The sequence below is a fragment of the Ruminococcus callidus ATCC 27760 genome (assembly GCF_000468015.1).
In the GTDB taxonomy this organism is placed as follows: domain Bacteria; phylum Bacillota; class Clostridia; order Oscillospirales; family Ruminococcaceae; genus Ruminococcus_C; species Ruminococcus_C callidus.
Genome location: NZ_KI260415.1, coordinates 39,112 through 96,782, shown reverse-complemented (window position 1 = coordinate 96,782; position 57,671 = coordinate 39,112). Strand labels below are relative to the sequence as shown.

Sequence of the window (57,671 nt, the reverse complement as noted above, 5' to 3'; positions counted from 1 at the left end):
GCCGACTTCCAACGGCAAGGGGGGTCTGCTGTCCGCATTTAACCCCGTCTTTTTGCGGTCGGAGCCGATGAACAATGTCAGCCGATGCTGATCGGGACTGTGCTTGGCTTCTTCTTCTGTATAGATCGCAGCTTCTACTTTTTGGTTGGCAACGGTATGGTCGCGGGTGAGCAGCGTCAACTGATCCGTCTGATAGCGATAGATCCGGCTGTCCCCCAGATAATATAACTTTACCGCATCTCCCAGAAAATAAAGCATGGAAAAAGTAGTTCCGCCGGTTTGGCAGTGCTTTTCTGTGAGCATGTCGCAAATGGCGTTGTTTGCCTCCGTGGTATAAGAAGAAACCAGCTGATCCAGCATACGTGTCCCGTCTGCGTGTTTCAGCTTTTTCTCGTATTTTCGGAGTGTCTGCACCGCAATTTCCGATGCCACTTCGCCATACGCTGCTCCGCCCATACCATCGAACACCGCAAAACTCATGCCGTCTGCGTAATGAATGGTATAGGAAGCAGAAAAATCGTTCCGGAATATGTCGTTCATATACAACCCTTCCAGATAGAAGTTGTCCTCATGATTGCCCCGCACTTTTCCGATGTGTGTTGCAACAGAAACACGCAGGTTGTAGTTCTTGATTCCGGAATGATAAAAGGGTTCTGATGTTTCTCCGGGATAATTTCCGCCATAGTAGAAAAATGGATTAGAACTTCGCGATTGCTCCGGCTCTGTATTTTTATGATTGAAAAACATCATAGAATCTCCTCATTCTTCAAAGCGGCTGTGGGGGAGCCGCTTCTGAAATTGGTATGACCTCAATTGTCATCATACCATATTCCGCGGGAAAAGTAAACACTTTTCCGTGAAAATTCCGAGAGAAGCCATGATTTTTCTCACATGGTACAGTTTTTTGAAAAAATATTGTGCAATACTTCCAAAATATAAGACCATTTTCTTTGTGTCAGGTACAATTGCAGCAGCAATCCAGAATCAGGTTCAGCAAAATATTTGCCGCACAGCAGCGAACACAGCCGCTGTCATCGAAGCCGCCGCCCATATAAGGCTGCTGCATTTGCTGGTAGGAGAAACCAGGGGATTCCAGCTGCTGTACCAGTTTCTGATATTCATAATTGTTGGGTTCCATTTGTGCAGCGGTTCTGGCATACTGGAGAGCCATAGCGTTGTTGCCGGCACCAGAATGTGCTACAGCAGAAACATAGTACCACTGGGCATTTCGGTTGCTGATGCCTTCCAGTACGCGGACAGCTTCGGTAAATCTGCCGTTGCGAATGAAGTTTACGGCAGCCTGCAAGTGAACGCTGTTCTCGTCGCCGGCTCCCGCAGAGGTGTTCCGGTTGTAGAAGTCGCCATATCCGCCGGAGTTCTTGTGCTGGCGTTCGTCCATGATCGTCTGGTATGCCTGCTGGATCTGCTTGAACTTTTCTTCATACATTTTTGCATTGGGTTTGTCCACGTTGGCATCGGGGTGATATTTCCGGCTAAGGGCACGATAAGCCTTTTTCACTTCCTGATCGGTTGCGGTGCGGGGAATCCCCAGTACTTCATATGGATCCATGTTTTATTTCTCCTGTTCTTTCTTTTTCTGATAAAACTTTGTCCAGACACCGGCATATAAAATATTTCGCAGGATCTCTTCATAGTGCAGAATGGGCAGCCGTTCAAATGCCGCCGCACAGGAAGACATCATCATTTGCAGCAGAGCCTCGCAGTTCTGCGAAAACTGCGGCTCGGTGGTGTCTGTCTGGTGAAAAGGGTTGTAGCACTGTTTTTTTCGGTCGTGTTCAAGATCGTCATAAGCGTCCAGCAGATAGATGAACTTTCCCAGATAAAATCCCACCTGCCGGAGCGTGTCTGCCCAGATGTCATCTTTCCAGACAAATAATTCGCCCAGCATGGTGCCAAAGCAACCTGCCGGAATTTCCGGATTGGATTCGTGATTCTGCTCCATTTCGTGCAGTTTTTCCAGTTGTGTGCGGACAACGCTGCACTTTTCCGGATACTGCTGTTGGATTTTCCGGTAGCTTCTGGAGGACATGCCGGCGGCGGCACGACGGGAGATCTTTCGCTCGTCGTTCCAGTCGTCCATGCACTTGTCACGAAACAGCAGAATGCTCATATCTGCGGCATAGTCTGTCACGGCACTTTGTATGTGCAGATTCTTGTGAAACGGGTGTGCAATACAGCGTTGTTCCGTCTTGGTTTCTTCCGGTTCATACAGACCGGTCAGCAGCAGGATCAGAAAAGTCATGTCATAGCTTAGCGTCCAGCGTGCCGCTGTACCGTGCCGCCGATGCAGTGCCTCACAAAGTCCGCAGTAACAGCCATGGTAAATGTCATATTCCCGAAACCGCAGTTCCGGCTTGTATGCCCGAATGTACCCGTACATCGCTTAACTCCGTTTGATAAAGTGATTGCGGCAGTTCGGACAGGTGATCTCGATCTTTCCCTTGCCCTTGGGAACACGGACTTTCTGTCCGCACTGGGGGCACTGGAAGATCCGGTGTGTTTTGTCGCCGCTTTTCTTGCCGAAGAAGCCGCGGATCGGGGCAGTCAGTTCCAGAAACTTTGCGTTTTCTGCCTGCCGGCGTGCAATATTCTTGGAAAAGATGCGGAAATAGGAATACACCAGCACTGCAATGGCAAGCAGATTAAAGATGCTGTTTGCCGCACTGCTTTTGCTGGAAAAAATGGCGACCAGCAGGAAAAACAGAAATACCCCGAAAAGGAATTTGTTCAGGGTATCGTTCCCGCCGTATCTGCCACGCATGAATTGCATCAGCCTTTCTCTGAAATTGGACATAGGGAAAACCTCCTTTTGTAAGGAAACAGGGTTGTCAAAAGTGTATTTCATATTATTATACCACACTCTTGCAGGAATGAAAAGCGGATTTTCCAAATTTTCATGCAATTTTCAGAAAAGGCAGTGCAATGCTTGTACGGAAGCTGATGTAAAAAAGGCAGATGAAGCGTTTTATCGCAGTAAAGCGGCTTTTTTCAAAGAATATTCAGAAATGCTTCTTGAAGCCGGAAAAGATTTCATGTTACAATAGAATTGCAATCAAATGTAAAGCAGCATGATGAAAGGAATGTGGTAAAGCATGGAATGGCTGGATATTTATGATGAGCACGGCAACCGAACCGGAAAAACAGCAGAACGCGGCACCTTTTTGTCTAAAGGGGAATATTTCCTGTGTGCCCATGTGATTCTGGAAAACACGGACGGTCTGTTCCTGATTCAGCAGCGTTCAGACACAAAGGCAACACGTCCCGGACAGTGGGATATTACTGCCGGTGCAGTGGACTGCGGTGAAGTCAGTCTGGACGGTGCTTTGCGGGAGGCGAAAGAGGAGGTCGGACTGACACTTCCCAGAGAAAAGATGCAGTTCCTGTTTCGGGACAAACGCCGCAGCTGTTACCATGATGTGTACTATATACAGATTCCTTTTTCCCTGCAAGACTGCACCATGCAGGAATCAGAAGTGCAGGATCTGCGGCTGGTGACAAGGAAGGAACTGCTGGACTTGCTGGAACAAATGTCCCACCGCTCCCCGAATTATAAGCGGCGGCTGACAGAATTCCTGTCCCACCGGAGCTGAAATTGATCTTCTGAAACACCGTGAAAATGGAAAATCCTGATTTGTTCTCATATTTTTTTGAAAATCGAAAAAAATATCCGGATTAGGGTATTGTAAAATGTCAGAAAAGGTGGTATAATAAATAAAGGCGTGCCAAAGGAGAAAAGATTTTAGGAAAATACTGCCATAGCCTGTGCGGTGTTGTCCTGGGGGAACGCCGAATATAACAGCCGATATTTATATGGACGGCTGTGGAACGGAAAGGATCGCTATGAAAAAAATTTCAATTGTGGTACCATGTTATAATGAACAGGAAGTGTTGCCACTTTTTTACATAGAAATTCAGAAAGTGATGCAGCAGATTCAGGAAGAACATGCAGATACCGAATTTGAACTGTTGTTTATCAATGACGGCTCCCGTGACGGAACACTGGCAAAGCTGCGGGAACTGGCGAAGCAGGACGAACGCGTTCGTTACATTTCGTTTTCCCGTAATTTTGGAAAAGAATCCGGTATGTATGCCGGCTTGGAAAATGCCACCGGAGATTATGTGGTCATCATGGACGCGGACTTGCAGCACCCGCCGGCATTCCTGCCGAAAATGTATAACATTGTTTTAAGTGGCGAATACGACTGTGCCACGACCCGCCGCGTCAGCCGAAAAGGGGAGCCGAAATTGCTTTCGTGGTTCTCCCGCAAGTTCTACAAGATCATGAAGCGGATTTCGCAGACGGAAATTGTGGACGGTGCACAGGATTTTCGCTTTATGACACGGCAGATGGTAGACTCCATTCTGGCTATGAAAGAGTATAACCGGTTTTCCAAAGGCATTTTCAGCTGGGTGGGATTCCGCACCAAATATATTGAATACGAGAATGTGGAACGTGCAGCAGGTACCAGCACATGGTCTTTCTGGAAACTGTTCCGCTATGCACTGGACGGCTTCTTTGCGTTTTCCACGGCACCGCTGACAATTTCTTCGATCCTCGGCGTGGCAAGCTGTCTGATTGCATTTATCATGATTATTGTCATCATCATCAAAAAGCTGGCATTCGGTGATCCGGTACAGGGCTTTGCCACTTTGATCTGTGCAATTTTCTTCATGGGCGGCTTGCAGCTGTTCTGTGTGGGCATTGCTGGTCAGTATCTGGCAAAAACCTATCTGGAAACCAAAAAACGCCCGATCTATCTGGTACAGGAAACTGAAAAAGATGCCCGCAAGGATATGGATACCGCGGCAGGAGAACAGTAAATGAACAAACATACCCGTCTGGCGGTAGGCATTCTCGTATTGGTTCTGGTGCTTCTGATCGTGGCAACTGTCAGCTTTTCGATAAACATCTCCAAAAAGTCTGCCGGCTCTCAGAACAGTACTTTTGACACGGGAACGAATTCCAACGGCAATGTCATTGTAGAGGGGGACGATCATCTCTACGGTGTATCCGATGCGGCAGGCAACCTGATTCTGGAACCGGAATGGAAAGAATTGCATTTTATCGGTTCGGATTACCTTTCTGCCGTACAGGAAAATGCTGACAGCAATTGTGTTGGTGTGCTGGATCTGGACGGCAACGTGGTCGCTCCTTTCGTCTATGACCATGTGGAGGCGTTGACAGATTCCTATTATCTGGCGGTGCTGGCGGAAAACCAGCAGGTGGTGTTGTATGACCACGATTTCCGTGCAGCAGATGCTATGGTCTGGGACAGCAGCACATGGGAAAAACCATTGCTGACAGTCACCAGCGGGGAAGATTCGTTTCAGTTCTCTCTGGAAAAAGATATCCTCCAGCTGGTGCAGTGTGACCTTGCACGGAAAACGGAAAAGATTTCGTTTTCTGTCCATGCTGAAAAAGTACATGCCGGGCTGCTGCTGCCGGAAGAATGGAGCAGCAGTGCCGATCAGACAGCGGCGTTTCTGGATATGGTGAAAATGCAGGATTTTTCCAAACTGCAGGACCTTACCGGACAGGATCATGAAAATGCTGTTCTGGGGAATATCGCTCCGGCGGATGCCAGGGTGACCCGTATGGATTCTGACGTGTATTTGCAGGCAGAACAAAACGAGGCGGGAAAACTGATTCTGACATGGCAGATCGGGCTGACGCTCCGCAATGCGGAAAATGCGTCGGAAAATAAGACACTGACGTTCAAAATGGAAAAGAACGGAAAAGAAACATGGGTGATAACAGAGGCGAAGCTTTCTTGATTCGCATTCTGCTTTCATAAACCGGCGAGGCATACTGCCTTGCCGCAACAGCACACCGGCTTGCAACAAGCGGTGTGTAACTCTGATTCAGGAGGAATACATATGTCAAAAAAAGTAGCAGTGATCATGGGCAGTGACAGCGATCTGCCGGTAGTAAAGGGTGCACTGGACGAACTGGACAAGTTCGGGATCCCGTATGAAGTGCATGTCATGTCCGCACACCGGACACCGGCACTGGCTGCGGAATTTGCCGGAAACGCGAAGAAAAACGGCTTCGGCGTGATTTTGTCCGCCGCAGGAAAGGCTGCACATCTGGGCGGCGTTCTGGCGGCACATACCACGCTGCCGGTGATCGGCATTCCGGTCAAGTCTTCTACACTGGACGGGCTGGACGCATTGCTGGCAACCGTACAGATGCCGAAGGGCATTCCGGTGGCAACTGTCGCAATCGACGGGGCAGCCAATGCCGCAATTCTGGCAGCACAGATGCTGGCACTGTCTGATCCGGAAATCGACGCAAAGCTGGAACAGATGAAAGCAGACATGGAACAGGGCGTAAAGGCAAAAGACGCAAAAATTTCAGCAGAATACAGTAACTGCTGATTTCATAATGATATAAATTTAATTTTTTTGGAGGAACAGAAAATGGCTGATTGGAAAAAAACAGAGCAGCTCTATGAGGGCAAGGCAAAGAAAGTATTCGCAACCGAGAATCCGGAAGTTGTGATCGTAGACTATAAGGACGATGCAACTGCATTCAACGGCGAAAAGAAGGGCACGATCGTTGGCAAGGGTGTTATCAACAACCGTATGTCCAACTACATCATGAAGCAGCTGGAAAAGGAAGGCGTTCCGACTCATCTGGTAGAGGAACTGAGCGACCGCGAAACTGCTGTAAAGAAGGTTTCTATCGTACCGCTGGAAGTTATTGTCCGCAACGTTGCAGCCGGCAGCTTCTCCAAGCGTATGGGCGTAGAAGAAGGCAAAGATCTGCTGTGCCCGATTCTGGAATTCAGCTACAAGTGCGACGAACTGAACGACCCGTTTATCAATGATGACTATGCACTGGCATTGGGTCTGGCAACACAGGAAGAAATCGACACGATCAAGAATTACACCCGCAAGGTCAACGAAGTTCTGAAGAAGTTCTTCCTGTCTATCGGCATTCGTCTGATCGACTTCAAGATCGAATTCGGCCGTCTGTCTGACGGTACAATCATTCTGGCAGATGAGATCTCTCCGGATACCTGCCGTCTGTGGGACGTAAAGACCAACGAGAAGCTGGATAAGGACCGTTTCCGCAGAGATATGGGCGGTACAGAAGAAGCTTATCAGGAAGTTATGAAGCGGATCTTTGGAGAATAATCCATGGGTGGCTTTTTTGGTGCAGTTTCAGCAAACGACTGCGTTCTCGACGTATTTTATGGGACGGACTATCATTCACATCTGGGGACACGACGCGGCGGTATGACATCCTATTCTGCGGAACTGGGATTCCAGCGGAATATTCACAGCATTGAAAACTCGCCTTTCCGGACAAAGTTCGAAAAGGACGTGGAAAAAATGCGGGGCAATATCTGCATCGGCTGTATCAGTGATACAGATCCCCAGCCGATCATGGTACGTTCCAAACTGGGGCTTTATGCAGTTTGCTCGATCGGCATTATTCAGAATGCAAAGGCACTTTCCGAAGAACTTCTGGAAAGCGGCTGTGCGAACTTTGAAACCATGAGCAGCGGTAACATCAACTCCGGCGGTCTGATCGGTGCGTTGATCGCACAGAAGCCGACCTTCGTGGAGGGGATCCGCTATGCTCAAAGTAAAATTGAAGGTACCATGTCTTTGGTCATCATGACAGAGGACTCCATTATCTGTGCAAGAGATCGGGCAGGAAAGCTGCCGATTCTGATCGGAAAGCGTTCAGACGGCTACTGCTTCTCGTTCGAATCCTTTGCATACCAGAAACTGGGGTATGAAACCTGCCACGAACTGAAGGCAGGGGAGATCACCTGTCTGACCAAGGACGGCTACGAAGTTCTCTATGAGGGAACGGAGGAGATGAAGATCTGTACCTTCCTCTGGACGTATTACGGGTATCCCACCGCCTGCTACGAGGGCGTGAATGTAGAAGTGATGCGTACCAAAAACGGTGAGATCATGGCGGAGAACGATATGAAAAACGGAAAGCTTCCGGACGTGGATTATGTCTGCGGCATTCCGGATTCCGGTGTTCCCCACGCCATTGGTTACGCCAACCGAAGCGGCATTCCATTTGCAAGACCGTTTATCAAGTATACACCCACATGGCCGAGAAGCTTCATGCCAGCCAATCAGTCCATGCGGAATCGGGTTGCAAAAATGAAGCTGATTCCTGTTCCGGAACTCATTCGGGGCAAGAAACTTCTTTTCGTAGATGACAGCATTGTTAGGGGCACACAGATGCGGGAAACGGTTGAGTTTCTCTATGAAAACGGTGCGAAGGAAGTCCACATGCGGTCTGCCTGTCCGCCGATTATGTACGGCTGTAAATATCTGAACTTCTCCAGAAGCACTTCGGAGATGGAACTGATCGCACGCCAGATCATTGATGAAAATGAGGGCGTTGCCGGTTTGCAGCATATTGACGAGTACAGCAACTCTAACACAGAGCGTGGAAAGCTGCTTCGGGACGAAATCTGTCGGCGTCTGCAACTGACGTCATTGGAATTTCAATCGCTGGAAGGCACGATTCGTGCCGTAGGAAAACCCGACTGTCAGCTCTGTTCGTATTGCTGGAACGGAAGGGAATGATTGTATTGAAGACAGGACTGCATGAGGAATGCGGTGTGTTTGGTGTCTATTCACCGCACACCACAGACGTTGCGGCGATGACATATGTTGCACTGTATGCACTTCAGCACAGAGGGCAGGAAAGCTGCGGGATCGTGGTAAACGATCGTGGCGTTTTCTCGCATCATAAGGATCTGGGATTGGTGCCGGAGGTATTTAACCGCAGTCAGATCGAAAAACTCGGACAAGGGAACATTTCGATCGGACATGTGCGGTATTCCACAACCGGAAAGCCGAGCCGTTCCAATGCACAGCCCATTGTGGTCCGCCATGTAAAAGGTCCCATGTCGATTGCCCATAACGGTAATCTGGTCAATGCACATGAGCTGCGGAGAAAGTATGAACTGCGTGGTGCGATTTTTCACACCACCAACGATACTGAAGTGATCTCTTATGCGGTGACGGAACAAAGACTGGAGCGTTCTTCTATTGAAGAAGCTGTGGAATACGCCATGTATGACCTGAAAGGTGCTTATTCCCTGGTCGTTATGTCCCCGCAGAAGCTGATCGCTGCCAGAGATCCCAACGGCTTCCGTCCTCTCTGTATGGGACGGCGGAAAGACGGCAGTATCGTATTTGCTTCGGAAACCTGTGCACTGGACAGCGTAGAGGCTGAGTTCGAACGGGAACTGGATCCCGGCGAAATTGTTATTGCAGACAGCGACGGCGTTCGCTCTGTCCGGACACACTGCGGACAGAAGCCCTCTTTGTGCGTGTTTGAGTATGTGTACTTTGCACGTCCGGATTCTGTCATCAATGGCTGTACCGTACACGATGCCCGCATTCGTGCCGGAAAGCTGCTCTGGAAAGAGCATCCGGTAGAAGCGGATGTAGTTATCGGTGTACCGGACAGCGGACTGGATGCCGCACTGGGACTGTCACAGGCTTCTGGAATCCCATATGAAGTCGGCTTTATCAAGAACCGCTATGTCGGCAGAACCTTTATCCAGCCCAATCAGAAGATGCGGACGGATTCCGTGCGGATCAAGCTGAATGTGGTAAAAAGCGTTGTGGCAGGCAAGCGTGTCATTCTGGTAGATGACAGTATTGTCCGCGGCACGACCTGCCAGCGGATCGTCAGTCTGCTGCGGGAAGCTGGTGCAACAGAAGTACATATGCGGATCTCCTGTCCGCCGTTTACAAATCCGTGCCATTTCGGCGTGGACATTGACAGTAAGGAAAACCTGATCGCATGCCAGATGACCATTCCGGAGATCTGTGAACATATCGGAGCAGATACACTGGGGTATCTGAGCATAGAAGGTGTGCAGTCGCTGGCAACGCCGGACATGACACCGCAGACTGGTTTTTGTACAGCATGTTTCACCGGCAATTATCCTATCGAAGTGCCGAAGGAAATGCCGAAAGATAAATTTGAAAAGAAGATAGGCGAATGATCGGGAAATTGCGAAAGGCGGTTTCCTGCGGCGATTCCGTATCGGATTCGCCCGACAAACTTTGGAGGTAACACATAAATGGAAAGCTATTCGGAAAGCTATAAAAAGGCAGGCGTAGATGTCACTGCCGGTTACAAGGCAGTGGAGTTGATGAAGTCCCATATTGCCAGAACCATGACAGCAAATGTGCTGACAGACATTGGCGGCTTCGGCGGTCTGTATGCACTGGATGTGGCAGGAATGCAGCAGCCGGTACTGGTTTCCGGTACAGACGGCGTAGGAACAAAGCTGAAAATCGCCTTTCTCATGGATAAGCATACTACCATTGGTATCGACTGTGTGGCAATGTGCGTCAATGATATTATCTGCTGCGGTGCAAAGCCCCAGTTCTTCCTGGACTATATTGCACTGGGCAAGAACGTTCCGGAAAAGGTCGCATCGATCGTTTCCGGTGTGGCAGAGGGCTGCGTACAGTCCGGCTGTGCACTGGTCGGCGGCGAAACTGCCGAGATGCCGGGCTTCTATCCGGAAGATGAATACGATGTTGCCGGTTTTGCCGTTGGTGTCGTAGATAAGAGCAAGATCCTGAACATGGACAGCCAGAAGGAAGGCGATGTGCTGATCGCAATGCAGTCCAGCGGCGTACATTCCAACGGATTCTCTCTGATCCGGAACGTATTCACAGTCAACGAACAGAATCTGGCTCGTCACTTCTCTGATCTGGGCACCACACTGGGCGACTGCCTGCTGACACCGACCAAGATCTATGTCAACGCGATTCAGCAACTGCTGGCAGAGGTACAGCCGAAGTCTATCGCTCACATTACCGGCGGCGGTTTCTATGAGAACATTCCGCGGGCACTGAAAAAGGGTCTGTCTGCAAAGATTGACCGCAGCGACGTGCAGGTTCTGCCGATCTTCGACCTGATCGCAAAGACTGGTAAGATTCCGGAACACGACATGTTCAACACCTTTAATATGGGTGTCGGCATGATGGTATGCGTGGCTCAGGAAGATGCAGATAAGGCAATCCGTATTCTGAATGCAGCAGGGGAACATGCCTATGTGCTGGGCGAACTGGTTGCATCTGATGATGGCGTGATCCTCAAGTAATAGAAAGAGGCAGAGCAAAATGAAAAATATTGTTGTGCTGGTTTCCGGCGGCGGAACGAATTTGCAGGCATTGATCGATGCACAGAAAAACGGGAAGATTCCGAACGGAAAAATCACCTGTGTGATTTCCTCCAATCCGGACGCATACGCACTGACCAGAGCCAAAGAAAACGGCATTGGCACCCGCGTTATCGTCCCGAAAGAATTTGCATCTCGTGAAATGTACAGCAAGGCACTGCTGGAAGCACTGTTTCAGGAATATGCCGATCTGATCGTACTGGCAGGCTTCATGACCATTCTGGATCAGTCGATCATTCGGGCATATCATAATCAGATCATCAACGTGCACCCGTCTTTGATCCCGTCCTTTTGCGGAGAGGGATTCTACGGACTGCATGTACACGAGGCAGCTTTGGCACGGGGCGTGAAGTTTACCGGTGCGACAGTGCACTTCGTCAACGAAGTCGCCGATGACGGACCGATCATTTTACAGCAGCCTGTTGCTGTATTTCCGGACGACACACCGGAAGTGCTGCAAAAGCGTGTCATGGAACAGGCAGAGTGGCAGATTCTGCCGCAGGCAGTGAACCTGTTCTGCAACGGACAGTTAGAAGTTCGAGAGAAAACCGTATTCATTAAGCAGTAAAGGCAATATCAGTAGGAGGAAATTATGAAGATTGCATCATTGCAGCAGGAATTGCAGCAGAATTCTTATCCGGGCCGCGGCATTGTGCTGGGACGTTCGGAGGACGGAGCGTATGCGGTTTTTGCATACTTTATCATGGGAAGAAGTGAAAACAGCCGGAACCGCGTTTTCGTAGAGGACGGTGCAGGTATCCGCACACAGGCATTTGATCCGTCGAAAATGGTAGACCCGAGCCTGATCATCTACGCACCGGTTCGCGTCCTGGGAGATTATACCATTGTGACCAATGGCGACCAGACAGACACTGTGTATGATTTGATGCAGGCTGGGAAAACTTTTGAGGAATCCCTGCGGACCCGTGAGTTCGAACCGGACGCACCGAACTATACGCCGCGTATCTCCGGACTGATCGACCAGAGCAATAATGGCTTTTCCTATGCACTGTCTATTCTGAAAAGTGCAGACGGCGATCCTTCCTCCTGCCAGAGATATACATTCTCCTATTCTAATCCCATTGCCGGCGTTGGACATTTCATTCACACCTATGAGGGTGATGGAAATCCGCTGCCGAGCTTTTCCGGCGAACCGCAGAAAATTGCGGTTTCCGGTGACATCGATGCGTTCACAGAAATGCTGTGGAACAGCCTGAATGCGGAGAACAAGGTTTCTCTGTTCGTTCGGTACATCGACCTCAAAACCAAGAAAACTGAAACCAGAATCGTAAACAAGAATCAGTAAGGAGGCACTTTCATGGCTAGTGAAATGCAATTAAAATACGGCTGTAATCCGAATCAGAAGCCGTCCCGCATCTATATGGAGGACGGCAGCGATCTGCCGATCACTGTACTGAACGGCAAGCCGGGCTATATCAATCTGCTGGACGCTTTCAATGGCTGGCAGCTGGTATCGGAACTGAAAGAAGCAACCGGCATGTGTGCGGCAACTTCTTTCAAGCACGTTTCTCCGGCAGGTGCCGCAGTTGGTGCACCGCTGTCTGATACCCTGAAGAAGATCTATTTCGTAGATGATCTGGGCGAACTCTCTCCGCTGGCGTGTGCTTATGCCCGTGCCCGCGGTGCAGACCGTATGTCTTCTTACGGTGACTTTATTGCTCTGTCTGACGTTTGCGACGTGCCCACTGCAAAGATGATCCAGCGGGAAGTTTCCGACGGTATCATTGCACCGGGATATGAGCCGGAGGCACTGGAAATCCTCAAGTCCAAGCGGAAGGGTACCTATAATATCATTCAGATCGATCCGGCATACCGTCCGGCAGAACTGGAACGGAAGCAGGTATTTGGCGTTACCTTTGAACAGGGACATAACTTCCTGAAGATCGACAAGGAAATGCTGTCCAATGTTGTTACCGACAACAAGGAAATTCCGGAAAAATATCAGAGAGATCTGCTGATTTCCCTGATTACGCTGAAGTATACCCAGTCTAACTCTGTATGCTATGTCAAGGACGGTCAGGCAATCGGTATCGGTGCCGGACAGCAGTCCCGTATCCACTGCACACGTCTTGCCGGCAATAAGGCAGACATCTGGTGGCTGCGTCAGCATCCCAAGGTTATGGGCTTGCAGTTCGTAGACGGTATCCGCCGTCCGGATCGTGACAATGCAATTGACGTGTACATTTCTGATGAATATATGGACGTGCTGGCAGAAGGTGCATGGCAGAATACATTCAAGGTAAAGCCGGAAGTGTTCACCAAGGAAGAACAGCAGGCATGGCTGGCACAGAACACAGAGGTTTGCCTCGGTTCTGACGCATTCTTCCCCTTCGGCGACAACATCGAACGTGCTCATAAGAGTGGCGTGCAGTACATCGCAGAGCCGGGCGGTTCGATTCGTGATGACCATGTTATTGCAACATGCAATAAGTACAATATGGCACTGGCGTTCACAGGCATTCGTCTGTTCCATCACTGATCGCAGGAGGAAGACAGCATGAAGATTTTAGTGGTTGGCGGCGGCGGACGGGAACACGCCATCGTCATGAAACTGGCAGAGAGCCCGCAGGTCGAGGCACTTTACTGTGCACCGGGCAACGGCGGCATTGCCAAGTATGCGAAGTGTTTTCCGGTAAAGGCAACCGATATTGACGGTATGGTCAAGCTGGCAAAGGAACTGGCAGTGGATCTGGTGTTTGTTGCACCGGACGATCCGCTGGTACTGGGCATGGCAGATGCGATGCAGGCAGAGGGCTTCATGACCTTTGGACCGAAGAAAAACGCAGCGATTCTGGAGGGCAGCAAGGTGTTCTCCAAGGAACTGATGCAGAAGTATCACATTCCGACTGCGGAATATCGTGTATTTGACAAGCCGCAGGAAGCTGAAGCTTACCTGAAAGAGAAGAACGAATATCCCACAGTTATCAAAGCAGACGGTCTTGCACTGGGAAAAGGCGTTGTCATTGCCCAGAATGAACAGGAAGCTTTTGATGCGATCGCATCGATCATGGAAGACAAGATCTTCGGGGAAAGCGGTTCCAAGGTTGTCATCGAAGAATTCCTGACTGGTCCGGAAGTTTCTGTGCTTAGCTTCACAGACGGCAAAACTGTTAAGCCGATGGTTTCTTCCATGGATCACAAGCGTGCACTGGACGGCGATCAGGGTCTGAACACCGGCGGCATGGGCACTGTTGCCCCGAACCCGTACTACACACCGGAAATTGCACAGCAGTGTATGGATACCATTTTCCTTCCCACCATTCGTGCGATGCAGGAGGAGGGCAGACCGTTCACCGGCTGTCTGTATTTCGGACTGATGCTGACACCCAAGGGACCGAAGGTCATCGAGTATAACTGCCGGTTCGGCGATCCGGAAACACAGGTAGTTTTGCCGCTGCTGGATACCGATCTGGTAGACATTATGCTGGCGATCTGGAACGGTACATTGGATCAGCTGGACATTCAGTGGAAAGACGGCTGTGCAGCCTGCGTAGTTATGGCAAGCGGCGGCTATCCGAAAAAGTATGCTACCGGTCTTCCGATCGCTGGTCTGGACGAAAACGGACAGACTGCAAACTGCTTTGTTTACCATGCAGGCACCAAGCTGGACGGGGACACATTCCTGACAGCCGGCGGTCGTGTGCTGGGCGTTACAGCAACTGCGGCAACTCTGCCGGAGGCACTGGACACTGCTTATGTAGGCGTTAAAACCATTTCGTTCCAAGATGCACATTACCGGAAGGACATCGGACAGCGTGCACTGAAGGCACTGTCTTAATACATTATCAATTGTAATGGAAAATCAACACTCGGAGGCGTTGTATGAATTGTCGTTTACCTGTACTGCGGGAAAAAACTGCAAAGTTAACAACGTCGCCGGGTGTTTATTTGATGAAAGATCAGAAGTCTGAGATCATCTATATCGGAAAAGCAAAGAATCTGAAAAATCGTGTGACAAGTTATTTTCGGGAGTCAGCCGACCATACCCCCAAAGTGGCAAGTATGGTGGAGCATGTGTATGACTACGATTTTATTGTCACCGACTCGGAATATGAAGCCCTTGTTCTGGAATGCAGCCTGATCAAACAGCATCAGCCGAAATATAACATTCTGCTGAAAGATGACAAGGGGTATACCTATCTCTGCTTTTCCGAGGAGCCGTATCCCAGACTGACGGTAGAGAAAAACAAGAAGAAAGCCGGCACCTATCTGGGACCTTATATGAGTGGCTATGTGGCACGGGAAGCTGCCAAAGAGGCAAACCGTGTATTTCAGCTGCCCACGTGCCGCAAACGTTTTCCGGAGGATTTCAAAAAGACACGCCCCTGCCTGAACTATCACATCAAGCAGTGCATGGGCGTTTGCCGCGGCTGCATTTCGCAAAAAGATTACGCAGAAGTGATTCAGCAGGCGAAAGCGTATATCCAGATGGGCAGCACAGATTCCGTAAAGCGAATGCAGGAGGAAATGGAGCGTGCAGCAGAAGCACTGGACTTTGAACGTGCGGCAATGCTGCGGGATCGGATCGCCGCAGTGACCAAAGCCGGAGAAACCCAGAAGATCATGGACGCGGCTCTGGAAGAAGCCGACGTGATCGCCATGGCGGAACATATGGGTACCCAGTGTGTGTCCATTCTGCGGTATCGCGGCAGACGGCTTTTTGATAAGGAAACGTTCTTTTTCCAGGAAAACGCCTCCCGCGAAGAAGTCATGGACTCCTACCTGACACAGTACTACGAACATCACCGCGGAGAGATCCCCAAAAATATTGTGCTGGAATTTGCCATGCCCGATCCGGAGATGTACGAGCAGCTGTTCACCAATTTTGCCGGCAGACGGGTGCATATCACCGTTCCCCAACGTGGAATGCTGTGCCAGTTTGTGCAGCTTTCCCGCAATAATGCCAACGAAGAACTGGCGATTCGCTTCAACCGGACGGGCAGGGAAGTGCAGGCACTGGAGGAACTGGGAGCCGTGCTGGGATTACCTCAGCCGCCGCAGTATATCGAAGCCTACGACATTTCCAATCTCTCCTCTACCTCTATGGTCTGCGGCATGGTGGTATTTGAAAACGGCAGACCGCTGAAAAAAGCCTATAAACGTTTTCGCATGAAAGAGCATGTCACACAGGACGACTATGCCTGTATGAAAGAAGCCCTGACCAGACGGCTGAAACACTATCTGGCACAGGACGAGGAGGGCTTTTCCAGACTGCCGGACTTGATTCTGCTGGACGGCGGACAGGGACATGTGAACACGATCGCACCGGTAATCAGCGGCTTCGGGCTGCACATTCCGGTGTTCGGCATGGTGAAAGACCAGAAGCACCGCACCCGTGCCATTTCCAGTGCCGGCGGGGAGATCTCCCTTTCTGCCAATCGTTCTGCATTCCACCTGCTGACGCAGATACAGGACGAAGTGCACCGTTACTCCGTAGCGTATATGCACAGCATTCACGTCAAGTCCTCATATCAGATGGAACTGACAAAAGTCCGTGGCATCGGGGAGAAAAAGGCACAGAAGCTGTTGCTCCGGTTCAAGACACTGGTGAATCTGAAACAGGCAACACTGGAGGAACTGGAAACCACTGCCGGCATCAATCGGACAACTGCTGAGGAGCTCTACGGCGTGATTCAGGAGATGACCGGCGGAAATTCTACAGGGTAAATAAAAGCGGTATCATAAGCTTTGCAAAAAAATACTGGACATTTGCCGCATTTCGTTGTATAATAAAAAGAGTGTGTTGCCCTGGGGAACATGCTTTGAGAAAATCACATGTCATGCGGGAATTCCCCATGACATCTGCAAAGGAGAGATCGGTATGCGTGTAATTGCCGGCAGTGCAAGAGGAAGAAGACTGAAAACATTGGAAGGCATGGACGTGCGTCCGACTACCGACAAAGTAAAGGAAGCCATTTTTTCGGCAATTCAGTTTGATTTGCCTGATGCGGCAGTGCTGGACTTGTTTGCAGGCAGCGGGCAAATGGGAATCGAGGCGTTGAGCCGCGGTGCGGCATCAGTGGTATTTGTAGATCGTTCCGCACGTTCCCTACAGGTGACACGGGAAAATCTGGAATCGGTACAGTTTGCAGAACAGGCACAGCTGCACCAGACAGAGGCACAGTCGTTTTTGCAGTCCACTGCCATGCAGTTTGACATTGCCATTCTGGACCCGCCGTATCGAAAGGGCATGCATGAAAAGCTGCTGCCGCTGTTGGCAGAACATATGGCGGATAATGGCATTGTCATCTGCGAACACGAAACCGGTTTGGAAATGCCCCAGTCTGTAGGCGTTCTGGAACAGAAAAAGCAGAAAAAGTACGGTGCCATTACAGTCACCACCTACATTTGCAGAAGGGACTGAAATACATATGGAACGAATTGCGGTTTGTCCGGGAAGCTTTGATCCCGTTACAGTGGGACATCTGGATATTATCACCCGTGCATCGAAGCTGTTCGATCAGGTGATCGTGTTGGTGTCCAAGAACATCATGAAGAATAACGCCTGCTTTTCGCCGCAGGAACGCAGGGACATGATCTTGTGTGTTACACGGGATCTGCCCAATGTGACGGTAGATATTTCTGACGGACTGCTGGCGGATTACGTCAAAGACGCAGGAGCAACGGCGATCGTCAAAGGCTTGCGTGCGGTGAGTGACTTCGAATACGAGTTCCAGATGGCACTGGCGAACCGGAAACTGTACGCCGGAGCCGAAACCGTCTTTCTGACTACAACTTCAGAGAATATGTACCTGAGTTCCAGCGTGGTGAAACAGATCGCTGCATTTGGCGGTGACATCAGCCACTTTGTGCCGCCGGAAATACTGGATATGATTGTAAAACGATTGGTAAAGGAGAAGCTGTCATGAATATAGAAGAAATTTTAGATGATATGGACGACCTGCTGGATCGTTCCCGCCCGATTCCGTTTGCCGCACATAAGGCTGTGATCGATGCAGACCGCATGCGGGAATTGCTGAATTCTGCACATCTGAATATTCCGGCAGAGATCAAGCGTGCAAAGCTGATCGATTCTGACTGCGACCGCATTATCAATGAAGCCAGAGAAAAGGCGGAAGCAATCATACAGGACGCGGAAACCCGTGCAAGCCGCATGATCTCGGAACAGGCGATTTTGCAGGAAGCCAAAAAGCGTGCACTGGATATGCTGACAAAGGCACAGAACGGCTCCAATGACATTAAAGATGCTGCGGAAAAATACGTCAATCGTTTGCTTGATGAAGCACAGGATTATTTCCGGAACAACTTACAGGAAGTACAGCGAACGAAAGACAAGATTAACAGCGTAAAAAAGTAAGAAAATAAAGAAAAATCCGAAAATTTATATTTTTTCTTATAAATAGACATATCTTTTTGCTATACTTAAATTATGAAAATCATGAAGCAAATTTATGCAGAGATGCACCGGAAAAAGTTTGTTTCATAAGGTTTCTTGAAAAGAAAGCCAAAGGAAGGACGGGATAGATTCATGGATAAAATTGATGCCATGTTAATCACATTGTTACAGGAAAATGCCAGAGCACCATTGAAGCTGCTTGCTTCGAAGGTATTTTTGTCGGCTCCGGCGGTTTCTTCCAGAATCGATAAGTTGGAAAAGCAGGGAATCATTCTGGGATATAATACCGTAATTGACAGGCAGAAGCTGGGTTATCATATTACCGCTTTCATCAATCTGGAGTTGTCGGCAGACCAGAAGTCGGAGTTTTATCCGTTCATTAACAGCTGCCCCAACGTGCTGGAGTGCAACTGCATTACCGGTGTGTACTCCATGCTGATCAAGGTGGCATTTCCGTCCACGCAGGAACTGGATACGTTTATCGGAAAGATTCAGCGTTTCGGAAACACCTCCACCCAGATCGTGTTCTCCACGCCGGTGCCGCATCGGGAAATTATCGTGGAACCGAATTCGTGAGGGCATTTGTAAAAATACGTTTTGTACAGCCGCAGTGTGCGTATCACATTGCGGCTTTTTTGCATTTCTTTGCGGAAAAATTGACTTTTTGCGATTTAGCTGGTATAATAGAAGTGACTCTATTTTTCACGAGCGTGAACCACTTTTTCAATTACAGGAGGTGCATGGAATTTGCTGCATATTCTTATTGGTGGTGCCGGCTGCGGAAAGTCCACATGTCTGATTCAGCATTTGCAGAAGCAGCTGGAAGCAGGCGAACAGATTCTGACTCTGGTGCCGGAGCAGTTTTCCTACGAATTTGACCAGAAACTCTACCGGATCCTCGGACCGGTTGCATTTAACCAGCTGGAAACCCACAGCTTCAAATCTCTGGCACGTGCGGTATTCCAGCGGTTCGGCTGCGTGCCGGACGGCAAGACCAATGCGGACGAACTGACAAAAATGGCACTGCTGTATCAGGCGGTGTTGCAGGTTTCGGAACGGGAGAAAAAATTGCAGCTGTTGGGAAAACAGTGCCGGCAGGCTTCGTTTATCAGCGAATTGGCAATGATGTTTACCCAGTTTCGCCGCAGCGGAATCCCGCCGGAACAGCTGTACAATTCCAGTGCGGAACTGAACGGCAGATTGCAGGAAAAGATGCTGGACGTGTTTGAGATCTATCAGCGGTATGACCGGCTTCTGGAACAGCACCAGCTGAAAGATACCGAAACGGACTTGTCCGAAGCGGCTGCGATTGCCAATGGACATGACGCATTTCTGGGTGATGTGATCTTTCTGGACGAATTCGAGAGCTTCACAGAAGATGAGTACCAGATGCTGTCTGTGCTGCTTTCGTCCGGCAAGGATTTATATATCGCACTCCGCATGGAGCATACCCGAAAGGAACCGTTCTCGCTGTTTGCCGCCGTGCAGGAAACATTTTGCAAGATTCAGGACATGGCAAAAAAGCTGCGGATTCCGGTGGAAACGGAAGTGTGCGATACCCCGTACCGATTTCAGGCAGCTGAACTCAGCTGGCTGAATCAACACGTTTTCCGGAATACCCAGCCGTTTTCCGGAGAAGCACCGCACCTGCATATTTTGGAAGCACAGTCGCCCACAGAGGAAGTGGACTACGTCTGTGCAACCATTCGGCGGCTGCTGGCGAAAGATCACACGCTCCGCTGTCGGGATATTGCCGTGCTGTCCAACCAGATGACTGATTACCGGAGCATTCTGGAAACGGCAATGGAACGCTATAAACTGCCTTACTACATGGACGAAAAAGAGTCAATGCTGTACACGCCCCTGCTGGTGTATCTGCATACGCTGCTGGGCATTTTGCGGCAAACCCGTCCGGACACAGAATTACTGATGCGTCTGGGAAAGACCGGTCTGACTTCCTGCTCCGTCGAAGAAATTTCCGATCTGGAAAACTACTGCTATATGTGGCAAATTGACGGAAAAACGTGGAATACGCCCTTTACTGCGGGGAATTTTGCATCAGCAGAAGCGGTTCGTCTGAAATTATTGACCCCATTGCAGGAACTGCGGGAAAAACTGAAAGGGCAGCATACCGGTGCGGAATTTTGCAGCATGCTGTACCAGTTCCTGACAGAACAGCAGGTGGAGGAGCAGTTAAACCGTCAGCTGAAAGTGATTGCAGATGAGCAGAAACGCATGCAGACTTCCGAGGAGTGGGCACTGGTCTGGAATAGCTTTATCGATATTCTGGAACACCTGTCCACGCTGTACCGGACACTGGAAATGGAATTCTCGGAGTTCAGCACAGTGTTTGCGGCGTTGACCGGCAACATTCAGCGTGCTACGCCGCCGCGGACACTGGACGCTGTGCTGATCTCACAGGGCAGCACCGCACGTCTGAATGCTCCGAAAATCGTTTTCCTGCTGGGTGTCTGTGAGGGAACATTTCCTGCATTTCCCGGCGGCAGTATGGTTTTTTCGGAACGGGACTGCGAATTCCTGCCGGAAGACGTGCGGCTGTCTGTGGCAAAGCCGGCGGAAAGCCAGATGGCAGATGCACGCCTTGCCGCGTATAAGCTGCTGTCCTCTGCCTCCCATGCACTGTATCTGACCTATCCTGTGGTAGACGTGACTCATCAGAAGTGTTACCCGTCTGCGGTGATCGCACAGATACAGCGGACGTTTCCGGAGGCGGAAACCCTGCATCAGAATTGTGCATCGCTGGAACCTTCGTATTACAGCGTGACGATGCATGCGGCGTATTATCAGTATGTGCAGAATTATGCGGCACATAACACCGACACAGCCAGCATAGAACAACTGCTGCTGGATGATGCGTCATTTGCCGAGAAACTGAAACGTCTGGGGAAACTTGCCGAGCAGCGTTCAGAAGATGCCCCGCTGTTTTCGATTTCCAGTCCGGAACTGATGCAGCAATATCTGGGCAACACCATGCAGCTTTCCGCATCTTCGCTGGAACGCTATCAGAAGTGTCCGTTCCGGTATTACTGCAATGACATTCTCCGGCTGTACCAGCGGCAGAAGGTGCAGATGAATGCTGCCAACTACGGCAGCATGGTGCACTATTGTCTGGAACAGCTGCTCCGAAAATACGACAAGAAAAGCTTTCTGGCACTCACTGCGGAACAGCTGCAACAGGAGATAGAGACATCTGCGGCAGTGTACTGGCAGGAGAACATGGGCGGTGATTTTTCCAAGAGCGAAAGAGAACAGGCGGCATATCACCACGCTGTAGAAGAAGTTCTGCCGGTGTGCCAGCATTTGCAGGAAGAATTCCGGCAGTCTGCATTTGTGCCGTACTGCACAGAACTGCAAATTTCTTCCGAAAATCCGAACTTTCCGCCAATTTGTCTGCACACCGAGGCGGGACAGACAGTAAAGCTGATCGGTAAGATTGACCGTGTGGACATCTGTCAGGACGGCGACCAGCAGTGGGTGCGTGTCGTAGACTATAAGACCAATGGAAAGATCTTTGAGCTGGGAAATCTGCTCTATGGACTGGACATGCAGATGCTGATCTATCTGTTTTCCATTTTGTCAGAAGGCACTGCACTGGCAGGATCAAAGCCGGCAGGCGTGCTGTATCTGCCTGCCGGAAAGGTGAAGTGCAACCTGAAGCGGGAAGATGCCGTATCACCTGCTGCAAAACGCAACCAGTCCTATCAGATGAACGGCGTTCTGCTGCAAGATGCACACCTGCTGCGGCTTATGGAGAAAAACGGCGACGGCGTGTACCTGAACGGAAAGCTGAATGCCACTGGCGGTCTGGAACTCAACAAAGGCATATTCCTGACGACAGGACAGATGAAAGGTCTGCGGCAGTACGTACTGGATCAGCTGATATACATGGCAGAACGGGTGTACCGCGGGGAGATCGATGCTCTGCCGCTGGATATGGGCAGCAAGACGGTATGTGAATACTGCGACTTCTCCAATATCTGCGGTACAAGCAGCCTTTGCCGGAAACGTCTGCGGCTGGGAAGTGCGACCGTTCAGAAAAGTGAAATGATGAGGATTCTGGAAGAACTGGCAGAGGAGGAAAAGCACTGATGGATTGGACAGAACAGCAAAAAGAAGCAATCACCCGACGGGACAGCGGTCTGATCGTTTCCGCGGCAGCGGGCAGCGGAAAAACATCGGTGCTGGTGGAACGTCTGCTGCGGATTCTGATGGACGAATCACCGGAGAACAAAGTTCCCGCAGATCATATGATCGTGGTAACATTCACCAATGATGCGGCAGCAGAAATGCGTTCCCGTCTGTATCAGGCACTGGATCAGAAATTACAGGAACAGCCGGAAAATACGTGGCTGTACCAGCAGCAGATCCGCCTGCAAAACGCCCATATCTGCACGATCAGTTCTTTCTGCTTTGAACTGATTCGGGAAAATCTGGGCGATCAGGGGATCACCGCAGGCTTTCGCATCTTGAGTGAAACCGAAAGCAAAATGATGACTTCCAAAGCGGCGGACGTGGTACTGAACCAGTGGCACACAGACCGTGCAGAAGATATGCAGCTGTTGTGGAACAGTTTCTGTGAAAAAGACGACACCGATCTGGAAAGGTTGTTGCTGGAGCTGCACAAGTTTCTGGGCACAGTGCCGTTCCGTGAAAACTGGGTACAGCAGGTGCAGCAGGAACTGCAAAAGCCGCTGGAGGATTCTACCTATTATCAGATGCTGTCGGCAGGCATGGAACAAAATCTGCAAATGATTCTGCGGCTGGCAAATGAAGCGGCAGATACTGCTTCGGAACTCTACGAATCTGTTACGGATAACAAGGCGTTGGCGTGGATCGAAGCAGACGTGCACATGCTGGAGAAGACGCTCCGCATGGTGCAGCAGCAGGAATCAGATGCAGAAAAACTGCTGGAACCTTACGCAAAGCTGAAACAGGAACGGACAGGGAAAAGATTTTCCAGCAGCAAAAAGGGCTTGCTGAACGAAGAAGCCCTTGCACGTGCCAAATCACTCCGCGAAATGTATAAAGGCATGATAGAAGATGTGGCGTTGCAGATAGAAACCATTTACCCCTATACGGCGGAAGATCTGGCACAGACGGCACAGCTGATGCCGCTGCTGCTGGAACTGGAAGAACAGATTTCCGCGGAAATCTGGAAAGAGAAAGTGCAGCAGAATGCCTTGTCCTTTGACGATGCGGAACGCATGGCACTGGAACTTCTCGCAGTGCCGCAAAAAGACGGCAGAATTTTTCCGTCCCCGCTGGCAGAGGAGTTGCAGGCATACTATCAGCTGATCATGATCGATGAATATCAGGATTCCAACAACAAGCAGGACGATATTTTCAAGCTGCTCTCCCGCAATTGCATTGAACCCCAGACCGGAGCTCTGCGTTACGGGGAAAACGTTTTTCTGGTAGGCGATGTCAAGCAGTCGATCTATCGGTTCCGCCTGGCAAATCCGCAGAACTTCAGTGATGCCATTGCCTCTGCCGGAAAGCCGGACAGCGTGTGCAATCCCATTGTGCTGAACCAGAATTTCCGAAGCGTTCCTGCGATTCTGAACTTTGTCAACTTCGTCTGCGGCAACCTGATGACGGGATCCTGCGGCGATGTGACCTATAACGAAGCGGAGGCATTGTATGCCGGCTCTGCCATTTCCGAGATCCTGCCGAAAGAGCAGCAGAAAGTCTGCGTGGCAGTTCTGGAACCGGATAAAGAATACGATGCAGAAATGACTTATGTCGTTCGGAAAATCCGGCAGATGATTGCAGAAAATGCACCGGTGGTGCAAAAGGACGGCACAACTCGCCCCTGTCAGTATCGGGATTTCTGCGTGCTTCTGCGAAATAATGATACCTGTGCGGCATATGCCCACGCTCTGGAAGAAGCCGGCATTCCGGTGCAGAGCCCGGAGGAAAAGGGCTATCTGAAAGCACGGGAGATCAGCATTCTGATCGACATGCTTCGTGTGCTGGACAATCCCACACTGGATACGCCGCTGGCGGCAGTGATGCTTTCTCCGATGTTCTGGTTTACGCCGGAAGAACTGATGCAGATTCGTATGCTTGCCAAAAAGTCCAAGCTGTTTCACGCAGTGCAGATCGCCATTGGTGTGGCAGAAGAGTCCGCATCGGAAAAGCTGGATTCAGTATTGGTGGAGAAGTGCCGGCATCTGTATGACACCGTACAAAAGCTGCGGCAGGACTCCGGCATGATGACGCTGGAATCTCTGATTCGGCGAATCTATGACACCACGGATTTCCTGTCTGTAATGCAGCTGGCAAAAGACGGGGAACGAAAGCGGGCAAATCTGCGTCTGCTGCTGCAATACGCCAAGCAGTATGAGGAGAACACCGACGCATTTCACGGCAGCGTTTCCGGCTTCCTGCGGTATATCGACTGGCTGCTGGAAAACAACGATGACTTTCAGCAGTCGTCCGTTTCCGCCGGTGCGGAAAACGCTGTGGCAGTAAAGACCATGCACGGCTCCAAAGGACTGGAATATCCCTTTGTATTCCTCGGCAATCTGGAAAAGGCTATGAAGTACAGGGACGGCGAAAAGAGTGCCCTGTTTTCCGAGAGAGGGCTTGCCGGATTCTGCGTGAAAGACCCAACGACCTATGTCCGTGCCAAAACTGTGCCGTTTGCAGTTTTGTGCCAGGAAGGTGAAAACGCCTACAAAAGTGAAGAACTGCGTCTGCTGTATGTGGCAATGACACGTGCAAAACAGCAGCTGTTCCTGCCGCTGGAATGGAAAAAATCCTATCTGGGGAAAAGCGGCTGTCTGACCAAGTGCAGTGCAATGATCTTGCCGGAGGGGAAACTGCCTGTCTATCTGGTACAGTCAGTGAGCAGCATGGCACAGTGGATCTGGATGTGTCTGTTCCTGCGGCATGATGCGGAATTGGCAGATGCATGTAATTTCCCGCCGCAGTACTGGAAAACGCCGGCGTGGAGCGAAAACCTGCAAATTGCCTATGAATTCGAACTGCCGGAGGAAACTGAAACGGAAGAATTACAGGTAGAGGTGACGGCTCCGCCGGACGAGGAAACACTGGAAGAACTGCGTCGGATCACGGCGTTCCAGTATGTATCGCCGGACTGCGAACGGGAGTCCCTGCTTAGCGTTTCGGCAATTCAGGAGGCAAGACAAAATCGTGCTCCTGTCTGGAAACGTCCGGATTTCCGGCAGAAAGAGGGCAGGCTTACCGGTGCGGAACGGGGTACAGCGATCCATACCTTTTTCCAGTACGCCGATTTCCGGAAAGCGGAAGCCGATGTTCCTGCGGAAATCCGGCGGTTGCAAACATACGGCTTTTTGACACCGGAGCAGGCGGCTGTCGTAAAGCCGGAGATTCCGGAAGCATTCTTCCGCGACCAGCTGTATCAGCGGCTTCGCCGTTCCCGCATGGTACTGCGGGAAAAGAAATTTCTGGTGCAGTGTCGGGACTTGCAGGCATATCCGGAAGCTGCGGCGATCCTGCACCGCTATGAAAACTCCGACAGTATCCTGAAAGGTATCATAGACCTGGCATTTCAGGAGGAGGACGGCTTTGTGCTGGTGGACTATAAGACCGATACCGCTTCTTCGCCGGAGGAACTGGCGGACAGCTATCGGGAACAGCTGCTGCTGTACCGCGGTGCATTACAGTGCATCACGGGAATGCCGGTGCGACAGTGCTATCTGTACAGCACACATCTTCAGAAAAGTATTGAGGTAAAATCATGATGATCAATTTAACAGATATGAAAACCGTCCGTTCGATTCTGGGACGGCACGGGTTTCACTTTTCCAAGAAGCTGGGGCAGAACTTTCTGATCGACCCCTCTGTCTGCCCGCGAATCGCCGAGGAGGGCAACGCTGCGGCAGGTTATGGTGTGCTGGAGATCGGTCCGGGTATCGGCACCCTGACACAGCAGCTGGCACTGCGTGCCGAAAAGGTGACTTCCGTGGAACTGGACCAGCGGCTGCTGCCGATTCTGGAAGAAACTGTCGGGGAATTCGAAAACCTGCACATTCTGCACGGCGATATTTTGCAGTTCGACGTGCCGCAGCTGCTGGAACAGGAATTCGCCGGTCTGCACGTGGCAGTCTGTGCCAATCTGCCATATTACATCACTACGCCGATTCTGATGCACCTGCTGGAAAGCGGAGCGAACATCGATTCCATTACGGTAATGGTGCAGAAAGAAGTGGCGGAAAAATTGCAGGCTCCGGTGGGCACCCGCAACTCCGGTGCAATCACCGCCGCAGTGAACTATTATGGAACAGTAGAGATGCTGTTTACTGTGCCGCGGGACAGCTTCCTGCCGCCGCCGAATGTGGATTCTGCTGTCATTCGCATCGATGTGCAGAAACGCTATGCCGACCAGACACGCGATCCCCAGCACTTTTTCTCCATGCTGAAACACGGTTTTTCCCAGCGGCGGAAAACGCTGGTGAATGCACTGTCCGCAACGATGCACTATGAAAAACCGGTTCTGCTGGAAGCCCTGCATGCCATGGAACTGCCGGAAACGGTACGTATGGAGAACCTGACCATGGAGCAGCTGGTGGAGCTGAGCAATCGGTTGTCCGGAGCAACTGCGGAAAAAGTGTAAATTTTTCGGAAATTGCAGAAAAGCACTGGACAAGAGCCGGAAAATGTGGTATACTAGTAAAAACCAAACGAGTGCGTTGGATATGCACTCGGAAAGAGCGATTCCTTTAAGTTGATCCCGTGAGATTGACAAGGCGTTTCATAAACCGGATAAGATCCCTTCTGCATGTACGGTATGTTGATGCAGAAGTTGTTGTACGCACTTGCCTGTCTGAAACGGGTAAGTGCTTTTTTTGTGAATGATCTCTTAGGAGGTGTGTATGGAACAAAAAGCGATCATCATGGACGAAAGTGCCATTCGCCGTGCAGTGGCACGGATTACGTATGAGATTCTGGAACGGAATCGTGGAGCCGAAAATCTATGTATTGTGGGCATTTTGTCCCGCGGCGTTGTGCTTGCAGAACGGATTGCCCGTAAAATATACGAGTTGGAACGTGCAGAGGTGGAATTCGGTGCACTGGACATCACCCCATTCCGCGATGACCGCATTGCCAATGCCACACATTCCGCAAAGAGTACCATTCATTTTCCGGTACAGGACAAGCGTGTTGTCATTGTAGATGATGTGCTGTACACCGGTCGTAGCTGCCGTGCTGCCATTGATGCGATTCTGGCGATCGGCAGACCGCAGTGCATGCAGCTGGCAGTACTGGTGGATCGCGGACATCGGGAACTACCCATTCGTCCGGATTATATCGGAAAGAACGTTCCGACTGCACAGAGCGAAACCGTTCGGGTTTCCGTGCGGGAAATTGACGGAACCGACTGTGTTGTGATTTATCAGAACACTGATGCAGAAATGAGGAAAGAATGAAGCAAACCATTTTGATTCGTGATGTACAATTGGTGCAGGGCGGCATTTCGCCCCGTTGTGACATGCTGATTCAGGACGGCGTGATCGCAAAGCTGGGAAAAGATCTGAACGAATCTGCCCACTTTGTCATTGACGGCTCCCGCCTGACAGCACTGCCGGGGCTGTTTGATATGCATGTGCATCTGCGTGACCCCGGGCAGACACATAAAGAGGACATCTTCACCGGTTCCGCAGCGGCACTGGCTGGCGGCATCACCGGTGTGGCATGCATGCCGAATACCTCGCCGGCAATTGACAGCGTAGACACTGTCCGCTATATCTGCGAAAAAGCAGCTTATACCGGCGTGGAGATTCACCCCGTGGGCTGCATTACCAAGGGGCTGAAAGGCGAGGAAATGTGCGACTATGCGGCGTTGAAAGATGCCGGCATCTGTGCCATTTCCGACGACGGCAGACCGGTAGAATGTGCAGAAACCATGCGGCAGGCTTTGATTCAGGGCGATGCACTGGGGCTGCCGGTTATTTCTCATTGTGAAGATCTGTCCATTATTAACGGCGGCATTGTGAACCGCGGCGTGGCTTCGGAAACGCTGGGTGTCAGAGGCATGGATCGGGCTTCGGAAGACTATATTACCGCACGGGAGATCATTCTGGCGGCTTCTGCCAATGTGCCGATTCATATCGCTCACGTCAGCACTTACGGCAGCGTGGAGATCATTCGTCACGCCAAAGCACAGGGTGTCAAGGTGACCTGTGAAACCTGTCCGCACTATTTCCTGATGACAGAGGAAGCGGTGCTCTGCGGTGATGCGGATTACCGTATGAATCCGCCTCTCCGGACGGAAAAAGACCGCAAGGCAGTGCTGGAGGGACTTCTGGACGGTACCATTGACTGTATCGTTACTGACCATGCTCCTCATGCTCCGTCGGAAAAGGCGGATTTCCGTTACGCTCCCAACGGCGTGATCGGCATGGAAACCTCGCTGGCAGCTTCGCTGAAACTGGTGCATGCCGGTCTGATGACCCTGCCGCAGCTGGTACAGAAAATGGCAGAGAATCCCCGCAAGATTCTGGGCTTGCCGCAGCATCAGCTGGCAGTAGGTGAGCCGGCAGATCTGACGCTGGTAGATCTGGATTATCACTGGACAGTAGATCCGGAAAAAATGCACTCCAAAGCGAAAAATGTGATCTGGAAGGGCAAAACACTGGTGGGCAAACCGGTGTGTACCATCACAGACGGCATCATTCGCTATCAGGATACAGAGTATTTAGAAGAAAGGAACCGATGCAATGGCTTTTGATAGACTTATCAAACGAATTGACGAACTGCACAATCCGTCCGTAGCCGGACTGGATCCACGTCTGGAATACGTGCCGCAGTTCATACAAGATGCCAGCTTTGTGAAGCTGGGACATACACTGGAGGCAGCTGCTGATGCAATTCTCCAGTTCAACAAGGCGTTGATCGATGCCCTGTACGATGTGGTTCCGGCGATCAAGCCGCAGGCTGCATACTATGAAATGTACGGCTGGGCAGGTGTCCGCACACTGGCGGAAACCATTCGCTATGCACAGAGCAAGGGCATGTTCGTCATGACAGACGGCAAACGCAATGACATTGGTGCGACCATGACTGCATATGCCACCGCACATCTGGGAAAAGTAGATGTGGACGGCGTGGAACTGGAACCCTTTGGAGCAGATGCACTGACAGTCAACGGCTATCTGGGAACAGACGGCATTCAGCCGCTGCTGGACGTTTGCGAAAAATATGACAAGGGTATTTTCGTGCTGGCAAAGACCTCGAATCCGTCCAGCGGAGAACTGCAGGACAGACTGATCGACGGCAAGCCGGTCTATGAGATCATGGGCGAAATGTGCGAAAACTGGGGCAGCAGGCAGATCGGTGCCTATGGCTATTCCGCAGTGGGTGCTGTGGTAGGTGCGACCTATCCGGAACAGCTGGCGGAACTCCGGAAAAAGCTGCCGCATACGCTGTTCCTGGTGCCGGGATACGGTGCACAGGGCGGCGGTGCACAGGGCGTTGCCGGTGCATTTGATGAAAACGGCAGAGGTGCGATTGTCAACTCCTCCCGTGCCATTATGTGTGCATGGAAAAAGGAAGAAAACTGTCCGGAAACGGCTTTTGCAGAAGCTGCCAGAAGAGAAGCAATCCGTATGCGTGATGATATTACCGCATATTTATAATTTTTCAGGGCAACGCCGGTGCATTGCAAGGTGCATCGCAGGCTCTTAGATCGGAAAGGACTGGTGTCATGTCATTATTGGAACGAGGCGATAACGCCTATCTGCTTCTGGCAGACGGAACGATTTTTGAAGGTTTGCATTTTGGTGTCAAGGGAACGGCAATCGGTGAGGTAGTCTTTACCACCGGTATGACTGCTTATCAGGAAACACTGACCGACCCCAGCTATTATGGGCAGCTGGTCACACAGACATTTCCGCTGATCGGCAACTATGGTGTCAATGCAGCAGACAGCGAATCTGCACGTTCTTATATCCACGGTTACATTGTGCGGGAATGGTGCAACACCCCGTCGAACTTCCGCATGGAAGGGGATATTGACGGATTCCTGAAAGAACAGAACATTGTGGGCATCTACAACATCGATACCCGTAAGCTGACCCGTATCATTCGGGAAGTCGGCGTTATGAACGGCGTGATTACAACAGAAGATGTTTACGCCAAGAAAGAAGAGCTGCTGGAACAGGTTCGGAACTACACCATTCAGAATGCAATTCTCAGCGTGACCGGCGACGAGCCGAGAACTTATCGTGAGGGAACACCGAAGTATAAGGTCGCTCTGTACGATTTCGGTTACAAACGCAATATCCGGAACGAACTGGTAAAACGCGGCTGTGAAGTCGTAGTTCTGCCGGCAGCCACCAGTGCAGAAGAATTAAAGGCGATGCACGTAGACGGCATCATGCTTTCCAATGGACCGGGGGATCCGTCCGAAAATCAGGCGATCATCGACAATGTGGGCGAGATTGCAAAGCTGGGCATTCCGATCTTCGGCATCTGTCTGGGACACCAGCTGCTGGCACTGTCGCAGGGATGTCGGACAGAAAAGCTGAAGTACGGTCACCGCGGTGCCAACCAGCCGGTTATCGACCTGAACAGTCACCGGACTTATGTCACCAGCCAGAACCACGGTTATGCAGTTGTAGGAGAAAGTCTGGATCCGGAAGTGGGAACCGTTTCTCATATCAACGCCAATGATAAAACCTGTGAGGGAATTCGTTATCACAAGATCAATGCCTTTACGGTGCAGTTCCATCCGGAAGCACACGGCGGACCGCTGGATACCGCATATTTGTTTGACGAATTCGTTGCTGTGATGGAAAAGGAGAAGAAGTAAGTTATGCCATTGAGAAGTGATATTAAAAAGGTTCTCGTGATCGGCTCCGGTCCGATCATCATCGGACAGGCTGCGGAGTTCGACTATGCAGGAACACAGGCTTGCCGTGCACTGAAACAGGAAGGTCTGGAAGTTGTCCTCATCAACTCCAATCCGGCAACGATCATGACAGATAAGGCGATGGCGGATAAGGTCTATATCGAACCGCTGACGCTGGACGTGGTAAAGCGGATCATTCGGATCGAAAAGCCGGACAGCCTGCTGTCTACCATGGGTGGTCAGACTGGTCTGACCTTGTCCATGCAGCTGGCGGAAGAAGGCTTTCTGGAAGCCAACGGTGTCAAGCTGTTGGGTGCTGACCCGCTGACCATTCATAAGGCAGAAGACCGTCAGGCATTCAAGGATACCATGGAAAAGATCAACCAGCCCTGTATCCCGTCAAAGGTCGTAGAAACCATTGAAGATGCCGTAGATTTTGCCAAGATCATCGGCTATCCGGTTATCGTGCGTCCGGCATTCACACTGGGCGGCACAGGCGGCGGTATCGCAGACAATGAAGAAATGCTCCGCGACATCACCAAGAACGGTCTGCGTCTTTCTCCGATCACACAGGTTCTGATCGAAAAGTGCATCAGCGGCTGGAAAGAAATCGAGTTTGAGGTGATCCGTGACCGCAAGGGCAACGTCATCACCGTCTGCTCCATGGAAAATTTCGATCCGGTCGGCGTACACACCGGCGATAGTATCGTTATCGCCCCGACTGTAACTCTGACAGATCGGGAATATCAGATGCTGCGTACCGCTGCGATCAACATTATTTCCGAACTGAAGGTAGAGGGCGGTTGTAACTGTCAGTTTGCACTGCACCCCACCAGCATGGAATATGCAGTCATTGAAGTAAACCCCCGTGTATCCCGTTCTTCTGCACTGGCTTCCAAGGCGACCGGTTACCCGATTGCAAAGGTTGCCGCAAGAATCGCGATCGGCTACACACTGGACGAAATTGTCAATCAGGTTACCGGCAAGACCTACGCCTGCTTCGAGCCGGCTCTGGACTACGTCGTTGTCAAGTATCCGAAGTGGGCATTTGATAAGTTTGTCTACGCAAAGCGGACACTGGGCACCCAGATGAAAGCGACCGGTGAAGTCATGGCAATCGGTACCAGCTTCGAAGAAGCCATTATGAAGGCTGTTCGTTCGACGGAACTGGGCGTAGATTCCATGAACATGAAGAAGTATGAAAAAATGCCTCTGGAAGAAATTATGGAGCGGCTGCAGGTCGTAGACGATGAGCGTGCATTCCAGCTGTATGAGGCAATGAAGCGTGGCAAGACGGTAGAAGAACTGCATGAACTGACCATGGTAGACTGCTGGTTCCTGAACAAGCTGATGAACCTGATCGAACTGGAACGGGAAATGGCTGCCAAGCCGCTGACCGAAGATCTGTACCTGCTGGCAAAGCAGTACGGCTATCTGGACGCGACCATTGAACGTATTTCCGGCAAGAAGTGCCCAATGCACCGCCATGCTGTATATAAAATGGTAGATACCTGTGCAGGCGAATTCAAGGCAGAAACGCCGTATTTCTACTCCACCTATGATGACGAGAACGAAGCGGAAGAATTCATTGAACGTCAGCACAGCGACAAGAAAAAGATTATCGTATTCGGTTCCGGTCCGATCCGTATCGGTCAGGGTATCGAGTTCGACTACTGTTCTGTACACTGCGTATGGACTCTGAAAGAAATGGGCTGTGAAGCGATCATCTGCAACAACAATCCGGAAACCGTTTCCACCGACTTCGACACCGGCGACCGTCTGTATTTCGACCCGCTGACAAAGGAAGACGTTGCCAATATCATCAACACCGAAAAGCCTTACGGCGTTGTGGTACAGTTCGGCGGACAGACCGCCATTAAGCTGACACGGTATCTGGCAGATATGGGTGTTAATATTCTGGGTACTTCCGCAGACGATATTGACGCAGCCGAAGACAGAGAGCGTTTTGACGAACTGCTGGGCAGATGCAGCATTCCGCGTCCGGCTGGTGAAACCGTCATGACGACTGAGGAAGCCCTCAAGGCTGCCAACGATCTGGGCTATCCGGTTCTGATGCGTCCGTCTTACGTACTGGGCGGTCAGAATATGATCATCGCACATTCGGACAAGGATATTGAAGAATATATGGCGATCATCACCAGCCATATGATTGAAAATCCGGTGCTGATCGATAAATATATGATGGGTACAGAAGTCGAAGTTGACGCGATCTGCGACGGCAAGGACTTCCTGATTCCGGGTATCATGGAGCACGTAGAGCGTGCCGGTGTCCACTCCGGTGACTCGATCTCCATTTATCCGGCACAGAACCTCAGCGAAAAGATTACTGATACCATCGTGCGTTATACCGGACTGCTGGCAAAGGAACTCCACGCAGTTGGTCTGATCAACATTCAGTACGTGGTATACAATAACGAAGTCTATGTAATCGAAGTAAACCCGCGTTCGTCCCGTACCGTGCCGTATATCAGTAAGGTAACTGGTATCCCCATGGTAGATATCGCAACCAAGATTATGCTGGGTGAAACTCTCCAGAGTCTGGGCTACAAGTCCGGTCTGTATCCGAAGGGCAAGTACGTTGCCGTCAAGGTACCGGTATTCAGCTTCGAAAAGCTACAGGACGTAGACACTATGCTCGGACCGGAAATGAAGTCCACTGGTGAGTGTCTGGGTATTGCCACCAATCTGGAGGACGCACTGCTCAAGGGCCTGATTGCCGCAGGCTATGACCTGAAGAAGGAAGGCGGCGTGCTGATTTCTGTCCGCGACAGCGACAAGCAGGAAATCATTGAGATTGCAGACAAGCTGGCACGTATGGGCTTCGAACTGTACGGTACAAGCGGTACCGCAGCTGTGCTGAACCATAACATGATCGCCACCAATCTGGTAAAGAAAATCTCTGACGGAGAACCGAATACCATTACACTGCTGGAAAGCGGCAAGATCCACTATATGATCTCCACTTCGGCAAAGGGTCGTCTGCCGGCAAGAGATAGCGTAAAGATGCGTCGGAAGTCTGTAGAACGTTCGATCTGCTGCCTGACTGCGATCGATACAGCCAAGGCTCTGGCAAACGTGCTGGAGTCTGGCCGCAGCATTGATGATGTAGAAATGGTCGATATTACAAAGATCTGACTTTAAAAATCACGCAAACCGTGGCGGACGGGGAGATTTCCCGCCCGCCCTTTTTGCTGTTGAAAGGAGAAATTGTCATGGCATATGAACAGATGCTGGTGCCGGTTCTGGAAAAGCAGGCACTTGCTAAAAATATTTATCGCATGGTGCTGCAATGCCGTTCCATTGCACAGCAGGCAGCGTGCGGACAGTTTGTGCACCTGCTGCCTGTAGGCTGCACGCTGCGTCGCCCGATCTCGATCTGTGAGATTAACAAAGCTGCCGGAACCCTGACCATTGTGTTTGAGGTAAAAGGCACTGGTACCGATGCTCTCGCCAATGTGCGGGCAGGGGAAAACGTGGACATTCTCGGACCGCTGGGACATGGCTTCACCATTCTGCCGGAGGCAAAACATGTGGTAGTCGTTGGCGGCGGTATCGGCAATCCGCCTATGCTGTCGCTGGCACAGGTGTATGGCGAACGTGCCACAGCAATATGTGGTTTCCGTTCGGCAAATATTGTCACATTGCAGGACGAATTCCACGCATCTGGTGCGGAAACCATTCTCTGTACCGATGACGGCACTGCCGGCAGACAGGATTTGGTTACAGAGCCGCTGAAAGAGCAGCTTGCAAAGGGTGATGTAGACATGGTATATGCCTGTGGCCCACGCCCCATGCTGAAATTCGTGGCTGCCGCCGCAAAGGAATACGGCGTTCGCTGTGAGGTTTCCATGGAAGAACGCATGGGCTGCGGCATTGGTGCCTGTCTGGTATGTGCATGCCAGCTGGAACGGGAAGGCAAATCCGTGATGGGACACGTCTGCAAAGACGGTCCGGTATTTCCGGCAGAGGAGGTTGTTTGGTAATGGCAAATTTAGCAGTAAATGTAGCCGGCGTATCCTTTAAAAATCCGATCATTCCGGCATCAGGCGTATTTGGCTATGGCAGAGAGTACGAGAAACTGTTCCCGCTTTCGGAACTGGGCGGCATTGCCACCAAGGGTACAACCGGACAGCCCCGTCCGGGCAATCCGGCTCCCCGTATCGCCGAAACTCCCAGCGGTATGCTGAACTCGGTAGGGTTGCAGAATCCGGGAATCGACGCGTTTCTGGAACGGGAACTGCCGAATCTCCTGACAAAGGATACTGTAATTCTGGCAAATATTGCCGGTTCTACCGTAGAGGAATGCGTTTCCATTGCGGAAAAGCTGGACGAAACCGATGTGCATATGATCGAACTGAACATCTCCTGCCCTAACGTGAAAAAGGGCGGGGCAGCGTTTGGCGTGCACTGTGAGAGTGCGGAAATGATTACCGCAGCAGTGCGAAAGGCAACCAAGAAGCCGCTGATCGTAAAGCTTTCTCCCAATGTCACCAGCATTACCGATATTGCCAAGGCAGTGGAATCTGCCGGTGCCGACAGCGTTTCCCTCATCAATACCCTTTTGGGCATGCGGATCAATATCGAAAATCGCCGCCCGATTCTGCGGAACAACGTCGGCGGCATGTCTGGCCCTGCGGTTTTTCCCATTGCTGTACGTATGGTATGGCAGGTCGCACAGGCAGTTTCCATTCCGGTAATCGGTATGGGCGGCGTGTCCAGCGGTACAGATGCCATTGAAATGATGATGGCAGGTGCCAGTGCCGTGCAGATAGGAGCTGCTATTTTCACCGATCCTTATGCTCCAGTTCGCATCATTTCGGAGATGAACGACTGGCTGGACGCACATCATATTGCTTCGGTGCAGGAAATTATCGGCACCGTGCAGCCGTGGTAAGTGAGGCGTTTTATGATTATTATGGGCGTAGATTTCGGCGATGCCCGTACAGGGCTTGCCGTTTGCGATAAGGGCGAAATGCTGGCTTCTCCAGCTGGGGTGATTTCGGAAAAGGACTTTACCCGGTGTCAGGAAAAAGTCGCTGCCGCTGCTAAGGAACACCGTGCAGAACTGCTGGTGGTAGGCTATCCCAAGAATATGAATGGTACCGTGGGAGAACGTGCGGAACTGTGTCAGAAGTTCGGGGACGGTCTGAAAGAACTGACCGGTCTGCCGGTGGTGATGTGGGACGAACGCTGTACCACAGTTTCAGCACATTCCTACCTGAATGTCACCAATACCAGAGGCAAAAAGCGGAAAGCCGTAGTAGATGCTGTTGCGGCAACGATTATTCTGGAAAGCTATCTGGCATACCGGAAGAATCAGGCGGATGCCGAATAAAAAATACAAAATCCCCGAAACCGGATTTGTTCCGGTTTTCGGGGATTTCTTTATGGCAATACCGCACAATCTTTGTGCGGTATCACCTTATGTATGCTATATGCAGTTCAGTACTTTTCCTTATAGAGATTCTTTGCGGTGCATGGGAATTTGTTCTGCTCCCAGCTTTTCCAGATTCTCATGAATGCTGCGGTTGTCTGCCTTTTTGATCATGTTTTCTCTGGCACGTTTGAACTTGTTCACTTCACCGTGGCGGCTGGGGCCGCCTACACAGCCGCCGTCGCAAGCCATGCCCTCGATAAAGTCGCCGGAGAATCTGCCCATTTTCAGCATCAGCAGGGCACGCTTGCAGGCATCAGTGCCGTTGCAGCGTTCCACATTGACTTCGTCGGTCACGCCCTGTTCTTTCATGCTTTCCAATACGGCATCTGTCACACCGCCGCTGTTGCCGAACCATTTGCCGAAAGTGCTGGACTGCTGATTGGTTTCCTCTGCTTCGTGAATGGTAACGCCCTTGGCACGGATAATGGCACGGATCTCGCCGTAGGTCATGGCGTAGTCCGCACTGCCCTCAATGTGCTGGTCGATGACTTCGCTCTTTTTGGCGATGCAGGGACCTACAAAAACAGTTACCGCTTCCGGATCCTTGGACTTGATCCAGCGGGAAACCGCACACATGGGGGAAACGGTAGTAGAGATATTGTCGATTAGATCCGGATAGTGCAGACGAATCAGATTGACAAAGCCGGGGCAGCAGGAGGTTGTCAGCTTTTTGCCCTCCCGATATGCTTCCGCCCACTCCGCTGCTTCGGCATAAGCGGTCATGTCACCGCCCAGTCCGACTTCTACCAGATCGGTAAAGCCCACTTCCTTCAGAGTGTTCCGCCAGCTTTCGAAAGTAATGCCTTCGCCGAACTGTCCTTCTGTAGAGGGAGCAAACATGGCATAGACATGTTTGCCGTCCACTAGTGCCTGACAGACATCTACCAAGCAGGACTTAGAACTGATCGCACCGAACGGGCAGCTGTGGATACATCTGCCGCACTGGATACATTTTTTCTCGTCAATGATGCAGATGCCGTTTTCGTCCATGGAAATCGCTCCTACCGGACAGCTCCGGCGACATGGGCGAATCAGGTCTGCAATGGCGTTGTAGGGACATGCTGCCGCACACTTGCCGCATTCCCGACATTTCTGCGGGTCAATGTGTGCCCGCGTGCGGCCAATATCGATTGCTCCGAAATGACAGGACTGCTGACAGGCTTTCCCCATGCACTTCTGGCAGTTGTCTGTGACAACGTAGCGGGAAATAGGGCAGTCCTCACATGCCGCCTGTACGACTTGTACCACAAGGTCGTTGTGTGATCCCTGCGGAGCCTTCCCCTCTGCAAGGCGGATTCGCTGCCGGACAATTTCCCGTTCTTTGTAGACACAGCAGCGGTATTTTGCTTTCGGACCGGGCATCATGCGATAGGGCAGCTCGTCTTTTTCTGTTTCAAATTTTCCGGCGAAAACCAATTTTGCGACTTCGCACAGAATATCATGTTTGATCTGAATGATCGTACCATCATTTGTTACCATATGGACCTCCGTTGCAGTTATTGCAAGTCTTCTTTTTCTATTATACCATGAAATTTATCGTTTGTAAAGACAAGATTGTTAGGACAAATTTGCAGCAAAAATGCCCCAGCCGTAAAAAGCAGCAGGGGCATCAAAACATAATTTATTTCTAGGGCAATACCGCACAATCTTTGTGCGGTATTGCCCTATAGATTACAGCAAAGGCAGGACTTTCTGCATCACGGGGAATGCTTCCGCATCTGTCAGACCGAAGTCCATTTCTTTATATGTCCAGGCAGCCCGTCCGATGTGGTGCTTTTCAAATACAGCGGAAATAGTCTGATACCAATGCAGAGTGCTTTCCAGATCTGCCTGATGAATGACACCGTACTCGCTGCAATAAAGAGGCACATCATATTTTTCCGCAGCAGAAATTGCCGCAGAAAGATTTGCTTCAAAGAAAGAAGTTTCCACATCTGTGAGCCCTTCATGCAGAAGTGAACCGATATATTCCTTGCTGAATGCAGCGGACCAGCGGCGATAGTTGGCGAGAGTGTCCGGATATGCAATGTGGAAGTCCTTCGGCATACCCTTGATCCACTGTGCAGTCTGATGCGTGAAAATGATCGGATCATAGCAGTGGAAACTGTAGACGATGCGGGAATCTGCCGGTGCATCCAGCAGTGTCACACCGTCGGCACCGTTGTAGTGAATGCCGCCTGCCAGAATAAAAACATCCGGTGCAACAGAGCGGATCGCTGCAATGGCGTTGGCAGCGATCTGGTTCCAGTCTTTTGCAGTGTGCATGTCTGCCGCTTCATTCAGCAGTTCAAAGGCGACAACATCGCTGTCATTTCCAAAGCGTTTTGCAAATTCCTGCCAAAGAGAGATAAAGCGAGCCTGCAATGCCAGATTGGTGAAGAATTCGCCGGAATCTGACTCATCGGCAAAAGAATAGCCAGCAGTTTTGTGTAAATTCAAAATCATGTGCAGATCGTATTTTCTGCACCAGAGAATGCACTGCTTGATCCAGCGAAAACCGTCTTCCTTGAGAATGCCGCCCTCGGATTCTACCAATTCATAGTCCACCGGAATCCGGACGTGATCCAGTCCCCAGCGGGCAACTGTTGCAAAGTCCGCTTCCGTGATAAATGTCTGATAATGCTTTTCGGTATGCTCTTTCTGTGAAAACCAGCCGCCAAAATTGATACCATGCTGATAGCCTTTCCAAATACGCATGATGTGACCTCCTGTCAATCGAAATAGCAGTGGCTGTTGTCTGTTACGGAAGCAATTTTCTATTTGAATTGCTTTGAATCCGCTATGCTTATGAAGCGGACACGTGAAAACGAGAGCCGTGGGGAATGCTGCTGAACACCAAATAATTCCAGAGTCAATGCCCCTTTAAAATATCTGCATTTTCATTTTACGAGGAATATCAAAAAAATGATACCAAAAAACTTGCTTTTTTGATAGAAATGTGATACAATATTTCTGTACAGGATAAATGCAACTTTTTGGGTCCTGAAATCATAGAGTAATTATAGGAATTTCTTATTTTTCCCATGCTTCCGTAAAAAACCAGCAGAGGTCGATGTGTATTTTCCAGTTGTTCTGGAAAATACAGTACTTTTTTCAGTGCAGGTTGCCGAAGAGAACGGATAGAGCAGGATTTTGTTATAGATTTGCTTCTGAAAGGAATTCTATATTTATTCACATTTAAGGCGATATAAAATAGTAGGAGGAGATTTTCATGACATTGGAATTAGAATGGCAAAAAGCAGAGCAGGAACGGCAGGAGGATACGCACCAGCACGAACCGCCGGAAGTCGAATTTGGCTTTTATAATCAAGTGCAGCAGGGCGATGTGGATGCAGTGCAGGAAAATCTGCGATCCGGATTATATCGGCAGATCGCCATGAGAGTAAGGCTTTCTGACGATTTGGTGCAGAATTTCCGGTATCACTGTATTATCTGTCTGTCAATGGTATCGCGATTTTGTATTGAAGGCGGCATGCCGGGGGAACAGGCATATCGTATGAGCGATTTCTATATTCGTAAAATTGACACGGCAACGACCATCGATCAGGTGGAGAAACTGCATGATGACGCTTGTATGGACTATGCCAAGCGAATGCAGCAGCGGAAAATCAAGCAGGTCTGTTCCAAGCCGGTTTCACTGTGCCTGAACTACATCTATTCACATATGCACGAAAAAATTTCCACAGAGGAACTTGCTGCGGAAGTGCACCTGCACCCCAGTTACTTATCCCGTCTGTTTCGGGAGCAAATGGGCTGTACGCTGCATGATTATATTTTAGATCAAAAGATTCAGTCTGCCAAACGCATGCTGCAATTTTCCGACCGCAGCTACGCTGAAATTGCAAACCTGCTGGCGTTTTCTTCCCAGAGCCATTTCATACAGGTCTTTTCCAGAAAAGTCGGTGTTACGCCGAAGCAGTTTCGGGAGGCGGAATTTCGTTCAAAACTGATGCGTGGAGAACAGGAATGACAAAAAGCAGTCCGCGGCAAACGGACTGCTTTTGAAACTGTTTTTGCAATAGATCAGATTATACCATGACGACAGCATTTCCCAACAGCTTGAAATCCCGACAGCTTTTGCAGAGATCATTCAAAAATGCGGCAATGCTCCGGTCGCGGAGATTGCCCTTGAAGTCGATGTGAAAAACAACGTCGAAGCTGCCGTCCCGAATGGGTCTGCTTTCGATTTTGGTCATGTCCAGTCCATACAGGAAGAATTTGTTCAGGATTCGGCTCAGGCTGCCGGGCTCGTTGGAAATGGACAGCATCACGGAAATCACAGACGCATTTTCCGCCACCTGCATGTCCTTGGTGATGCAGATGAACTGAGTGAAGTTCGGGACAACATTGGAAATACGGGAAGCCAGAATCTGTAGGCGGTTGTGCTTGGCACAGTCTTCGGAACAGATCGCGGCAATGGTCTTGTCACCGGATTCTGCCACCATTTTGGCAGCAGTGGCGGTGTTGCTGTAGTCGTGGCTGTGGAGAGAACGTGCATCTAAGAAATCGCTGCACTGAGAGAGTGCCTGCGGATGGGAATACACTTCGGTGATGTTCTCCATTTTAGCATCCGGCAGGGCAGCCAGACAGTGCATCACTTCTACCTGATTCATTGCGGTGATAAAGAAACTGTACTTTCCCATCAGGTCTACAGTCTGTGTAACCGTTCCGGAGGTGCTGTTGTAAATTGGCAGAACGCCGTATTCCAGTTCGCCGGATTCTACTGCTTCAAAGACCTGCTCAAAGGTCGGATAGAACTGAATGTGCCGTTCCGGAAAGAATGCCTGTGCGGCGGTTTCGGAGTTTGCACCCACGGTGCCCTGACAGCCGACACGGACGGCTTCCTTCATGCGGGGCGTTTTGAAATTGGGGGCATCTTCGGCAGCGACCAGCATTTTCTGCTGTAACTGGGAGCTGATGCTCATCATGTTGGCGAACATGGTGCGGGAAGCCAGTCCCAGCCCCTCTTTGGCATTCTGTTCTACGCGGTCGAGGATCTGCTGTTCCCGTCCTGCCTGAAAAACCGGCATGTTGTGTGCTTTTTTATATCTTGCAACATCTTGGCAGAGAAGCATGCGTTCTTCAAATAAAGACTGGATCTGTTTGTCCAGCCGGTCGATCTCATTGCGGATTTCCTGTAATTCCATGTTGTATTCCTTTCTGTGAAGGGATTTTCGGTGCAGATGCGGTGTTGCCCTTGAAATTTGCGGGAGGTTTCTTTCTGTGAGAACAACTTCTGCTACCGTGTGCAAAGTATGCTAACTTCCATTATACACAATTATTTTTCAAAAATCAAGATAAAATTTTGAATAGCTATTGAAAACAGCAATCATTTTGTGCTATAATGAAATGTACGTGTGAAACGAGGCAGGCACTGACCTGCAAACAGGAGGGCTGGAAATGCGGATTTTAGGAATCGATCCGGGCTATGCCATTGTAGGCTTTGGAGTGGTGTCCTATCACGGGGCGGATTTTACGCCGCTGGAATACGGGGCAATTACCACAGAAGCCGGCACACGGTTTGCAGCACGTCTGACGGCGATCTATGACGATCTGGATTTTTTGCTGAAACGGTTTCAGCCGGACTGTATCGCGATTGAACGGCTGTACTTTACTTCCAACCAGAAAACGGTGATCGATGTGGCACAGGCACGCGGTGTTATCGTCCTCTGTGCGGAGCAGCACCAGATTCCGATGTATGAGTACACACCCCTGCAAGTCAAGCAGGCGGTCGTGGGCTACGGAAAGGCGGAAAAGCGGCAGGTCATGGATATGACAAGGCGAATTCTGAAGCTGGCACAGATCCCGAAGCCGGACGATGCCGCCGATGCCCTTGCCCTTGCGATTTGCCACGGACATTGTGCGACCGGCGTGCAGCTGCAAAAGAGAATCATCAAAGCAGGAGATACAATATGATATATAGTGTACATGGAAAACTGATCGCCAAAGAACCGGCAATGGCAGTGGTGGAATGCGGCGGCGTAGGGTATGCCTGCCGTACCACTCTGCATACACTGGGGCAGGTGGGAAATCTCGGTGAAACCGTTCTGCTGTATACGGTCATGAGCGTGCGGGAAGATGCCGTAGAATTATTTGGCTTTTCCACACAGCAGGAATTGCAGTGCTTTCAGCTTCTGACCTCGGTTTCCGGCGTGGGACCGAAGGCAGCCCTTTCCATTCTGTCGGATCTGACACCGGATCAGTTCCTGTTGACAGTGGCTTCCGGTGACAGCAAGGCACTGACACGTGCCAAGGGCATCGGGGCAAAGTCTGCCCAGCGAATCGTCATGGAACTCAAGGATAAGATCGCCGGCGATGCCACCGGGCTGCTCTCCGGCACTGCCGGTGCAGGAGAGATTGCGGCGGCGACCCAGTCCGGCGGCAATGTGGGCGAAGCTATCGAAGCTCTTGTCACACTGGGCTATACCCAGAGCGAAGTGGCACCGATCGTGGCAAAGCTGGATCCGTCCCTGTCGTCCTCCGACCTGATTCGGCTGGCGTTACAGGAATTCGGAAAACAGCGTAACTTTTGAGAGAGAGGGAATCAACCAAAATGATTGAAACCAGTGATATGCAGTTTGAGGAGCGTATGGTGACACCCCGCGAAGTGGAAGAAGACCGCGAAGCAGAAGTGACACTCCGTCCGCAAACGCTGGTGGAATATATCGGACAGGATAAAGTCAAGGAAAATCTGGCAGTCTATATCGAGGCAGCCAAGCGGCGTGGAGACCCTTTGGATCACGTGCTGCTGTACGGGCCTCCGGGACTGGGAAAGACGACCTTGTCCTCGATCATTGCCCACGAAATGGGCGTGAATCTTCGTGTGACAACTGGTCCGGCAATTGAAAAAGCCGGTGATCTGGCGGCGATCCTGACCAATTTGCAGCCGAATGACGTGCTGTTTATCGATGAGATCCATCGCCTGAACCGTCAGGTAGAGGAAATCCTGTATCCGGCACTGGAAGACCATGCCATTGATATTATCATGGGAAAAGGGCCGTCAGCACGTTCGCTACGGGTGGATCTGAACCCGTTTACACTGGTAGGGGCAACCACCAGAGCGGGGCAGCTTTCCAGCCCGCTGCGTGACCGCTTCGGCGTAATTCTGCGGCTGGAACTGTATACCACAGAACAGCTGACGGACATTGTCCGCCGGAGTGCAATGCTGCTGAAGATCCCGTGCTCCATTGACGGGGCAATGGAAATTGCAGGGCGTGCCAGAGGGACACCCCGTATTGCCAACCGCCTGCTCAAGCGGGTGCGGGATTTTGCCGATGTCATGGGCAACGGTGAGATCACACAGGAAATCGCCCACATGGCACTGGATCGTCTGGAGATCGACGAACTGGGACTGGACAGCAATGACCGCCGCATGCTGGAGATGATCATCAAGGGCTACAGCGGCGGACCGGTAGGACTGGAAACGCTGGCTTCTGCACTGGGTGAAGAAACGGTCACACTGGAAGACGTGTGCGAGCCGTACCTGATGCAGCTGGGCTTTCTGGCGAGAACGCCGCGGGGACGCTGTGCTACTGCATTGGCGTATCAGCATCTGGGCTATCAACAGCCGGATTCCGGCGGCGGTATGGACGGTCAGATGAAATTTTCCACAGAAGAATCTTAAAGCAACACTGTACAAAGCTTGCCTGACGGCTTTGCGTGCAATCGCATTTTGTGCGGTGTTGCCTAAAAATATCAAATCATTGACAAAAACATCGGAGTGATCTCCGTATGTATGAAAGGAACATAAGAATCATGGGTAGATTGTTTGGGACAGACGGTGCGAGAGGTGTCGCAATTACAGAACTGACATGTGAAATGGCAATGCAGATCGGCCGTGCCGCTGCATTGGTGCTGACAAAAGAGGCAAAGCACCGTGCGAAGATTTTCATCGGCAAGGACACCCGCATTTCCTCAGATATTCTGGAAGCGGCTCTTTGTGCCGGCATTTGTTCGGTAGGAGCAGAAGCGGTAAAGCTGGGCGTTGTCCCCACACCGGCTGTGGCATATCTGGTGCGGACACACGGTGCAGATGCCGGCGTGATGATCTCCGCATCACACAACAGTGTGGAATTCAACGGCATCAAGCTGTTTGCCGCTACCGGTTATAAGCTGCCGGATGCGATCGAAGCAGAGATCGAAGCACTGATTCTGGATCATCCGGAGCAGATCACATTGCAGTCCGGTACCGCAGTCGGTGCCATTTCGGAATACGCTAACGCCAAGGAAGACTATATTTCTTATCTGGCAAGCTGTATTGCCGCAGACTGTACCGGCATGCGTGTGGTTCTGGACTGTGCCAACGGCAGTTCCTCCGCAACGGCAGAATCCTTGTTCACTCGTCTGGGTGCAGAGGTACATATGCTCAGTGCATCACCGGACGGCACCAATATCAATAAGAACTGCGGCTCCACCCACATGGAAAACCTGATGGAATATGTAAAGACCCACGAGTGCGATCTGGGTCTGGCATTTGACGGTGATGCAGACCGTTGTCTGGCGGTGGACGAGAACGGCAAACTGGTGGACGGCGATAAGATCATTGCTATCTGTGCCCACGCATTGCAGCAGGAGGGCAAGCTGAAAAAGAATACTGCCGTAGTGACTGTGATGACAAATCTGGGCTTCTTCCACTTTGCCAAGGCAAACCAGATTGCCACAAAGGCGACCAAGGTCGGCGACCGTTATGTGCTGGAGGAAATGCTCTCCGGCGGCTATAACATCGGCGGCGAACAGAGTGGTCACATCATTTTTCTGGACGAAACCACTACCGGCGACGGCGAACTGTCCGGCATCAAGCTGCTGGAAATTCTCAAGAAGTCCGGCAAGAAGATGAGCGAACTGGCAGGTCTGATGGAGTGCTTCCCGCAGGTGCTGTACAATGTGACCATTCAGCCCCAGAAAAAGGGACTGTGGCAGGACGATGCCGACATTGCAGCAGTCATTGAAAAGCATACCGCGATCCTCGGCGACAACGGCAGAATCCTCGTGCGGGAAAGCGGTACCGAACCGCTGATCCGCGTCATGGTAGAGGGAAAAAACGCCGGTCAGATCGAAGCCGCTGCACAGGAAATCACAGAACAGGTCAAGATTTTTGCCGCATCATAATGCAGGATAGATAAAGGAGTAGCCCGAATTGAGAGTAGCAAATGGTTGGAAACAATATCGCATTTTAGACACTTCGCAATTGGAAAAGCTGGAGAACTGGCATGGTGTCACACTGGTACGCCCTGATCCGCAGATCATCTGGAAGACCCCGAAAAAGCACCCCGCATGGAACAGGGCGGACGGACATTACAGCCGCTCGTCCTCCGGCGGCGGAAGCTGGGCGTTTTCCAAGAAGCTGCCGCCGTTTTGGGAAATGGAATATGAACCGCTGGGGCTGACATTCAAGATTCAGCCCACCGGCTTCAAGCATACCGGATTATTTCCGGAGCAGGCAGTGAACTGGGACTGGATGGCAGAGCAGATTCGCAACGCTGGCAGACCGATCTCTGTCCTGAACCTGTTCTCCTATACCGGCGGTGCAACGCTAGCATGTGCCTCCGCCGGTGCTTCTGTGTGTCACGTGGACGCATCCAAGGGCATGGTACAGTGGGCAAGGGAAAATGCCGCACTGTCTGGACTGACGGAAAAGCCCATTCGCTGGATCGTCGATGACTGCGAAAAGTTTGTGGCACGGGAGATTCGCCGCGGCAGAAAATACGATGCCATCATTATGGATCCGCCCAGCTACGGCAGAGGTCCGGGCGGTGAGGTCTGGAAGCTGGAAGAAAACATTTTCGATCTGGTAGAACTCTGTTCCGGCGTGTTGTCGGAAAACCCGCTGTTCTTCCTGCTGAACAGCTATACCACCGGACTTTCTCCCGCAGTAATGGGGTATCTGCTGGGGAGCGTTCTGAACCCGAAATTCGGCGGCGGGGTGACAGCCGATGAGATCGGGCTGCCGGTAGAACAAAGCGGCATGGTATTGCCCTGCGGTTCTACTGCGATCTGGAAAAAATAAGGGAAACACTGCATAACGCTGTTTGTGCGGTGCTGTCGGAAGTCTATGCGTCGAAAACAATGGGGAACGTTGCTTCTGGGGGTGCTTTCTTTGGCGGCGGACTGCTTCGCAGCAGGGATACAGTATCTGGATCGCCGCTATGTGTATGGGGACCCGCCGGAGGGCATCGCAGAAATGGTGCACTTTTTTGCTCCGTATGGGTTGTTCGCAGCGGGTGTGGCGGTACTGGTGGTGCTTCTGCTGCTGGTATTCCGGCAAAAATAAAGATACGGCAGGAATTTTCTGCCCGTATTGCCTGAAAAAAGGAGAAAATACCGTGGAAAAACTGATTGCGGCAGAGCATCTGTCATTTCACTATACCGACGAGGAGGGAAAACCAGCTTCTCCGGAAATCCTGAAAGACCTGACTCTGACACTGGAAGCAGGCTCTTTTGTGGCAGTCCTGGGGCACAACGGCTGCGGCAAGTCTACGCTGGCGAAACATATGAATGCCATTCTGCTGCCCACCGGCGGAAAAATGTGGATTGCCGGCATCGATACCTGTGACGAAGAAAAGCTGTATGAGATCCGGCAGCATGTAGGTATGGTGTTTCAGAATCCGGATAATCAGATCGTGGCAACGATCGTCGAAGAAGACGTGGCTTTCGGACCGGAAAATCTGGGGTTGCCGCCGGAAACTATACGGGAACGGGTGGACGATGCTCTGAAAGCGGTCGGCATGTACGAGTATCGCATGCATGCTCCCAATCAGCTTTCCGGCGGACAGAAACAGCGAATCGCCATTGCCGGCATTATCGCCATGCGTCCGTCCTGCATTGTACTGGACGAGCCCACAGCGATGCTGGACCCGAAAGGCCGTATGGAAGTCATGAAGACCATTCGCATGCTGAACCGTTCCTATGGCATTACCATTGTGCTGATTACCCACTATATGGAAGAAGCAGCACAGGCAGATCGTGTGATCGTCATGGACGACGGAAACATTCTGCTGGACGACCGTCCGGAGGAAGTGTTTTCCCATGTGGAACAGATGAAAGCAATCGGACTGGACGTGCCGCAGGTGACGGAACTGGTGTATGAACTGCGGCAGCAGGGGATTCCGCTGGACAGTCATATTATCAGTGAAGATGCCGGCGTAGAGGCAATTTTGCAGAACATGGCGTGAAATGAGGTGTGCAAGTGGCAACGATACAGACAGAAGGACTGACCTATCGCTATGGCATTGGGACACCTTTTGAAAAAACGGCAGTAGATCATGTAGATCTGGAAATTGAAGCAGGCTCCTTTGTGGGGATTATCGGGCATACCGGCTCCGGCAAATCCACGCTGATTCAGCACCTGAACGGGCTGCTGCGTCCCACAGAGGGAAAGGTTCTGCTGGACGGTGTGGACATCTGGGCAGACAAGTCGAAAATGCGGCAGATGCGGTTTCGGGTAGGACTGGTGTTCCAGTATCCGGAGTATCAGATCTTCGAGGAAACCGTGGCGAAAGACATCGCCTTTGGTCCGCGGAATATGGGACTTGCCGAAGAAGAAGTGCAGGCACGTGTGCGGGAAACGGCTGCCATTGTGGGGCTTTCCGAGGAAATCCTGAAGCAGTCACCTTTTTTGCTGTCCGGCGGTCAGAAACGCCGTGTGGCAATTGCCGGCGTTATGGCAATGCGTCCGGAGGTGCTGATTCTGGACGAGCCTACCGCCGGACTGGATCCCCGCGGGCGGGAGGAGATCCTACAGGAGATCCAGGCGTACCGCAATCAGACCGGAGCGACTATTTTGCTGGTTTCTCACAGCATGGAAGATGTGGCACGGCATGCGAAAAAAATTCTGGTGATGAATGCGGGAAAGGTGTTCTGTTACGATACGGTGGCAAATGTTTTCCGCCGTTCGCAGGAATTGCAGGCGATCGGTCTGGCAGTGCCGCAGATCACCCGCGTTTGTGATGCACTCCGTGCCAGGGGCGTACCGCTGACAGATGATATTTTCACCGTGGAGCAGGCAAAACAGCAGCTTCTGGAATGGTATCATCGGACAAGAGGAGGGCAGGGAACATGCTGAAAGACATTACGATCGGACAATATTTCCCCGGCTCCAGTCCGGTACACCGCATGGATCCGCGATTCAAGCTGATCATGACGCTGTTGTTTATTGCCATGTTGTTTATGGGACAGCATCTGTACTCCATTTGTTTCGGAATTGTGTTTTGCATTCTGGCACTGGCTCTCTCCCGCATTCCGGTGAAGCTGATCTGGAAAAGCATCAAACCGCTGATACCGGTGCTGCTGATCACAGCAATTTTAGACCTTTTCATGGTGGACAGCGGTGATGTGTATCTTCACTGGCATTTTCTGAAAATCACAGCAGGCGGCGTGCGGACGGCGGTTTTAATGGTTACACGAATCATTGTGCTGCTGGCAGGCTCTTCGCTGCTGACTTATACCACTTCGCCCATTGCTCTGACAGATGCCATCGAACGGCTGCTGTCCCCGCTGAAAAAGCTGCATGTGCCGGTGCATACATTTGCCATGATGATGACGATTTCTCTCCGGTTTATTCCCACGCTGCTGGAAGAAACGGACAAGATCATGACGGCACAGAAAGCACGGGGAGCCAGCTTCAGTGAGGGCAATCTGTTGCAGCGTGCCAAGGCACTGGTGCCGATTCTGGTACCGCTGCTGGTGTCGTCTTTTCACCGTGCGGAAGAACTGGCAACGGCAATGGAATGCCGTTGTTACCGCGGGGAAACCGGCAGAACCAAAATGCGGCAGCTGCATGCTGCCGGACGGGATTATGCAGCAATGACAGTGACGCTGCTGTTGTTTACCGGTGCGGTAGCGGTAAAAATCATCTTTTAAGGAGAATTTGCATGGAAATAGCATCATCTGTGAAAACGCCGCTTTCTCAAACAAATGTAAAAAGTCAAAAGAGCCGCATTTTTCTGCTGCTGTCGTTTGGTATCCCCATGCTGTTTCTGGCGGTAGGGCTTGTGTTGCAGAACGTGCACCCTTTTGGAGATCAGCAGATTCTGGTGGTGGATTTCTGGCATCAGTATTACCCGTTCCTGCGGCTGCTGCATGAAAAATTGCAGCATGGAGGTTCTCTGCTGTATACATGGGATTCCGGCTTGGGTTCCAACTTCGTATCTATTTTTGCCTACTATGCTGCCAGTCCGCTGAACCTGCTGACGGCACTGGTGCCGGAAACATTTCTGCGTGATGCGGTAACATTGGTATTGCTGTTGAAAGTCGGCTTTGCCGGCTTGTTTTTCGCATGCTTTCTCCGCGGTGCATTCCGGAGAAATGATTTTTCCCTCTGTATCTTTTCCGTGATGTACGCTCTGTGCAGCTACATTCTGGGGTACTACTGGAATATCATCTGGCTGGATACAGTCGCCCTGCTGCCGCTGGTAGTGCTGGGACTGGTATATCTGGTGCGGGACGGAAAGTGCCGGCTGTACTGCATTGCACTGGGGTTGTCGCTGTTCACAAACTTCTATATCGGCATGTTCACCTGCATCTTTGCAGTGATCGCCTACTGTTGTCTGTGTGTGTGCTATCTTCGCTGGAAACAGCTGCCGATGCGGACATTGGCAATGGCAGGTTGTTCTTTGCTGGGCGGAGCGTTGGCGGCAATTGTGCTGATACCCACTTATTACGCATTGCAGCTGACCTATAGCGTGAACAATGCGTTCCCTACAGCGGTGCAGTTTTATGAAAACTGGCGGACGCTGGCGGCAAATCTCATCAGCTTTCATGAACCGACTTCCAAGGACGGTCTGCCGAATCTGGCATGCGGCGTACTGCCGCTGGTGCTGATCGGACCATTTTTGCGTTCCGGCAGGATTCGGATTCGGGAAAAGATCATGGCATTTCTGGTGCTGGCGTTCTTGATGATCAGCTGTAACTGCAATGTGCTGAACTATATTTGGCACGGATTCCATTTTCCGAATATGCTGCCTTATCGATTCTCATTCCTGTTTTCCTTTGCCCTGCTGACAGTGGGCTATCGTGCTTTCTTGGTCGTGCTGGAGGAAAAATGCCGCGTGTGGGACTTGCTGGCAATGCTGGCAGTGACAGTAGGTGTGTTCCTGATTGCATACAATGTGCAGGAAAACCGTGCTGTCTACTGGACAGCCGCACTGATGCTGCTGTATACAGGCATTATGCTATTGGCATATCGGCAGATTTTCGGAAAGAAGATGCTGTATCTGGCGGTGTCGATCGTGCTGGCATTCGAGATGTTCCAGAACGTGAAGCTCGGTACAGAAACGGTTTCAACATCGGCATATACCGGTTATCCGGCTTCCTATACAGACGTAGAGAATCTGCTGGAACAAATCGATGAACAGGACGAAACGCCGTTTTACCGGACGGAACTTTCCACATGGTATACGCTGAATGATCCGGCGTTGTATGGCTATCACGGCGTTTCGCAGTTTTCTTCCATGGCAAATGAAAATGCCACCAAGTGGATCCGTTCGCTGGGCTTTCCGGCATCAGAGGCGGGAAATCGTTACTACTACGGCGGCGGCACGCCGGTGGGAAATGCCTTTACCGGTGTTCGCTATCTAATCAGCCGAGCAAGCACAGTGCTGGACGACAGTGCGTGGGAGCAGATCGCTTCTTCGGAGTCCTGCTATGCGTACCGGAATCAGTACGATCTGCCCATTGGTTTCCGTGCCAATGCCTCCTTGCTGGAATACGATCCGAATCCGGAGGCGAACCCGTTCGATAATCTGAACACGCTGTTCCGGCTGGCGACCGGCATTGAAACACCGTTGTTTACCATGCTGGAAGTGGACAGCGTGGATTATGAGGGAGCAGATGCCCTGAAAAACAGCTATGGCAACTACACATATCATACTGATGCCAGTGCGGAATCTCACAGCCTGCAATACAATTATCGGGTGCCGCTGGATACAACACTGTATGGTTACATGAATTTGCAGGACGTTTCCAATATTACGATTCTGCAAAACGGCGTCTACAAGGGCTATTTCAACAATGGCAAGCAGGGATTCATTTTCCCAATGGGCACCTATCAGGGGGCAGATACGGCAAGTGTTTCTATGACCTTGCCCAAGGACGCAGTTTCCGGTCTGATCGTGCTGTATATGTATCAGATCAATCCGGACGTGCTGGAGCAGGGCTTTGCAGCATTGCAGAACGGCGGCATTACGCTGACGGAAGCTTCGGACACTAAGCTTAGCGGCACTCTGACTGCGGAGCAGGACGGCGTATGCTATTTTTCGATTCCCTATGAATCCGGCTGGCATGCGAAAGTGGACGGCGTAAAAACCGAGATCACACCCATTGCCGGAGAAATGGTTGCCGTTCCGGTGACTGCGGGAACGCATACCATTACGCTGACCTATTGCCCGAAAGGTTTTGTGGCAGGGGCTTGCTGTACTGCCGGTGCGGTGTTGCTGCTGCTTGCCGTGCCTTTTGTGCAATGGAAAACCGGAAAGCGGCTGTTGCAGCCGGTTCCGGAGGAACAGGCAGAATTTGCTGTTCCGGAAAAAGAAAAGGCGGAGGAAACAGAATCGTGAGAAATCTGAAAGTAACAATGGGCTTTCGCGGAACCAATTATCACGGGTTTCAGCGGCAGCCCAACGGCATCACTGTGCAGGAAGTGGTGGAAACAGCACTGTCACAGCTGTTCAACGAGCCGGTGACCATACAGGGCTGCTCCAGAACAGACACCGGCGTGCATGCCAAGGAGTACTGCTTCACCATGCAGACGGAAAAACAGCTGCCGGAACGGAACTTCATTCGGGGAGCCTGCGGGTATCTGCCGGAGGATATTTCCATTTATCGGGTGGAGGAAATGCCGCCGGAGTTTCATGCACGGTTCAGCTGCAAGGCAAAGGAATATATGTACCGGATCCACAACAGCGAAAGCAAGAATCCGTTTACCACCGATCTGGAATTGCTCTATCGGCGGAAAATGGATATTCCGCTGATGCAGGAGGCGGCACAGCACTTTGTGGGCACCCACGACTTTGCAACGTTTTGTACAAATTACACAGAAAAACAGAATACCATTCGTACAATCCACGACATAACCATAGAAAAGCAAGGAAATACCGTGATTCTGCTTGTCAAAGGCAATGGTTTTTTGTATAATATGGTTAGGATACTGGTGGGGACGCTGTTGAGTGTCAACGAGGGAAGAATCGCCGTTTCCGAACTGGACGACCTTCTGGCATCTAAAAATCGTGTCCTCGCCGGAATCACCGCACAGGCACATGGACTGTACCTGAATCGGGTGTTTTATGAATAAAGCCTGTCGGAAAGGAGATCGTCAAAAAGCTTATGAGCTATGATTCTGATGATATGATCGAAAAACGCAAGCGACGCAGTAAGCTGCGTTCTCTGCGGAATTTGCTGATATTCCTGCTGATCGTCGGCTTCTGCGGGTATTTGTATATACAGCGGGACGCGTGGATCCCGAAGCTGGAGGGGATCGGCGGAAGGTACGATTCTGTGACGCAAAATGACGGCACACTGGCAGAGGGAAACTTCCCGCTGACCATTTCCGGAAGTTCCAGCTATCAGGCAGCGTTGGCAGATGACACCTTGTTTCTGCTGCATGATGCCTATCTGAGTACCTATTCTATGCACGGCGATGCAGGAGATAACCGGCAGCACGCGTTCCAGAACGCCACCATGAATACTGCCGGAAAATATGTATTGCTGTTCGAAAACGGCGGCACCTCATTCCGGCTGGACACCAGGCACAAAAATGTCTATGGCAAGTCTGTGGACAACAACATTCTTTCCGGTGTCGTCAGCGACAACGGAACTGTTGCCCTGATTACGGAGTCTGGCTCCTATGCCTGTGCCATTGTGGTATACGACAATACCGGAAAGCGGCTCTATCAGCGGAACTGTACGGAGTACGTGGTGGATCTGGCATTTCACAAGGACAGCAACGGCTTGTGTCTGACTTCAGTGAAAGTGGAAAATGGTGTGGTGCAGAGCACTGTCACCAGCATCACATTTAATCAGGTGGACACCCAGTGGACTTCCATGCCGCTGGAAACTTTGAGCGTCAAATCTGGTTTTTCCTCCAACGACAAATTCTGTGTGGTGGGAAATACTGCTTGTGCATACTATAGCAGTGCCGGCGAAATGCAGGGAACATATAACTATAACGGCACACTGGTCAGTGCAGATCTGGAAAACGGAAAGGCTGCTCTGATCATACAGGACGACCAGAAGCGAAACACCTCGCTGGTGCTTCTGGATCAGTCTGTTTCCAGTCCGAAAGTGTTGTCTATTGACAGCACTGCGGAAGAAGTACGGGTGTGCGACGGCGATGCTATTGTCATGAGCCGCGGAAATATCACTTCCTATGATTTTTCCGGTACGGCACTGGCAACAGTAAATCTAGACGGTGCCTATACTTCGTTTCTGAAACAGGACGGTTATTTGTTCCTGCTGGGATATGATCAGATTGATCGTGTGGACTTTAAGGAGTAGCTTGTGGAATCTTTCATGCATCAGACGTGGTGGCTGTATGATCTGACAGTGTTGGCAGTGCTGATCCTCTGTATCTGGGGCGGCTGGCGGCGGGGTCTGATCAGTTCTGTTGCTGGTCTGCTGGGATATGCTGCTGCGGCATTGCTGGCAGGCGTTCTGGCTCAGCCGGCGGCAGAATATGTATACGACCGCTGGCTGGCAGAGCCATGTGCGGCGATTCTGGAACAGAAAATGGAACAGTATCATCTGGCAGACGATTTACAGCAGACGCTGGGGAATTATGGGATTCAGCTGGACGATGCGGCATTACAGCAGATCGCAGACAATCCGGACAATGCTTCGGAAGAGTTGTACAGCGTGGTGTCCCAGAAAACAGGACTGCCTGCGGAACTAGTGCAGCAAGGACTGTCCCAGAGTATTGACAGTGCATCTTCTCAGCTGTTTACGGAGATGCCGTCATGGATGCACGAGGCGATCCTGCCGCAGCAGAGTTCACAGGAACTGCAAAACCGGACTGTACAGGCGGCGGCAATGGTGCTCTCCAGCAATACCAGCGATGCTGCAAAGCAGCTGACAAAGCTGTATGTTCGTCCGGTGCTGATTATAATGGTTAAAACATTTACTTTTTCAGTTCTATTTCTCTTGATTTCTGTATTGATTCAAGGTATAATAAAAGGACTATCTGCTTTCCGCCGCACCGAGGGCATACGCCTGACAGATCAGGTAGTTGGTGCCGGACTGGGAGCAGTGCAGGCAATTTTTCTGCTGGTGCTGATGGTCAAACTGACGGGGTGGATCGTGGAGCACGGCGAAAATCAGATTGCCTTTTTCAATCAGGCTGAAATTCAGAAGTCTGTTTTATTTCAGCATCTCTATCAGCTGATGCAATAAACCTATCAGAAAGGTGTGTAGAAAACGATGATGTTATGCAGTCGATGCAAAAAACGGCCTGCCGTGGTATTTATTACAGCGATGCAGGGCGAAAAGAAGAAAAATGATGGTCTGTGTCTGGTGTGTGCCAAGGAACTGCACGTGCCGCAGATCGATGAATATATGAAACAAATGGGAATTACCGATGAGGAACTGGAGCAGATCTCCAATCAGATGATGGACATGATGGACGGGGAAAGCTTTGAAATGGGCGGCTCCGGTGTAATGCCGCAGTTCCTGCAATCTTTCATGAAGGATCCGGGAAAGATTTTCGGGAATCTGAAAGATGACGGTGAGGAATCCAATGAATTGCAGACCGCAGACGGTGATGAGGAGATTCCGTCAGCAGACTACACAGAAATCCCAAGCGGTTCCAGACGGGAACGCCGTTCCAAGCGGAAAAAGGAACTGCGGTTCTTGGGCAATTACTGCACGAACCTGACTCGCCGTGCCGCAGAGGGCAAGCTGGACGCAATCATTGGACGGGATAAGGAAATTGCACGGGTGATTCAGATTCTCTCCCGCCGCACCAAGAACAATCCCTGTCTGATCGGTGAACCCGGTGTCGGCAAAACGGCAATTGCCGAGGGAATTGCTTTGCGGATCCACTCCGGAAACGTTCCCATGCATCTGAAAGATAAGCAGGTATACCTGCTGGATCTGACTTCACTGGTTGCCGGTACCCAGTTCCGCGGACAGTTTGAAAGCCGTGTCAAGGGCTTGCTGGCAGAGGTGAAGCAGGAAGGCAACATCATTCTGTTTATCGATGAGGTGCACAATCTGGTAGGTGCCGGAAATTCTGAGGGTGCCATGAATGCAGCAAATATCCTGAAGCCTGCACTCTCCCGTGGGGAAGTACAGGTTATTGGTGCCACCACCTTTGAAGAATACCGCAAATATATCGAAAAGGATTCTGCACTGGAACGCCGTTTCCAGCCGGTAACGGTCAATGAGCCGACTGTAGACGAAACCATTGAGGTGCTGAACGGCATTGCAAAGTACTACGAATCCTATCACCGTGTGCACATTTCTCCGGAGATGATTCGTCTGTGTGCTGTGCTGTCAGAACGGTATATTACCGACCGGTTCCTGCCGGATAAGGCAATCGACCTGCTGGACGAAAGTTGTGCATGCACCAATCTGCGTTCTCCGGAAATCGAAGCTTATGATAAGCTGGCAAAGAAAAAGGAAGAACTGGAAGCCAAGGAAAAATCCATTGAAGATGAAACCGAGATCAACTTCGAAGAACTGGCTCAGGTCAAGGGCGAACTGATTCGTCTGAATACCAGTCTGGAAGAAGCCCAGAAGAAGCTGGACGAAGTGCAGGTGACTGCTGACGATTTGTCCAAGGTCATCGAACTGTGGACAGGGATTCCGGCACACAAGATCGCGGAAACTGAATTCACCAAGCTGGCACATCTGGAAGACCGCCTGAAAGCCCATATCATCGGACAGGACGAAGCAGTGAATTCGCTGGCAAAGGCAATCAAGCGGACGAGAGTACAGCTAAGCCCTCGCCGCCGTCCGGCTTCCTTTATCTTTGTAGGGCCTACCGGCGTGGGAAAGACAGAACTGGTCAAGGTGCTGTCGCAGGAACTGTTCGATTCCAACGACCCGCTGATTCGTCTGGACATGACGGAGTTCATGGAAAAGCATTCTGTGGCACGTATGATCGGTTCCCCTCCGGGATATGTTGGCTACGATGAAGCCGGTCAGCTGACTGAAAAAGTTCGCCGCCGCCCGTACTCGGTGATTCTGTTCGACGAAATCGAAAAGGCTCATCCGGACGTGATGAATATTCTTATGCAGATTCTGGACGAGGGCAAGATCGACGATGCACAGGGCAGAACGGTCAACTTTGAGAACACTGTCATCTGCATGACTTCCAATGCCGGCTCCACCGATAAGAGCATTGGTGTAGGCTTTAACCGGACAGACACTGAAATTTCCAAGGAAAAGGCAATGAAGGGACTGCGGGAATTCCTGCGTCCGGAGTTCATCAGCCGTATTGACGAAATCGTGGTGTTCCGGAATCTGACAAAGCCGGATTTCGAAAAGATCGCTGCTTTGATGCTGGACGAAATGAAACAGCCGCTGGCAGAAAAGAACATCACGTTGCAGTACGATGCTGCCGCACTGGCAGCCATTGCAGAAGAAGCATACGGCAAGCCCTACGGTGCCCGTGACATTCGCCGTGTTATTCGCCAGATCGTAGAAGATCAGATCGCTTCTCTGATTATTGCACACAGTACAGAAATTCACACACTGCTGGTTTCCGCCAAGGACGGCAAGGTGGAAGTAACTTTTCAGTGAGAATCAAGGCAATACCGCACAAAGATTGTGCGA

51 protein-coding genes (1 of these 51 running past the window's edge) are annotated in these 57,671 nt (G+C 51.0%); 44 read left to right on the top strand and 7 right to left on the bottom strand.

Translation table 11 applies throughout. The annotated features are described in order from the left end of the window. From RUMCAL_RS09060 to RUMCAL_RS09045, 4 genes are all read right to left on the bottom strand, one after another. Positions 1–750, bottom strand: the 5' portion of a protein-coding gene (locus tag RUMCAL_RS09060) for a PP2C family protein-serine/threonine phosphatase (protein ID WP_021682464.1). The gene continues 195 nt to the left of window position 1, outside the view; 750 of the gene's 945 nt are visible here — the first part of the coding sequence; it begins with the start codon at positions 748–750; its stop codon lies beyond the left edge, outside the window. Between the two features lie 205 nt (positions 751–955). Further along, a complete protein-coding gene (locus tag RUMCAL_RS09055; protein ID WP_021682462.1) occupies positions 956–1,570 on the bottom strand; it encodes a J domain-containing protein in 615 nt (204 codons plus the stop codon). A 3-nt stretch (positions 1,571–1,573) separates the two neighbouring features. Next, positions 1,574–2,401 (bottom strand): DUF5685 family protein, encoded by an 828-nt coding sequence (locus RUMCAL_RS09050; protein ID WP_040647694.1) that lies wholly within the window; start codon positions 2,399–2,401, stop codon positions 1,574–1,576. A gap of 3 nt (positions 2,402–2,404) precedes the next feature. After that, positions 2,405–2,815, bottom strand: coding sequence for a hypothetical protein (locus RUMCAL_RS09045; protein ID WP_040647689.1), 411 nt, complete (start codon positions 2,813–2,815; stop codon positions 2,405–2,407). Between the two features lie 31 nt (positions 2,816–2,846). Between RUMCAL_RS09045 and RUMCAL_RS15975 the strand changes: the two genes are divergently transcribed. From RUMCAL_RS15975 to ruvX, 29 genes are all read left to right on the top strand, one after another. After that, positions 2,847–3,065 (top strand): hypothetical protein, encoded by a 219-nt coding sequence (locus RUMCAL_RS15975; RefSeq protein ID WP_040647688.1) that lies wholly within the window; start codon positions 2,847–2,849, stop codon positions 3,063–3,065. A 48-nt stretch (positions 3,066–3,113) separates the two neighbouring features. Then, complete coding sequence (locus RUMCAL_RS14665) at positions 3,114–3,611, top strand: NUDIX hydrolase (RefSeq protein ID WP_021682458.1); 498 nt, start codon at positions 3,114–3,116, stop codon at positions 3,609–3,611. Positions 3,612–3,861: 250 nt separating this feature from the next. Next, a complete protein-coding gene (locus RUMCAL_RS09030) occupies positions 3,862–4,842 on the top strand; it encodes a glycosyltransferase family 2 protein (RefSeq protein WP_040647687.1) in 981 nt (326 codons plus the stop codon). Then, positions 4,843–5,796, top strand: coding sequence for a WG repeat-containing protein (locus RUMCAL_RS09025; protein ID WP_021682456.1), 954 nt, complete (start codon positions 4,843–4,845; stop codon positions 5,794–5,796). It abuts the gene before it with no gap. A gap of 102 nt (positions 5,797–5,898) precedes the next feature. Beyond that, positions 5,899–6,399: a 5-(carboxyamino)imidazole ribonucleotide mutase gene (gene purE, locus RUMCAL_RS09020; RefSeq protein ID WP_021682455.1), complete on the top strand. Its 501-nt coding sequence runs from the start codon at positions 5,899–5,901 to the stop codon at positions 6,397–6,399. 42 nt (positions 6,400–6,441) lie between these two features. Next, positions 6,442–7,161: a phosphoribosylaminoimidazolesuccinocarboxamide synthase gene (purC, locus tag RUMCAL_RS09015; protein ID WP_021682454.1), complete on the top strand. Its 720-nt coding sequence runs from the start codon at positions 6,442–6,444 to the stop codon at positions 7,159–7,161. A 3-nt stretch (positions 7,162–7,164) separates the two neighbouring features. After that, positions 7,165–8,586: an amidophosphoribosyltransferase gene (locus RUMCAL_RS09010; RefSeq protein ID WP_021682453.1), complete on the top strand. Its 1,422-nt coding sequence runs from the start codon at positions 7,165–7,167 to the stop codon at positions 8,584–8,586. Beyond that, the gene (purF, locus tag RUMCAL_RS09005; RefSeq protein ID WP_021682452.1) at positions 8,583–10,022 is read left to right on the top strand and encodes an amidophosphoribosyltransferase; all 1,440 of its coding nucleotides are present in this window, start codon (positions 8,583–8,585) and stop codon (positions 10,020–10,022) included. Before RUMCAL_RS09010 ends, purF begins: the two co-directional genes overlap by 4 nt. Before the next feature lie 78 nt (positions 10,023–10,100). Beyond that, positions 10,101–11,135, top strand: a complete 1,035-nt coding sequence (gene purM, locus RUMCAL_RS09000) for a phosphoribosylformylglycinamidine cyclo-ligase (RefSeq protein ID WP_021682451.1) — start codon at positions 10,101–10,103, stop codon at positions 11,133–11,135. Positions 11,136–11,154: 19 nt separating this feature from the next. Continuing rightward, positions 11,155–11,781 carry a phosphoribosylglycinamide formyltransferase gene (gene purN / locus RUMCAL_RS08995; RefSeq protein WP_021682450.1) on the top strand — a complete coding sequence of 209 codons (627 nt, stop codon included), beginning with the start codon at positions 11,155–11,157 and terminating at the stop codon, positions 11,779–11,781. A gap of 24 nt (positions 11,782–11,805) precedes the next feature. After that, complete coding sequence (locus RUMCAL_RS08990) at positions 11,806–12,519, top strand: IMP cyclohydrolase (RefSeq protein ID WP_021682449.1); 714 nt, start codon at positions 11,806–11,808, stop codon at positions 12,517–12,519. A gap of 12 nt (positions 12,520–12,531) precedes the next feature. Then, complete coding sequence (locus RUMCAL_RS08985; protein ID WP_021682448.1) at positions 12,532–13,713, top strand: phosphoribosylaminoimidazolecarboxamide formyltransferase; 1,182 nt, start codon at positions 12,532–12,534, stop codon at positions 13,711–13,713. A gap of 18 nt (positions 13,714–13,731) precedes the next feature. Then, positions 13,732–15,012: a phosphoribosylamine--glycine ligase gene (purD, locus tag RUMCAL_RS08980; RefSeq protein WP_021682447.1), complete on the top strand. Its 1,281-nt coding sequence runs from the start codon at positions 13,732–13,734 to the stop codon at positions 15,010–15,012. A 44-nt stretch (positions 15,013–15,056) separates the two neighbouring features. Continuing rightward, positions 15,057–16,901, top strand: coding sequence for an excinuclease ABC subunit UvrC (gene uvrC, locus RUMCAL_RS08975; protein WP_040647686.1), 1,845 nt, complete (start codon positions 15,057–15,059; stop codon positions 16,899–16,901). Positions 16,902–17,055: 154 nt separating this feature from the next. Next, positions 17,056–17,598, top strand: a complete 543-nt coding sequence (gene rsmD, locus RUMCAL_RS08970; protein WP_021682444.1) for a 16S rRNA (guanine(966)-N(2))-methyltransferase RsmD — start codon at positions 17,056–17,058, stop codon at positions 17,596–17,598. A gap of 7 nt (positions 17,599–17,605) precedes the next feature. Continuing rightward, positions 17,606–18,103, top strand: coding sequence for a pantetheine-phosphate adenylyltransferase (gene coaD / locus RUMCAL_RS08965; protein WP_021682443.1), 498 nt, complete (start codon positions 17,606–17,608; stop codon positions 18,101–18,103). Then, positions 18,100–18,552, top strand: a complete 453-nt coding sequence (locus tag RUMCAL_RS08960; protein WP_021682442.1) for a hypothetical protein — start codon at positions 18,100–18,102, stop codon at positions 18,550–18,552. The genes coaD and RUMCAL_RS08960 overlap by 4 nt, the downstream gene beginning before the upstream one ends. Positions 18,553–18,723: 171 nt before the next feature. Then, positions 18,724–19,167 carry an Lrp/AsnC family transcriptional regulator gene (locus RUMCAL_RS08955; protein WP_021682441.1) on the top strand — a complete coding sequence of 148 codons (444 nt, stop codon included), beginning with the start codon at positions 18,724–18,726 and terminating at the stop codon, positions 19,165–19,167. Positions 19,168–19,338: 171 nt separating this feature from the next. Further along, positions 19,339–22,701, top strand: coding sequence for a PD-(D/E)XK nuclease family protein (locus tag RUMCAL_RS08950; RefSeq protein ID WP_021682440.1), 3,363 nt, complete (start codon positions 19,339–19,341; stop codon positions 22,699–22,701). Beyond that, a complete protein-coding gene (gene addA / locus RUMCAL_RS08945; protein ID WP_021682439.1) occupies positions 22,701–26,342 on the top strand; it encodes a helicase-exonuclease AddAB subunit AddA in 3,642 nt (1,213 codons plus the stop codon). The genes RUMCAL_RS08950 and addA overlap by 1 nt, the downstream gene beginning before the upstream one ends. Further along, complete coding sequence (rsmA, locus tag RUMCAL_RS08940; RefSeq protein ID WP_021682438.1) at positions 26,339–27,214, top strand: 16S rRNA (adenine(1518)-N(6)/adenine(1519)-N(6))-dimethyltransferase RsmA; 876 nt, start codon at positions 26,339–26,341, stop codon at positions 27,212–27,214. The genes addA and rsmA overlap by 4 nt, the downstream gene beginning before the upstream one ends. Positions 27,215–27,473: 259 nt before the next feature. Continuing rightward, positions 27,474–28,028: a bifunctional pyr operon transcriptional regulator/uracil phosphoribosyltransferase PyrR gene (pyrR, locus tag RUMCAL_RS08935; RefSeq protein WP_021682437.1), complete on the top strand. Its 555-nt coding sequence runs from the start codon at positions 27,474–27,476 to the stop codon at positions 28,026–28,028. Then, positions 28,025–29,329, top strand: coding sequence for a dihydroorotase (locus tag RUMCAL_RS08930; protein WP_021682436.1), 1,305 nt, complete (start codon positions 28,025–28,027; stop codon positions 29,327–29,329). The genes pyrR and RUMCAL_RS08930 overlap by 4 nt, the downstream gene beginning before the upstream one ends. Then, on the top strand, positions 29,319–30,236 hold the full coding sequence (pyrF, locus tag RUMCAL_RS08925) for an orotidine-5'-phosphate decarboxylase (protein ID WP_021682435.1): 918 nt from the start codon (positions 29,319–29,321) through the stop codon (positions 30,234–30,236). The genes RUMCAL_RS08930 and pyrF overlap by 11 nt, the downstream gene beginning before the upstream one ends. Before the next feature lie 68 nt (positions 30,237–30,304). Next, entirely contained in the window at positions 30,305–31,411 is a 1,107-nt protein-coding gene (locus RUMCAL_RS08920; protein WP_021682434.1) for a carbamoyl phosphate synthase small subunit, read from the top strand. Between the two features lie 3 nt (positions 31,412–31,414). After that, positions 31,415–34,606, top strand: coding sequence for a carbamoyl-phosphate synthase large subunit (gene carB / locus RUMCAL_RS08915; protein ID WP_021682433.1), 3,192 nt, complete (start codon positions 31,415–31,417; stop codon positions 34,604–34,606). A 77-nt stretch (positions 34,607–34,683) separates the two neighbouring features. After that, on the top strand, positions 34,684–35,454 hold the full coding sequence (locus RUMCAL_RS08910) for a dihydroorotate dehydrogenase electron transfer subunit (RefSeq protein WP_040647683.1): 771 nt from the start codon (positions 34,684–34,686) through the stop codon (positions 35,452–35,454). After that, complete coding sequence (locus RUMCAL_RS08905) at positions 35,454–36,365, top strand: dihydroorotate dehydrogenase (RefSeq protein ID WP_021682431.1); 912 nt, start codon at positions 35,454–35,456, stop codon at positions 36,363–36,365. Before RUMCAL_RS08910 ends, RUMCAL_RS08905 begins: the two co-directional genes overlap by 1 nt. 12 nt (positions 36,366–36,377) lie before the next feature. After that, on the top strand, positions 36,378–36,806 hold the full coding sequence (gene ruvX, locus RUMCAL_RS08900; RefSeq protein WP_021682430.1) for a Holliday junction resolvase RuvX: 429 nt from the start codon (positions 36,378–36,380) through the stop codon (positions 36,804–36,806). A 120-nt stretch (positions 36,807–36,926) separates the two neighbouring features. Here ruvX and RUMCAL_RS08895 read toward each other — a convergent pair whose 3' ends face one another. Then, complete coding sequence (locus RUMCAL_RS08895) at positions 36,927–38,387, bottom strand: 4Fe-4S dicluster domain-containing protein (protein WP_021682429.1); 1,461 nt, start codon at positions 38,385–38,387, stop codon at positions 36,927–36,929. 192 nt (positions 38,388–38,579) lie between these two features. Further along, complete coding sequence (locus tag RUMCAL_RS08890) at positions 38,580–39,605, bottom strand: glycoside hydrolase family 5 protein (protein ID WP_021682427.1); 1,026 nt, start codon at positions 39,603–39,605, stop codon at positions 38,580–38,582. Between the two features lie 514 nt (positions 39,606–40,119). Between RUMCAL_RS08890 and RUMCAL_RS08885 the strand changes: the two genes are divergently transcribed. Beyond that, positions 40,120–40,878 (top strand): helix-turn-helix domain-containing protein, encoded by a 759-nt coding sequence (locus RUMCAL_RS08885; RefSeq protein WP_021682425.1) that lies wholly within the window; start codon positions 40,120–40,122, stop codon positions 40,876–40,878. Positions 40,879–40,936: 58 nt separating this feature from the next. Here the strand turns inward: RUMCAL_RS08885 and RUMCAL_RS08880 are convergent, their stop codons facing one another. Further along, positions 40,937–42,055 (bottom strand): bifunctional chorismate mutase/prephenate dehydratase, encoded by a 1,119-nt coding sequence (locus RUMCAL_RS08880; RefSeq protein WP_021682424.1) that lies wholly within the window; start codon positions 42,053–42,055, stop codon positions 40,937–40,939. 253 nt (positions 42,056–42,308) lie between these two features. Here RUMCAL_RS08880 and ruvC point away from each other — a divergent pair, with 253 nt between their 5' ends. From ruvC to RUMCAL_RS08815, 14 genes are all read left to right on the top strand, one after another. Beyond that, a complete protein-coding gene (ruvC, locus tag RUMCAL_RS08875; RefSeq protein WP_021682423.1) occupies positions 42,309–42,824 on the top strand; it encodes a crossover junction endodeoxyribonuclease RuvC in 516 nt (171 codons plus the stop codon). Continuing rightward, positions 42,821–43,441: a Holliday junction branch migration protein RuvA gene (gene ruvA / locus RUMCAL_RS08870; RefSeq protein WP_021682422.1), complete on the top strand. Its 621-nt coding sequence runs from the start codon at positions 42,821–42,823 to the stop codon at positions 43,439–43,441. Before ruvC ends, ruvA begins: the two co-directional genes overlap by 4 nt. Positions 43,442–43,461: 20 nt before the next feature. Continuing rightward, the gene (ruvB, locus tag RUMCAL_RS08865) at positions 43,462–44,532 is read left to right on the top strand and encodes a Holliday junction branch migration DNA helicase RuvB (RefSeq protein WP_021682421.1); all 1,071 of its coding nucleotides are present in this window, start codon (positions 43,462–43,464) and stop codon (positions 44,530–44,532) included. 131 nt (positions 44,533–44,663) lie between these two features. Continuing rightward, the gene (gene glmM, locus RUMCAL_RS08860) at positions 44,664–46,016 is read left to right on the top strand and encodes a phosphoglucosamine mutase (protein WP_040647682.1); all 1,353 of its coding nucleotides are present in this window, start codon (positions 44,664–44,666) and stop codon (positions 46,014–46,016) included. Between the two features lie 28 nt (positions 46,017–46,044). Continuing rightward, positions 46,045–46,914, top strand: coding sequence for a class I SAM-dependent methyltransferase (locus RUMCAL_RS08855; protein WP_021682419.1), 870 nt, complete (start codon positions 46,045–46,047; stop codon positions 46,912–46,914). 45 nt (positions 46,915–46,959) lie between these two features. Next, positions 46,960–47,178 carry a hypothetical protein gene (locus tag RUMCAL_RS15550; protein WP_021682418.1) on the top strand — a complete coding sequence of 73 codons (219 nt, stop codon included), beginning with the start codon at positions 46,960–46,962 and terminating at the stop codon, positions 47,176–47,178. 52 nt (positions 47,179–47,230) lie between these two features. Beyond that, positions 47,231–48,079 carry an energy-coupling factor transporter ATPase gene (locus RUMCAL_RS08850; protein WP_021682417.1) on the top strand — a complete coding sequence of 283 codons (849 nt, stop codon included), beginning with the start codon at positions 47,231–47,233 and terminating at the stop codon, positions 48,077–48,079. Positions 48,080–48,093: 14 nt separating this feature from the next. Beyond that, the gene (locus RUMCAL_RS08845; protein ID WP_040647681.1) at positions 48,094–48,969 is read left to right on the top strand and encodes an energy-coupling factor transporter ATPase; all 876 of its coding nucleotides are present in this window, start codon (positions 48,094–48,096) and stop codon (positions 48,967–48,969) included. Beyond that, the gene (locus RUMCAL_RS08840; protein ID WP_021682415.1) at positions 48,963–49,766 is read left to right on the top strand and encodes an energy-coupling factor transporter transmembrane component T family protein; all 804 of its coding nucleotides are present in this window, start codon (positions 48,963–48,965) and stop codon (positions 49,764–49,766) included. Before RUMCAL_RS08845 ends, RUMCAL_RS08840 begins: the two co-directional genes overlap by 7 nt. 11 nt (positions 49,767–49,777) lie before the next feature. Further along, the gene (locus RUMCAL_RS08835) at positions 49,778–52,459 is read left to right on the top strand and encodes a YfhO family protein (protein WP_021682414.1); all 2,682 of its coding nucleotides are present in this window, start codon (positions 49,778–49,780) and stop codon (positions 52,457–52,459) included. Further along, the gene (truA, locus tag RUMCAL_RS08830) at positions 52,456–53,193 is read left to right on the top strand and encodes a tRNA pseudouridine(38-40) synthase TruA (RefSeq protein ID WP_040647677.1); all 738 of its coding nucleotides are present in this window, start codon (positions 52,456–52,458) and stop codon (positions 53,191–53,193) included. Before RUMCAL_RS08835 ends, truA begins: the two co-directional genes overlap by 4 nt. A gap of 32 nt (positions 53,194–53,225) precedes the next feature. Further along, positions 53,226–54,395, top strand: a complete 1,170-nt coding sequence (locus tag RUMCAL_RS08825; protein WP_021682412.1) for a DUF5711 family protein — start codon at positions 53,226–53,228, stop codon at positions 54,393–54,395. Between the two features lie 3 nt (positions 54,396–54,398). After that, complete coding sequence (locus tag RUMCAL_RS08820) at positions 54,399–55,286, top strand: CvpA family protein (RefSeq protein ID WP_040647676.1); 888 nt, start codon at positions 54,399–54,401, stop codon at positions 55,284–55,286. Positions 55,287–55,316: 30 nt separating this feature from the next. Further along, a complete protein-coding gene (locus tag RUMCAL_RS08815; protein WP_040647720.1) occupies positions 55,317–57,638 on the top strand; it encodes an ATP-dependent Clp protease ATP-binding subunit in 2,322 nt (773 codons plus the stop codon). Positions 57,639–57,671 lie beyond the last annotated feature (33 nt).

What these genes read in the sequence shown, in the direction of transcription:
- RUMCAL_RS08990 (WP_021682449.1), top strand. Translation starts at nt 11,806, where the DNA reads ATGAAGATTGCATCATTGCAGCAGGAATTGCAGCAGAATTCTTATCCG.
- RUMCAL_RS08825 (WP_021682412.1), top strand. Translation starts at nt 53,226, where the DNA reads ATGAGCTATGATTCTGATGATATGATCGAAAAACGCAAGCGACGCAGT.
- RUMCAL_RS08835 (WP_021682414.1), top strand. Translation starts at nt 49,778, where the DNA reads ATGGAAATAGCATCATCTGTGAAAACGCCGCTTTCTCAAACAAATGTA.
- RUMCAL_RS08920 (WP_021682434.1), top strand. Translation starts at nt 30,305, where the DNA reads ATGTCATTATTGGAACGAGGCGATAACGCCTATCTGCTTCTGGCAGAC.
- RUMCAL_RS08880 (WP_021682424.1), bottom strand. Translation starts at nt 42,055, where the DNA reads ATGGAATTACAGGAAATCCGCAATGAGATCGACCGGCTGGACAAACAG.
- purE (WP_021682455.1), top strand. Translation starts at nt 5,899, where the DNA reads ATGTCAAAAAAAGTAGCAGTGATCATGGGCAGTGACAGCGATCTGCCG.
- ruvB (WP_021682421.1), top strand. Translation starts at nt 43,462, where the DNA reads ATGATTGAAACCAGTGATATGCAGTTTGAGGAGCGTATGGTGACACCC.
- purN (WP_021682450.1), top strand. Translation starts at nt 11,155, where the DNA reads ATGAAAAATATTGTTGTGCTGGTTTCCGGCGGCGGAACGAATTTGCAG.
- RUMCAL_RS08885 (WP_021682425.1), top strand. Translation starts at nt 40,120, where the DNA reads ATGACATTGGAATTAGAATGGCAAAAAGCAGAGCAGGAACGGCAGGAG.
- RUMCAL_RS08955 (WP_021682441.1), top strand. Translation starts at nt 18,724, where the DNA reads ATGGATAAAATTGATGCCATGTTAATCACATTGTTACAGGAAAATGCC.
- RUMCAL_RS08815 (WP_040647720.1), top strand. Translation starts at nt 55,317, where the DNA reads ATGTTATGCAGTCGATGCAAAAAACGGCCTGCCGTGGTATTTATTACA.
- RUMCAL_RS08985 (WP_021682448.1), top strand. Translation starts at nt 12,532, where the DNA reads ATGGCTAGTGAAATGCAATTAAAATACGGCTGTAATCCGAATCAGAAG.
- RUMCAL_RS09010 (WP_021682453.1), top strand. Translation starts at nt 7,165, where the DNA reads ATGGGTGGCTTTTTTGGTGCAGTTTCAGCAAACGACTGCGTTCTCGAC.
- addA (WP_021682439.1), top strand. Translation starts at nt 22,701, where the DNA reads ATGGATTGGACAGAACAGCAAAAAGAAGCAATCACCCGACGGGACAGC.
- purC (WP_021682454.1), top strand. Translation starts at nt 6,442, where the DNA reads ATGGCTGATTGGAAAAAAACAGAGCAGCTCTATGAGGGCAAGGCAAAG.
- RUMCAL_RS08890 (WP_021682427.1), bottom strand. Translation starts at nt 39,605, where the DNA reads ATGCGTATTTGGAAAGGCTATCAGCATGGTATCAATTTTGGCGGCTGG.
- RUMCAL_RS14665 (WP_021682458.1), top strand. Translation starts at nt 3,114, where the DNA reads ATGGAATGGCTGGATATTTATGATGAGCACGGCAACCGAACCGGAAAA.
- RUMCAL_RS15550 (WP_021682418.1), top strand. Translation starts at nt 46,960, where the DNA reads ATGCGTCGAAAACAATGGGGAACGTTGCTTCTGGGGGTGCTTTCTTTG.
- ruvX (WP_021682430.1), top strand. Translation starts at nt 36,378, where the DNA reads ATGATTATTATGGGCGTAGATTTCGGCGATGCCCGTACAGGGCTTGCC.
- RUMCAL_RS08910 (WP_040647683.1), top strand. Translation starts at nt 34,684, where the DNA reads ATGGCATATGAACAGATGCTGGTGCCGGTTCTGGAAAAGCAGGCACTT.
- RUMCAL_RS08960 (WP_021682442.1), top strand. Translation starts at nt 18,100, where the DNA reads ATGAATATAGAAGAAATTTTAGATGATATGGACGACCTGCTGGATCGT.
- RUMCAL_RS09025 (WP_021682456.1), top strand. Translation starts at nt 4,843, where the DNA reads ATGAACAAACATACCCGTCTGGCGGTAGGCATTCTCGTATTGGTTCTG.
- pyrR (WP_021682437.1), top strand. Translation starts at nt 27,474, where the DNA reads ATGGAACAAAAAGCGATCATCATGGACGAAAGTGCCATTCGCCGTGCA.
- pyrF (WP_021682435.1), top strand. Translation starts at nt 29,319, where the DNA reads ATGGCTTTTGATAGACTTATCAAACGAATTGACGAACTGCACAATCCG.
- uvrC (WP_040647686.1), top strand. Translation starts at nt 15,057, where the DNA reads ATGAATTGTCGTTTACCTGTACTGCGGGAAAAAACTGCAAAGTTAACA.
- RUMCAL_RS08930 (WP_021682436.1), top strand. Translation starts at nt 28,025, where the DNA reads ATGAAGCAAACCATTTTGATTCGTGATGTACAATTGGTGCAGGGCGGC.
- RUMCAL_RS08895 (WP_021682429.1), bottom strand. Translation starts at nt 38,387, where the DNA reads ATGGTAACAAATGATGGTACGATCATTCAGATCAAACATGATATTCTG.
- coaD (WP_021682443.1), top strand. Translation starts at nt 17,606, where the DNA reads ATGGAACGAATTGCGGTTTGTCCGGGAAGCTTTGATCCCGTTACAGTG.
- purM (WP_021682451.1), top strand. Translation starts at nt 10,101, where the DNA reads ATGGAAAGCTATTCGGAAAGCTATAAAAAGGCAGGCGTAGATGTCACT.
- RUMCAL_RS09050 (WP_040647694.1), bottom strand. Translation starts at nt 2,401, where the DNA reads ATGTACGGGTACATTCGGGCATACAAGCCGGAACTGCGGTTTCGGGAA.
- carB (WP_021682433.1), top strand. Translation starts at nt 31,415, where the DNA reads ATGCCATTGAGAAGTGATATTAAAAAGGTTCTCGTGATCGGCTCCGGT.
- RUMCAL_RS09030 (WP_040647687.1), top strand. Translation starts at nt 3,862, where the DNA reads ATGAAAAAAATTTCAATTGTGGTACCATGTTATAATGAACAGGAAGTG.
- glmM (WP_040647682.1), top strand. Translation starts at nt 44,664, where the DNA reads ATGGGTAGATTGTTTGGGACAGACGGTGCGAGAGGTGTCGCAATTACA.
- purF (WP_021682452.1), top strand. Translation starts at nt 8,583, where the DNA reads ATGATTGTATTGAAGACAGGACTGCATGAGGAATGCGGTGTGTTTGGT.
- purD (WP_021682447.1), top strand. Translation starts at nt 13,732, where the DNA reads ATGAAGATTTTAGTGGTTGGCGGCGGCGGACGGGAACACGCCATCGTC.
- RUMCAL_RS09045 (WP_040647689.1), bottom strand. Translation starts at nt 2,815, where the DNA reads ATGTCCAATTTCAGAGAAAGGCTGATGCAATTCATGCGTGGCAGATAC.
- ruvC (WP_021682423.1), top strand. Translation starts at nt 42,309, where the DNA reads ATGCGGATTTTAGGAATCGATCCGGGCTATGCCATTGTAGGCTTTGGA.
- RUMCAL_RS09055 (WP_021682462.1), bottom strand. Translation starts at nt 1,570, where the DNA reads ATGGATCCATATGAAGTACTGGGGATTCCCCGCACCGCAACCGATCAG.
- rsmD (WP_021682444.1), top strand. Translation starts at nt 17,056, where the DNA reads ATGCGTGTAATTGCCGGCAGTGCAAGAGGAAGAAGACTGAAAACATTG.
- ruvA (WP_021682422.1), top strand. Translation starts at nt 42,821, where the DNA reads ATGATATATAGTGTACATGGAAAACTGATCGCCAAAGAACCGGCAATG.
- RUMCAL_RS08905 (WP_021682431.1), top strand. Translation starts at nt 35,454, where the DNA reads ATGGCAAATTTAGCAGTAAATGTAGCCGGCGTATCCTTTAAAAATCCG.
- rsmA (WP_021682438.1), top strand. Translation starts at nt 26,339, where the DNA reads ATGATGATCAATTTAACAGATATGAAAACCGTCCGTTCGATTCTGGGA.
- RUMCAL_RS08840 (WP_021682415.1), top strand. Translation starts at nt 48,963, where the DNA reads ATGCTGAAAGACATTACGATCGGACAATATTTCCCCGGCTCCAGTCCG.